The organism is Hydrogenophaga sp. RWCD_12 (genome assembly GCF_046604225.1).
In the GTDB taxonomy this organism is placed as follows: domain Bacteria; phylum Pseudomonadota; class Gammaproteobacteria; order Burkholderiales; family Burkholderiaceae_C; genus Hydrogenophaga.
Window position 1 is genome coordinate 56475 of the sequence record NZ_JBKIXC010000005.1, and the last position, 54473, is coordinate 110947.

The 54473-nt window shown below is 66.5% G+C and carries 55 protein-coding genes (2 of these 55 cut by a window edge); 21 read left to right on the forward strand and 34 right to left on the reverse strand.

What is annotated here, in order from left to right; genetic code table 11:
* From ACLIJ1_RS18805 to ACLIJ1_RS18825, 5 genes are all read left to right on the forward strand, one after another.
* A protein-coding gene (locus ACLIJ1_RS18805; protein ID WP_411367088.1) for a hypothetical protein crosses the window boundary here: on the forward strand, positions 1 to 863 show its end. The gene continues 1318 nt to the left of window position 1, outside the view; only the last 863 of its 2181 coding nucleotides appear in the window; its start codon lies beyond the left edge, outside the window; its stop codon occupies positions 861 to 863.
* Positions 860 to 1822, forward strand: a complete 963-nt coding sequence (locus ACLIJ1_RS18810) for a glycosyltransferase family 2 protein (protein ID WP_411367089.1) — start codon at positions 860 to 862, stop codon at positions 1820 to 1822. The genes ACLIJ1_RS18805 and ACLIJ1_RS18810 overlap by 4 nt, the downstream gene beginning before the upstream one ends.
* Complete coding sequence (locus tag ACLIJ1_RS18815) at positions 1819 to 2583, forward strand: class I SAM-dependent methyltransferase (RefSeq protein ID WP_411367090.1); 765 nt, start codon at positions 1819 to 1821, stop codon at positions 2581 to 2583. Before ACLIJ1_RS18810 ends, ACLIJ1_RS18815 begins: the two co-directional genes overlap by 4 nt.
* An 87-nt stretch (positions 2584 to 2670) precedes the next feature.
* Positions 2671 to 4767, forward strand: coding sequence for a glycosyltransferase family 4 protein (locus tag ACLIJ1_RS18820; protein WP_411367091.1), 2097 nt, complete (start codon positions 2671 to 2673; stop codon positions 4765 to 4767).
* 18 nt (positions 4768 to 4785) lie between these two features.
* On the forward strand, positions 4786 to 6948 hold the full coding sequence (locus ACLIJ1_RS18825) for a glycosyltransferase family 2 protein (RefSeq protein WP_411367092.1): 2163 nt from the start codon (positions 4786 to 4788) through the stop codon (positions 6946 to 6948).
* A 25-nt stretch (positions 6949 to 6973) separates the two neighbouring features.
* Here the strand turns inward: ACLIJ1_RS18825 and ACLIJ1_RS18830 are convergent, their stop codons facing one another.
* From ACLIJ1_RS18830 to ACLIJ1_RS18875, 10 genes are all read right to left on the reverse strand, one after another.
* Positions 6974 to 7744, reverse strand: a complete 771-nt coding sequence (locus ACLIJ1_RS18830; protein WP_411367093.1) for a PIG-L deacetylase family protein — start codon at positions 7742 to 7744, stop codon at positions 6974 to 6976.
* 16 nt (positions 7745 to 7760) lie between these two features.
* Positions 7761 to 9692: an acyltransferase family protein gene (locus ACLIJ1_RS18835; protein WP_411367094.1), complete on the reverse strand. Its 1932-nt coding sequence runs from the start codon at positions 9690 to 9692 to the stop codon at positions 7761 to 7763.
* Positions 9693 to 9758: 66 nt separating this feature from the next.
* Positions 9759 to 10634 (reverse strand): glucose-1-phosphate thymidylyltransferase RfbA, encoded by an 876-nt coding sequence (rfbA, locus tag ACLIJ1_RS18840; RefSeq protein WP_411367095.1) that lies wholly within the window; start codon positions 10632 to 10634, stop codon positions 9759 to 9761.
* Complete coding sequence (gene rfbD, locus ACLIJ1_RS18845) at positions 10631 to 11527, reverse strand: dTDP-4-dehydrorhamnose reductase (protein WP_411367096.1); 897 nt, start codon at positions 11525 to 11527, stop codon at positions 10631 to 10633. The genes rfbA and rfbD overlap by 4 nt, the downstream gene beginning before the upstream one ends.
* Complete coding sequence (rfbB, locus tag ACLIJ1_RS18850; protein ID WP_411367097.1) at positions 11524 to 12588, reverse strand: dTDP-glucose 4,6-dehydratase; 1065 nt, start codon at positions 12586 to 12588, stop codon at positions 11524 to 11526. The genes rfbD and rfbB overlap by 4 nt, the downstream gene beginning before the upstream one ends.
* A gap of 76 nt (positions 12589 to 12664) precedes the next feature.
* Positions 12665 to 13432: a glycosyltransferase gene (locus ACLIJ1_RS18855; protein WP_411367098.1), complete on the reverse strand. Its 768-nt coding sequence runs from the start codon at positions 13430 to 13432 to the stop codon at positions 12665 to 12667.
* 8 nt (positions 13433 to 13440) lie between these two features.
* Complete coding sequence (locus tag ACLIJ1_RS18860; protein ID WP_411367099.1) at positions 13441 to 14421, reverse strand: glycosyltransferase family 2 protein; 981 nt, start codon at positions 14419 to 14421, stop codon at positions 13441 to 13443.
* 23 nt (positions 14422 to 14444) lie between these two features.
* Positions 14445 to 15398, reverse strand: a complete 954-nt coding sequence (locus ACLIJ1_RS18865; RefSeq protein ID WP_411367100.1) for a glycosyltransferase family 2 protein — start codon at positions 15396 to 15398, stop codon at positions 14445 to 14447.
* 12 nt (positions 15399 to 15410) lie between these two features.
* On the reverse strand, positions 15411 to 16580 hold the full coding sequence (locus ACLIJ1_RS18870; RefSeq protein ID WP_411367101.1) for a nucleotide sugar dehydrogenase: 1170 nt from the start codon (positions 16578 to 16580) through the stop codon (positions 15411 to 15413).
* Between the two features lie 75 nt (positions 16581 to 16655).
* Positions 16656 to 17561 (reverse strand): AEC family transporter, encoded by a 906-nt coding sequence (locus ACLIJ1_RS18875; protein WP_411367102.1) that lies wholly within the window; start codon positions 17559 to 17561, stop codon positions 16656 to 16658.
* 161 nt (positions 17562 to 17722) lie between these two features.
* On the opposite strand from ACLIJ1_RS18875, the gene ACLIJ1_RS18880 reads away from it, so the two are divergent.
* Genes ACLIJ1_RS18880 through ACLIJ1_RS18890 form a run of 3 tightly spaced genes read left to right on the forward strand, consistent with a single transcriptional unit; the run spans position 17723 to position 20852 of the window.
* Positions 17723 to 18700, forward strand: a complete 978-nt coding sequence (locus tag ACLIJ1_RS18880) for a tripartite tricarboxylate transporter substrate binding protein BugE (protein ID WP_411367103.1) — start codon at positions 17723 to 17725, stop codon at positions 18698 to 18700.
* Positions 18700 to 19620 (forward strand): site-specific tyrosine recombinase XerD, encoded by a 921-nt coding sequence (gene xerD / locus ACLIJ1_RS18885; RefSeq protein WP_411367104.1) that lies wholly within the window; start codon positions 18700 to 18702, stop codon positions 19618 to 19620. Before ACLIJ1_RS18880 ends, xerD begins: the two co-directional genes overlap by 1 nt.
* A 29-nt stretch (positions 19621 to 19649) precedes the next feature.
* Positions 19650 to 20852 carry an AAA family ATPase gene (locus ACLIJ1_RS18890; protein ID WP_411367105.1) on the forward strand — a complete coding sequence of 401 codons (1203 nt, stop codon included), beginning with the start codon at positions 19650 to 19652 and terminating at the stop codon, positions 20850 to 20852.
* 15 nt (positions 20853 to 20867) lie between these two features.
* On the opposite strand, the gene ACLIJ1_RS18895 is transcribed toward ACLIJ1_RS18890, so the two are convergent.
* The 5 genes from ACLIJ1_RS18895 to ACLIJ1_RS18915 are packed head-to-tail and all read right to left on the reverse strand — an operon-like array spanning position 20868 to position 25125.
* Positions 20868 to 21476, reverse strand: a complete 609-nt coding sequence (locus tag ACLIJ1_RS18895; protein ID WP_411367106.1) for a DUF1439 domain-containing protein — start codon at positions 21474 to 21476, stop codon at positions 20868 to 20870.
* An 8-nt stretch (positions 21477 to 21484) separates the two neighbouring features.
* Positions 21485 to 21733, reverse strand: coding sequence for a DUF3297 family protein (locus tag ACLIJ1_RS18900; protein ID WP_411367107.1), 249 nt, complete (start codon positions 21731 to 21733; stop codon positions 21485 to 21487).
* An 18-nt stretch (positions 21734 to 21751) separates the two neighbouring features.
* Positions 21752 to 22768 carry a hypothetical protein gene (locus tag ACLIJ1_RS18905; protein ID WP_411367108.1) on the reverse strand — a complete coding sequence of 339 codons (1017 nt, stop codon included), beginning with the start codon at positions 22766 to 22768 and terminating at the stop codon, positions 21752 to 21754.
* A 58-nt stretch (positions 22769 to 22826) separates the two neighbouring features.
* The gene (gene dbpA, locus ACLIJ1_RS18910) at positions 22827 to 24224 is read right to left on the reverse strand and encodes an ATP-dependent RNA helicase DbpA (RefSeq protein WP_411367109.1); all 1398 of its coding nucleotides are present in this window, start codon (positions 24222 to 24224) and stop codon (positions 22827 to 22829) included.
* 34 nt (positions 24225 to 24258) lie between these two features.
* Positions 24259 to 25125, reverse strand: coding sequence for a ferritin-like domain-containing protein (locus ACLIJ1_RS18915; RefSeq protein ID WP_411367110.1), 867 nt, complete (start codon positions 25123 to 25125; stop codon positions 24259 to 24261).
* A gap of 57 nt (positions 25126 to 25182) precedes the next feature.
* Between ACLIJ1_RS18915 and ACLIJ1_RS18920 the strand changes: the two genes are divergently transcribed.
* Both ACLIJ1_RS18920 and ACLIJ1_RS18925 read left to right on the forward strand, forming a co-directional pair.
* A complete protein-coding gene (locus tag ACLIJ1_RS18920; protein WP_411367111.1) occupies positions 25183 to 25707 on the forward strand; it encodes a gamma carbonic anhydrase family protein in 525 nt (174 codons plus the stop codon).
* Between the two features lie 38 nt (positions 25708 to 25745).
* Complete coding sequence (locus ACLIJ1_RS18925; RefSeq protein WP_411367112.1) at positions 25746 to 26726, forward strand: Hsp33 family molecular chaperone HslO; 981 nt, start codon at positions 25746 to 25748, stop codon at positions 26724 to 26726.
* Positions 26727 to 26814: 88 nt separating this feature from the next.
* Here ACLIJ1_RS18925 and ACLIJ1_RS18930 read toward each other — a convergent pair whose 3' ends face one another.
* From ACLIJ1_RS18930 to ACLIJ1_RS18955, 6 genes are read right to left on the reverse strand one after another with little or no spacing between them, the layout of a single operon-like run.
* Positions 26815 to 27408, reverse strand: coding sequence for a c-type cytochrome (locus ACLIJ1_RS18930; protein WP_411367113.1), 594 nt, complete (start codon positions 27406 to 27408; stop codon positions 26815 to 26817).
* 18 nt (positions 27409 to 27426) lie between these two features.
* Positions 27427 to 27819 (reverse strand): c-type cytochrome, encoded by a 393-nt coding sequence (locus tag ACLIJ1_RS18935; protein WP_411367114.1) that lies wholly within the window; start codon positions 27817 to 27819, stop codon positions 27427 to 27429.
* Positions 27816 to 28775, reverse strand: coding sequence for an FAD:protein FMN transferase (locus ACLIJ1_RS18940; RefSeq protein WP_411367115.1), 960 nt, complete (start codon positions 28773 to 28775; stop codon positions 27816 to 27818). Before ACLIJ1_RS18940 ends, ACLIJ1_RS18935 begins: the two co-directional genes overlap by 4 nt.
* Before the next feature lie 16 nt (positions 28776 to 28791).
* The gene (locus tag ACLIJ1_RS18945; RefSeq protein WP_411367116.1) at positions 28792 to 29964 is read right to left on the reverse strand and encodes a DUF3570 domain-containing protein; all 1173 of its coding nucleotides are present in this window, start codon (positions 29962 to 29964) and stop codon (positions 28792 to 28794) included.
* A 10-nt stretch (positions 29965 to 29974) separates the two neighbouring features.
* Positions 29975 to 30199 (reverse strand): DUF4266 domain-containing protein, encoded by a 225-nt coding sequence (locus ACLIJ1_RS18950; RefSeq protein WP_411367117.1) that lies wholly within the window; start codon positions 30197 to 30199, stop codon positions 29975 to 29977.
* 2 nt (positions 30200 to 30201) lie between these two features.
* The gene (locus ACLIJ1_RS18955) at positions 30202 to 30711 is read right to left on the reverse strand and encodes a TlpA family protein disulfide reductase (protein WP_411367118.1); all 510 of its coding nucleotides are present in this window, start codon (positions 30709 to 30711) and stop codon (positions 30202 to 30204) included.
* A gap of 162 nt (positions 30712 to 30873) precedes the next feature.
* On the opposite strand from ACLIJ1_RS18955, the gene ACLIJ1_RS18960 reads away from it, so the two are divergent.
* Together ACLIJ1_RS18960 and ACLIJ1_RS18965 are read left to right on the forward strand one after the other, a co-directional pair.
* Positions 30874 to 31803 carry a DUF6502 family protein gene (locus ACLIJ1_RS18960; protein ID WP_411367119.1) on the forward strand — a complete coding sequence of 310 codons (930 nt, stop codon included), beginning with the start codon at positions 30874 to 30876 and terminating at the stop codon, positions 31801 to 31803.
* The gene (locus tag ACLIJ1_RS18965; RefSeq protein ID WP_411367120.1) at positions 31800 to 32810 is read left to right on the forward strand and encodes a DUF5666 domain-containing protein; all 1011 of its coding nucleotides are present in this window, start codon (positions 31800 to 31802) and stop codon (positions 32808 to 32810) included. Before ACLIJ1_RS18960 ends, ACLIJ1_RS18965 begins: the two co-directional genes overlap by 4 nt.
* A gap of 35 nt (positions 32811 to 32845) precedes the next feature.
* Here ACLIJ1_RS18965 and dsbD read toward each other — a convergent pair whose 3' ends face one another.
* The 7 genes from dsbD to ACLIJ1_RS19000 form a co-directional block, all read right to left on the reverse strand.
* A complete protein-coding gene (gene dsbD, locus ACLIJ1_RS18970) occupies positions 32846 to 34639 on the reverse strand; it encodes a protein-disulfide reductase DsbD (protein WP_411367121.1) in 1794 nt (597 codons plus the stop codon).
* A gap of 73 nt (positions 34640 to 34712) precedes the next feature.
* Positions 34713 to 35399 (reverse strand): AAA family ATPase, encoded by a 687-nt coding sequence (locus ACLIJ1_RS18975; protein ID WP_411367122.1) that lies wholly within the window; start codon positions 35397 to 35399, stop codon positions 34713 to 34715.
* Positions 35400 to 35407: 8 nt separating this feature from the next.
* The gene (locus tag ACLIJ1_RS18980; RefSeq protein WP_411367123.1) at positions 35408 to 35692 is read right to left on the reverse strand and encodes an FtsB family cell division protein; all 285 of its coding nucleotides are present in this window, start codon (positions 35690 to 35692) and stop codon (positions 35408 to 35410) included.
* Positions 35693 to 35722: 30 nt separating this feature from the next.
* Positions 35723 to 37009 (reverse strand): phosphopyruvate hydratase, encoded by a 1287-nt coding sequence (eno, locus tag ACLIJ1_RS18985; protein ID WP_411367124.1) that lies wholly within the window; start codon positions 37007 to 37009, stop codon positions 35723 to 35725.
* Between the two features lie 47 nt (positions 37010 to 37056).
* On the reverse strand, positions 37057 to 37344 hold the full coding sequence (locus tag ACLIJ1_RS18990; RefSeq protein WP_411367125.1) for a DUF1330 domain-containing protein: 288 nt from the start codon (positions 37342 to 37344) through the stop codon (positions 37057 to 37059).
* On the reverse strand, positions 37341 to 38195 hold the full coding sequence (gene kdsA, locus ACLIJ1_RS18995; protein ID WP_411367540.1) for a 3-deoxy-8-phosphooctulonate synthase: 855 nt from the start codon (positions 38193 to 38195) through the stop codon (positions 37341 to 37343). Before kdsA ends, ACLIJ1_RS18990 begins: the two co-directional genes overlap by 4 nt.
* A gap of 21 nt (positions 38196 to 38216) precedes the next feature.
* The gene (locus tag ACLIJ1_RS19000; RefSeq protein ID WP_411367126.1) at positions 38217 to 39884 is read right to left on the reverse strand and encodes a CTP synthase; all 1668 of its coding nucleotides are present in this window, start codon (positions 39882 to 39884) and stop codon (positions 38217 to 38219) included.
* A gap of 138 nt (positions 39885 to 40022) precedes the next feature.
* Here ACLIJ1_RS19000 and coaBC point away from each other — a divergent pair, with 138 nt between their 5' ends.
* On the forward strand, positions 40023 to 41312 hold the full coding sequence (coaBC, locus tag ACLIJ1_RS19005; protein ID WP_411367127.1) for a bifunctional phosphopantothenoylcysteine decarboxylase/phosphopantothenate--cysteine ligase CoaBC: 1290 nt from the start codon (positions 40023 to 40025) through the stop codon (positions 41310 to 41312).
* Positions 41313 to 41334: 22 nt separating this feature from the next.
* Here the strand turns inward: coaBC and ACLIJ1_RS19010 are convergent, their stop codons facing one another.
* On the reverse strand, positions 41335 to 42465 hold the full coding sequence (locus tag ACLIJ1_RS19010) for a substrate-binding domain-containing protein (RefSeq protein WP_411367128.1): 1131 nt from the start codon (positions 42463 to 42465) through the stop codon (positions 41335 to 41337).
* Between the two features lie 115 nt (positions 42466 to 42580).
* On the opposite strand from ACLIJ1_RS19010, the gene ACLIJ1_RS19015 reads away from it, so the two are divergent.
* From ACLIJ1_RS19015 to ACLIJ1_RS19025, 3 genes are read left to right on the forward strand one after another with little or no spacing between them, the layout of a single operon-like run.
* Positions 42581 to 43309, forward strand: coding sequence for an ABC transporter permease (locus ACLIJ1_RS19015; RefSeq protein ID WP_411367129.1), 729 nt, complete (start codon positions 42581 to 42583; stop codon positions 43307 to 43309).
* Positions 43306 to 44055 carry an ATP-binding cassette domain-containing protein gene (locus tag ACLIJ1_RS19020; protein WP_411367130.1) on the forward strand — a complete coding sequence of 250 codons (750 nt, stop codon included), beginning with the start codon at positions 43306 to 43308 and terminating at the stop codon, positions 44053 to 44055. The genes ACLIJ1_RS19015 and ACLIJ1_RS19020 overlap by 4 nt, the downstream gene beginning before the upstream one ends.
* Positions 44052 to 44954 carry an extracellular solute-binding protein gene (locus ACLIJ1_RS19025; protein WP_411367131.1) on the forward strand — a complete coding sequence of 301 codons (903 nt, stop codon included), beginning with the start codon at positions 44052 to 44054 and terminating at the stop codon, positions 44952 to 44954. Before ACLIJ1_RS19020 ends, ACLIJ1_RS19025 begins: the two co-directional genes overlap by 4 nt.
* A 9-nt stretch (positions 44955 to 44963) precedes the next feature.
* On the opposite strand, the gene modC is transcribed toward ACLIJ1_RS19025, so the two are convergent.
* From modC to modA, 3 genes are read right to left on the reverse strand one after another with little or no spacing between them, the layout of a single operon-like run.
* Positions 44964 to 46067 carry a molybdenum ABC transporter ATP-binding protein gene (modC, locus tag ACLIJ1_RS19030; RefSeq protein ID WP_411367132.1) on the reverse strand — a complete coding sequence of 368 codons (1104 nt, stop codon included), beginning with the start codon at positions 46065 to 46067 and terminating at the stop codon, positions 44964 to 44966.
* Positions 46064 to 46750, reverse strand: coding sequence for a molybdate ABC transporter permease subunit (gene modB, locus ACLIJ1_RS19035; protein ID WP_411367133.1), 687 nt, complete (start codon positions 46748 to 46750; stop codon positions 46064 to 46066). The genes modC and modB overlap by 4 nt, the downstream gene beginning before the upstream one ends.
* Position 46751: 1 nt before the next feature.
* Positions 46752 to 47507: a molybdate ABC transporter substrate-binding protein gene (gene modA, locus ACLIJ1_RS19040; protein WP_411367134.1), complete on the reverse strand. Its 756-nt coding sequence runs from the start codon at positions 47505 to 47507 to the stop codon at positions 46752 to 46754.
* A 167-nt stretch (positions 47508 to 47674) separates the two neighbouring features.
* Here modA and ACLIJ1_RS19045 point away from each other — a divergent pair, with 167 nt between their 5' ends.
* The 5 genes from ACLIJ1_RS19045 (at position 47675) to ACLIJ1_RS19065 (ending at position 53613) form a co-directional block, all read left to right on the forward strand.
* Complete coding sequence (locus ACLIJ1_RS19045; RefSeq protein WP_411367135.1) at positions 47675 to 48340, forward strand: class I SAM-dependent methyltransferase; 666 nt, start codon at positions 47675 to 47677, stop codon at positions 48338 to 48340.
* A gap of 14 nt (positions 48341 to 48354) precedes the next feature.
* Positions 48355 to 49131 (forward strand): TOBE domain-containing protein, encoded by a 777-nt coding sequence (locus tag ACLIJ1_RS19050; RefSeq protein WP_411367136.1) that lies wholly within the window; start codon positions 48355 to 48357, stop codon positions 49129 to 49131.
* Between the two features lie 216 nt (positions 49132 to 49347).
* Positions 49348 to 50868, forward strand: coding sequence for an aldehyde dehydrogenase family protein (locus ACLIJ1_RS19055; RefSeq protein WP_411367137.1), 1521 nt, complete (start codon positions 49348 to 49350; stop codon positions 50866 to 50868).
* A 152-nt stretch (positions 50869 to 51020) separates the two neighbouring features.
* Complete coding sequence (locus ACLIJ1_RS19060) at positions 51021 to 51401, forward strand: DUF779 domain-containing protein (RefSeq protein WP_411367138.1); 381 nt, start codon at positions 51021 to 51023, stop codon at positions 51399 to 51401.
* Positions 51402 to 51525: 124 nt separating this feature from the next.
* Positions 51526 to 53613: a TonB-dependent receptor family protein gene (locus tag ACLIJ1_RS19065; RefSeq protein WP_411367139.1), complete on the forward strand. Its 2088-nt coding sequence runs from the start codon at positions 51526 to 51528 to the stop codon at positions 53611 to 53613.
* A gap of 19 nt (positions 53614 to 53632) precedes the next feature.
* On the opposite strand, the gene ACLIJ1_RS19070 is transcribed toward ACLIJ1_RS19065, so the two are convergent.
* Positions 53633 to 54403 carry an ATP-binding cassette domain-containing protein gene (locus tag ACLIJ1_RS19070; protein WP_411367140.1) on the reverse strand — a complete coding sequence of 257 codons (771 nt, stop codon included), beginning with the start codon at positions 54401 to 54403 and terminating at the stop codon, positions 53633 to 53635.
* Positions 54400 to 54473, reverse strand: the end of a protein-coding gene (locus ACLIJ1_RS19075; protein ID WP_411367141.1) for a tripartite tricarboxylate transporter substrate binding protein. It continues 796 nt past the right edge of the window; 74 of the gene's 870 nt are visible here — the last part of the coding sequence; its start codon lies off the right edge, out of view; its stop codon occupies positions 54400 to 54402. Before ACLIJ1_RS19075 ends, ACLIJ1_RS19070 begins: the two co-directional genes overlap by 4 nt.

Sequence of the window (54473 nt, forward strand, 5' to 3'; positions counted from 1 at the left end):
CGTACATGCCGATCGACAGTCCCGGGTTTGAGCTGCGCCCCGACCGCACGACCACCAGCCTCTACCGGATCGAGGGTTTCGAGCAAGGGTTGATGCCGCTGCAGGCGGCCGTGAACCATGCGCAGTTCACGGTGTTCCAGCACGACAGCCGCGATCCGCTGCCAGAGTTGTCGCTGGTGTCCTCCGTCGATGCTGCGGGGGCCCTGATGCACGCGGGCCTTCCGGTCTGGCAGGGCGCCCTCCGTGCGGGAGTGCCGACGCCTGTTCGGGTGCCGTCGCATGAGCTGTCCCGGCATGCGTTCGACATGATCAGCAACGCGCCCCTGCGCTGGGGAACGTTCGCGGTGGAGTTGCGGACCGCCAGCTTCGGGCCCACAGCTTTGGCCGAGATTGTGTTTGCCGCGCCGAAGAGCGCAGCCCGGACCCCGTGGGCCCAGGACATTGCACCCACCCAGTTTGGCGAGTCCGGCGTCGCCTCCCGCTTCGGCTGGGGTTCGCCAGAACCCTGGGGCGTGTGGACGCTGGGGCACTACGCAGAACTGGCGCTGGAGCCAGCGTCGGCTGAGCAGCCCATGGACCTGGTGCTGGAAGCCACAGCCTTTGTTCCCCCCGGGGCGCCCGCGCAGTCCTTTGATGTGTCGGTCAACGGAGGCAAGGCTGTAGCGTGGCGATTTTCGAACAGCGATGTGCAACGCCTGCGGATGGCGGTGCCCCCGCTGGGGCCGACCGGCGTGCTGCGGGTGGGCATCGCCGTCCGGCAGCCACGCTCTCCGAGTGCCCACGGGGCCGGGCCTGATGAACGACTGCTGGGTCTTGGCTTGCGGAGCTTGCGCCTGGAACCCGCGACCGGAACACCCCCATGAAGCTCAGTTTCGTGATCCCCGCCCACAACGAAGAGTCCAGCCTCGCACCGCTGGTGGAGCAGATCCGCGTCGCGGTGCAGGGTTGCTCCGGGGTGGAGTCGCTGGAGGTGCTGCTGGTCGACGACGGGAGCCGCGACAGCACCTGGAAGGTCATCCGGGCCCTCGCCTTGAGCGATCCCGCCACTGTCCGGGGCATCCGCCTGCGGCGCAACTTTGGCAAAGCCCAGGCACTGGCGGCCGGTTTCGAGGCCTGCAGTGGAGAGGTGGTGTTCACGCTGGACGCTGACCTGCAGGACGATCCACGCGAGATCCCCCGTTTCCTGGCCAAACTGCATGAGGGCCATGATCTGGTGTCGGGCTGGAAGCAGAACCGGCAGGACCCGGCGTCCCGGCTGCTGCTGTCCACCGTCTTCAACCACATCACGGCCCGCATGACCGGTGTGCCGCTGCACGATTTCAACTGTGGGTTCAAGTGCTACCGGCGCGAGGTGGTGGAGTCCCTGCGGTTGTACGGCGAGCTGCACCGCTACATCCCGGTGCTGGCCCACGACCTGGGGTTTCGCGTGACCGAGATCCCTGTGGTGCATCACCCCCGGCGCCACGGCTCGTCCCGATACGGCTGGGAGCGCTGTGCGCGAGGCTCACTGGACCTGTTGACCGTGCTGTCGACGACCCGCTGGCTGCACAAGCCTGGTCACCTGTTCGGTGGTCTGGGCCTGTTGCTGGGACTGATCGGGTCGGTCGTGCTGGCCTATCTCGCCGGGCTCTGGCTGCTCGGCCACGGACCCATCGGCGGACGTCCGCTGCTGCTGTTCGGCATGCTGGCGGTCATCGTGGGCGTGCACCTGCTGTCGCTGGGCGTCGTGGTGGAGTTTTTCGTGAAGTTCAACCAGCCGACGGACCAGCGCCGCTTCATTGCCGAGCGCGTCGGCGGGGCTCCAGGGGACTCTGTCGCATGAAAGAAGCCGCCTACCTGCGCTATGTGAACGAGGCCAGTGGCTGGCTGCACGAGGGCCGCCGTGCGCTGATCGACCGTGTGCTGGGCTTTCACCTGCCGCCGCTGGACCGCGAGCGCGAGATTCTCGAACTGGGAGCCGGCGTCGGCCAGAACATCCCGACCCTGGCGCGCCATGGCGTGGTCGATGCTCTGGAGATTGATCCCCTGGGACTGGCGGTGCTGCGCCAGCGCGCCGACCTGCGGACGCTGCTCGACCAGCCGATTCCCTGCGCCCTGGGCCAGCGCTACGACCTGATCTGTGCATTCGACGTCATCGAGCACCTCGAGGACGACCGGGGCGCACTGCGCTGGATCGCGGACCACCTGAATCCAGGCGGTCTGTTCCTGGCGACCGTGCCCGCCCATCCCTGGTTCTTCAGCCGGCACGACGTCGCGGTCGGGCACTACCGGCGTTACACGGCCGCTTCGTTCCAGGCCATCGTGCCCGATGGGCTCGAATGGCTGTCCGGCAGCCACTTCAACACCCGTCTGTTTCCGGTCGCGGTCGCGGCACGTGCGCTGTGGGTGGCCAAGCACCGGCTGCTCCGCACGCCGCCCGAGGACAAGCAGGGCGTGCCAGGGCAGGGCATGGTGGGTCGACTGCTCTCCGCGGTGTTTCTTGACGAGGTCGCCGGCTTCACGCCGCAGACCCGCCGCAGCTTCGGGCTGTCCTACTACGCCTGCCTTCGCCGGAAGGGGTCGGCCGGGGCCCCGAACCTATAATCCTCTGTTGCCCTGCGCTCGGGTGCGCAGGACGTTTCCATCAGGCTCGACGGCCGGCCCGACAGGGCTTCTGAACACAGGAACGTGGTGATTTCTCATACCGCCTGGTCTGCCCGGGCGCCCGCCAGACAGGCGGACTGGCCAATCGGCGTGCCCGCCGGTCTGCAGGCCATGGTGGCCATCCGCCCCGACCTCATGCACCTCGATCTCGGCCGGGTGCAGGACCGCATCGTCCTGTTCGCGTGGTGGGAGCGGCAACTGCACCAGGAATACCACCAGATCGAGTGGTCCCTGAGCGACGCGGACCGCGTGTTCCTTCGGTCCTACGCCGTGTCCCGCTTTGTCGACGAGGGCGGGTGCGGTCTCTCGTATGTGCTCAAGGGCAACTGGCCGACCGCGGTGGCGCTGATGCCCGAATGGCGCGACCAGTACCTGTCGTTCGTGCTGGATGAAAAGTCACTCACCACCGAACTGCCACCGCCACTGCGGCTGATCTGGAATGACCGCCAGGACCTGCAGGGCGCGTATCCCATCGACACGACCGAAGGCCGTTTTGCGCTGCTGGGCTGGTGGCGCAAGTTTGGACAACAGGAATACACCCGGGTGCGCTGGTCGGTGGATCCGGCCCTGCGCGAGGTGCAGCCGCACGGTGACGGACGCTGGCCGATGCCGCGCTTCCTGTCGCTCATCCTGGATGGCCGGCGCGACCTGGCGCCCGATCTGTACGCGCCAGTGTCCGACGGCAACTGGGTCAACGCGCTGTTGTGGTGGCACCTCTACGGCGCCGGCGAGTTCGACATCGACGCGTGGGCGCTGGACCGGCAGGTGTCGCTGCGCCGGTTGATGCACCGGCGCGTGACCGAGTTCGAGGCGAACCGGCCGAGTTACACGCCGTGTGTCGACATTCGTCTGCCATATCCGCTCTATCTGGTCTGGAGCACGCGCAGCGACCTGCCGACGCTGTTCGACATCAAGACCCCCGAAGGAAGCCGTGCGCTGCTGGCCTGGTGGGAGCAGAACCGGCAGGCCGAGTACGGCAGCTTTCCGCAGCTGTTCGACGATCCGGACCAGGAACTGCCGGGGATGAACATCCTGGGCTATGCCCAGAGCGTGATCGGCATCGCCGAAGACGTGCGCATGGCCGCCCGCTCGGCCGAAATCGCCGGCGTCCCATTCGGTGTGATCGACGTGCCCATGCCCGGCCCCGCCAAGCTGGACCACACGCTGGACGACCGACTCACGCAGCGAGCCCGCTGGCCGCTGTCTCTCGTCTGCCTGCCGCCGACGGAAATCATTCGCCTGGGCATGGAAGGCGGGCGGCAACTGCTCGACAGCGGCAACCACATCGTCGGCGCCTGGCACTGGGAACTGCCGGTGTGGCCGGAGCACCTGATGGGGGTGATTGGCTCGGTGGACGAAATCTGGGTCTTCAGCGAGTTCGTGCGCGCCGCTTTCCACGGCAAGACCGACAAGCCGGTGCGCAAGATGCCGCTGGCGGTCAAGCTGCCCGCCCGGCCCGCGCCCGCCCGCGAACGCTTCGGCCTTGCGCCCAAGCGCTTCCATTTCCTCATCATGTTCGACGGCAATTCGTGGCTGTCCCGCAAGAACCCGATCGCCGCCGTGCGCGCTTTCAAGCAGGCGTTTCCCAGCGATCCCAACGTGGGCCTGGTGATCAAGGCCATCAGCCTGAACCGCCAGTCCGCGGGCTGGCAGGCGGTTGAGCGGGAACTGCAGGGCGATGCGCGCGTGACCGTGATCGACAAGACGCTGGACCGCGTGGAGCTGGTCCAGCTGATGGCGTCGTGCGATGCCTATGTCTCGCTGCACCGCTCCGAAGGCTTCGGCCGCATCATTGCGGAATCGATGCTGCTGGGCCTGCCGACCGTCACCACGGCCTTCTCCGGCAATGCGGATTTCTGCCGCGAAGACACCAGCTTCCTGGTGAACGGGCCGATGGTGCCGCTCACCGCCGACGACTACATCCTGCACGAGGGCCAGTACTGGTGCGACCCGGAAGTGCCGCAGGCGGTGGAGCAGATGCGCCGTGTGGTGGAAGACCGTGCGCTGGCGCGGCGCACCGCCAGCCAGGCCCAGCAACTGATGCAGAACGACTATTCGATCCAGGCAGTGGCCCGGGCCTACGGTCAGCGCCTGCGCGAGCTGCGCGCGACCGGAACGATCTGAACACCCGCCGAGAAACACATGACCGACAACGCGACCCCCCCACTGTTTGCCAAGCCCGAGAAGTATTCTTCGGATCCTCAAGTGCTGATCGAGGAGCTCAAGGCGCGCGACGAGCACCTGCTGGACCTGCTCAACGACTACCAGGAACGCAGCCAGCAGCTCGTGCACGCCTACCAGGCCCTGGCGCGGCAGAACAAGGAAATCCTGGAGCTCAAGGAGCTGGAGAAGGTCTACCTGTCCACCAGCTGGCGCATCACGGCGCCGATGCGTGCGGTGAGCCAGGCGGTGCAGGACCTGCGCCACTCGATCGGTGTGTTCCGCCAGGGCATGCGTTCGGGCCACGGCTTCGGCCGTTCCATGGACGAGGCCCGCCGTGCCGGCAACCGCCACCAGCCCGCGGCGCCACAGGAAGGTGCAGAGACTTCCTCGCTGGAGCAGCGCAACTACCAGACTTGGGTGCGGCTGTACGACACGCCCGATGCGAAGGCAGTCGAAGTCATGCGCGACCAGGTGGCAGCCATGCCTCGGCGCCCGCTGGTATCGGTGGTCATGCCGACCTACAACGCCAACCTTGTCTGGCTGGAAGAGGCAATCGTCTCGGTGCAGAACCAGGTCTATGGCGACTGGGAGCTGTGCATTGCCGACGATGCGTCGACCAGCGCCGAGGTGCGGCCCTTCCTGGAAAAAATGGCCGCTGCGGATGCGCGCGTCAAGGTCGTGTTCCGCCCGACCAACGGCCACATCTCGGCCGCGACCAACAGTGCGCTGGAAGTCGCCACGGGTGAGTGGATCACCTTCCTGGACCACGACGACCTGCTGCCACCGCACGCGCTCTACTACATGGTCAAGGCTGCCGTCGAAAACCCACGGGCGCGGATGATCTATTCGGACGAAGACAAGGTCGACGAACAGGGCCGCCGCCACGACCCGTACTTCAAGTCCGACTGGAACCCGGACCTGTTCTACGCCCACAACCTGGTGACGCACCTGGCCTTCTACCACCGCGAGGTGATGGACCAGGTGGGTGGCCTGCGCGACGCCTACGCCGGCGCGCAGGACTACGACCTGGTGCTGCGCGTGATCGAGAAGATCTCGGCCGACCAGATCGTGCACGTGCCGTTCCTGCTCTACCACTGGCGCGCCCACGCGGCCAGCACGGCCAAGGCCGACCTGACGATCAAGCCCTACGCCATGCTGGCCGGCGAGCGCGCGCTCAACGACCACTTCCGCCGCATCGGCAACGGTGCGCGCGCACAGTTCGTGGGCCACGGCTTCCGGGCCCGCTTCCGCCTGCCGGACGAGCCGCCCATGGCCAGCATCATCATCCCGACGCGCAACGCGCTGAAGCTGGTCGAGGTCTGCATCAAGAGCATCCGCGACATGACACGCTACCGCAACTACGAGGTCATCCTCGTGGACAACGGTTCGGACGATCCGGCGGCACTGGCCTACTTTGCCGAGATCAACAAGCTCGACAACATCCGCGTGATCCGCGACGAGCAGCCGTTCTGCTATTCGGCGATCAACAACCGCGCGGCCGAGCAGGCCAAGGGTGAGATCCTGGTCTTCCTCAACAACGACATCGAAGTCATCAACCCCGAGTGGCTGGACGAGCTGATCAGCCACGCCTGCCGCCCGGGCATCGGTGCCGTGGGTGCGCGCCTGATCTACCCCAACGGCACGATCCAGCACGCCGGCATCGTGCTGGGCATCGGCGGCTGGGCCGGCCATGCGCACAAGTCGTTCTCGTCGCTGGCCCACGGCTACGTCGGCCGCCTCACGCTGCAGAACAATTTCAGCGCGGTGACGGGCGCCTGCCTGGCCGTCCAGAAGAAGTACTTCCTGCAGGTCGGTGGCTTCGACGAAGTCAACCTGCGCGTGGCCTGCAACGACGTGGACCTGTGCCTGAAGTTCACCGAACTTGGCCTGCGCAACCTCTACACGCCATTCGCCTCGCTCTACCACCACGAGTCGGCGACCCGAGGTTTCGAAGACACGCCCGAGAAGAAGGAGCGCTTCGCGAAGGAAGTTGCCTACATGTGGAAGCGCTGGCCCAAGCTGATGGCCTTCGACCCGTACTACAGCCCGAACCTGACGCTGGACGCCGAAGACTTCGGCATTGCCTGGCCACCGCGGACGCGGCATGCCTGGGTGCCAGCCGAAACCGTCAGCGCTGCATAAAGAACGGGGCCCGATGGGCCCCGTTTCAGTTCTGTGCCAGGTGCAACCGGCGGTAGGCGTCGGCCTTGTCCTGAAAGCGCTGGTAGTCGCTGAAGTTGCGGCGCTCATAGAGCATCGGCCCTTCGTGCGGACGCTCAAAGACGCGTGCCGTGCTGACCGGCTGGCGGACCTGGGTGCCGCGGAACAGGTAGTGCAGCACGAAGAAGGGGCCCAGTCCGATCCAGGTCGTGAGCTGGGATTTGTAGCGGGTCAGGTAGCCCAGGTAGCGCAGGCGCTGCCCGAAACCGATGCGGTCGTGCTGCACCGGTCCGTTGGGCGCCAGAGGGCTTAGCGTGCGGAACAGGATGCCCGGCAGGTTGCGCCCGTGGTAGTAGGGGAACTGGCGGGCACGGGGCAGGGCCTGGTGTTCGGCGGCGAGCGCCACGCCCAGCAAGTGCGCGGCGTCGTGGTCCTGGTGACCGCCTTCCCAGGCCGGCATGTGCAGGCTGGCCAGGCCGCCGCCACGGGCGATCAGGTCGTTCAGCCAGCCGTGCAGCGCTTGCAGGTGCGACATCAGGTCGCCGTCGGGTACCCGCATGTCCGACCCCACAAAGTGGATCGCGTCCCGCGGCACGCCGAGATCCCCCAGCACCGACAGGCTTTCCGCCGTGCGGCGCAGTTCGGGCTCACCGCTGCGCGCACCCGAGGTCAGGTAGACCAGGGCCATCGGTTCCCCGGCCTTGAGCAGCCGTTCGATTTCCAGAAGCACCGGAACTTCGTCGTCCTGGTGCGGGAACAGAAAAACGTGCAGGGCCATGTCGGAGCGTTCTGGGTCAGGGTTTGCCGAGGATGATCGGTGCGATCTGTTCGGCGTAGTACTTCACCGCCGGAATCGACAGATGCCCGTAGTCGTAGCTCAGGGGTTCGGTGGACTTCGGCGTCATGCGGGTCAGGCAGCCTTCCTGGTTGCAGAAGTAGTCCATGCCAGAAATGAACTCGATGCCCATGGCCTTGGCGCGCTGCCGCATCTCCGCCGTGGTGGTGCGCACCAGCGGATCGAGGTATTCGTCGCCCAGCCGCAGCGGAATGGTCTTCTTGTCTTTCCAGACCTTGAGCAGCAGTTGCGGCAGGTCTTCCTTCCAGTACGGCACGGCACCCAGCAGGATCACGCGCGGCACGCCCGCCTTCTTGATCTCCGCGACCGTCGCTTCCAGACCGGAGATGTCCGCGTAGCGGCCGTGCACCTTGCCCTCGTGCCACCACGCGTACAGCACGACGACGTCGGGCTTGGTCTCGCGGATCACGCGGATGGTGTCGTCGTTCAGGCTCTTGCACAGCGGGCGTGGTTCGATGCCCAGGATCGGCGGGCAGATCGCGCCGGCGCGCTGTCCGATGCCGAAGCTGTACTTGCCGCTGTCCTGCAAGGCCTTGAATCCCGGGTAGAGCGAACCGGCGTGCGAGTCGCCCCAGAAGAAAATCAGGGGGCGCTTCTTCTCGACGCAGAAAGGCTTGTAGTTGCTCGGTGGCAGGTCGTAGTCCAGCACGCAGTCGCCATCGCGCCAGCCCTCGACGATGGCGGCGCGCCCCCCCTTGGTGGTCAGGTTGGACAGCAGCTCGGGGAAGCGCTCGGGCACGCCATCCTTCTTGAGAATGGCGAAGCCCGTCAGACCCGTCATGGCCACGGTGGCGCACAGGAAGACGGTCATGAAGCGGTGCTTGCGCCACTGCCCGAACCGGATCGGCTTCTCGACGAACTGATAGGTCAGCCAGGACAGCACGACGGCGAGCAACACCCAGCCGATCTGTTCACGGACGCGCGGCATCGAGCCGATGTCGATGTGTGCATAGGACAGCAGCGGCCAGTGCCAGAGGTAGAGGGGGTAGCTGATCAATCCGATCCAGACCATGGGTTTGTTCGACAGCACAAAGCGGTTGAACCAGCCCCGGGGACCGGCCGCGATCAGCAGACAGGTGGCCAGGGTACCAGCGAAGGCCCATCCACCCGGGAAGCGCCGCTCCGGAGTCAGTTTGACCAGAACCACCGCCATCAGCAAGAAGCCCAGTGTCGATAGCCATTGCGCCCGGGTGGTTGATGCCGGCCCCTCGCTGCCGGGAGCAGGGCGGCTGGCTGCCAGGAACGCGCCCATCATCATTTCCCAGAAGCGTCCCAGCGGGTTGTAGAAGGCGGCGTTCAGGTCGTGACGAACCAGCCAGAAATTGAAGGCCAGCGACAGGAGCAGCAGACCCAGGATCCAGATCCGCTTGGCCTGGCCGAAACGGTGCAGCGCGAACAGGATCAGCGGCCAGAAGATGTAGAACTGTTCTTCGATCGCCAGCGACCACAGGTGCAACAGCGGCTTCTCGACCGCGGAGGCGTCGAAGTAACCGGCCTCGGACCAGAACGCGAAGTTGGACAGAAAGAAGCTGCCCGCCATCGTGTGCTTGCCCAGCGCCTGGTATTCGTTGGGCGTCAGCGCGTACCAGCCGAACCCGAGCGTGAAGGCCAGCACCAGGAACAGCGCCGGAAAGATGCGTTTGACCCGCCGCGCGTAGAAGTCGGCGAAGCTGAACTTGCCGCTGGCCAGGTTGTCCAGCAGGATCGAGCTGATCAGGTAGCCCGAGATGACGAAGAAGATGTCGACGCCAATGAAGCCACCATGGATGAATTGCGGGAAGGCGTGGTGGAGCACCACGGCCGACACGGCGATGGCGCGCAGGCCGTCAATGTCGGGGCGGTAGTTGTCCAGGTGGGGTGTTGTCGACATGCGTTCAGGCAGACAAAACAAAAAGCCATGCCCGGGGTGGGCATGGCGTCCGACCGGTGGTGACGGTCACGCTTCTTTCAGAAGCTGCAGGAGGTACTGGCCGTAGCCGTTCTTGGCCAGCGGTTTGGCCAGGGCGCCCAGGCGCTCGGCGTCGATCCACTTGCTGCGGAAGGCGATCTCTTCGGGGCAGGCGACCTTCAGGCCCTGGCGCTTCTCCAGCGTGGCGATGAACTGACCGGCTTCGAGCAGGCTGTCGTGCGTGCCGGTGTCCAGCCAGGCATAGCCGCGGCCCATCACCTCGACCTGCAGTGTGCCCGCTTCCAGATACAGCCGGTTCAGGTCGGTGATCTCCAGTTCGCCGCGCGGCGAAGGCTTGAGGTCCTTGGCCAGGGCTGCGACCTGGTTGTCGTAGAAGTAAAGGCCCGTGACCGCGTAGTTGCTCTTGGGCTGCGCCGGCTTTTCTTCCAGGCTGAGCACCTTGCCAGCGGGGTCGAACTCGGCCACGCCGTAGCGGTGCGGGTCGTTGACGTGGTAGGCGAACACGGTCGCACCATCGGGGCGGGCCGAAGCATTGCCCAGCAGCGATGCGAAGTCGTGGCCGTAGAAGATGTTGTCGCCCAGCACCAGCGAAGACGGGTCGTTGCCGATGAACTGCTCGCCGATGATGAAGGCCTGCGCCAGACCATCGGGGCTGGGCTGCACCGCGTACTGCAGGTTCAGGCCCCACTGGCTGCCGTCCCCCAGCAGCTCGGTAAAGCGCGGTGTGTCCTGCGGCGTCGAGATGATCAGGATATCCCGGATGCCGGCCAGCATCAGCGTGGTCAGCGGGTAATAGATCATCGGCTTGTCGTACACCGGCATGAGCTGCTTGCTCACCGCCTGGGTCACCGGGTAGAGCCGCGTGCCGGAACCGCCGGCGAGGATGATGCCTTTTCTGTTCATGGCGTTCTCAGGATCTGTTGCAGGACATGTCCGAGGCCTTCCTGCCAGTGCGGCAGTTCAAGCCCGAAGGTGGAGCGAAACAGGGTGGTGTCCAGGCGCGAATTCGCCGGACGCCGCGCTGCCGTGGGGTACTGGTCGGAGCCGATGGGGAGCACCTCGTTGGGCGTCACGCGCAGGGCGTGTCCGGTGCGCAGGGCGTAGCCGATCACAAAGCGGGCGTAGTCGCACCAGCTGGTCTCCCCGCTGGCCGTCGCGTGGTACAGGCCGTAGGGGAACGGCTCGGAGCCCGGACGCTGCAGCTGGCGAACCAGGTGCGCCGTCACGTCGGCCATCAGTGCGGCCGAGGTGGGTGCGCCCAATTGGTCGCTGACGACACGCAGTTCATCGCGCTCGGCTGCGAGTCGCAGCATGGTCTTGGCGAAGTTGCTGCCGTGGGCGCCGACCACCCAGCTGGTGCGCAGGATCAGGTGGCGCGCCGTGGCCCGGGCCAGCGCACGCTCGCCGTCAAGCTTGCTGCGGCCATAGGCACCCAGGGGGGCCGTGGCATCGCTCTCGACGTAGGGCGTGGCTTTGCTGCCATCGAACACGTAATCGGTGGAGTAGTGGATGACGCTGGCGCCCAGGCGCTCGGCTTCTTCGCCCAGCACTCCCGGCGCCACGGCGTTGACCGCCATCGCCTGCTGCAGGTCGCTTTCGGCGCGGTCCACCGCGGTGTAGGCGGCAGGGTTGACGATGACCTGCGGCTGCAGCTTGCGCACCAGCGCGCGCAGCGCATCCGCATCGGCAAGGTTGCAGTCGCCCGAGTCGACCGCGTGCACCTGCCCCAGCGGCGCCAGTGCCCGCTGCAATTCGAATCCGACCTGGCCGTTCCTGCCGGTCAGGAGAATCTTCATGCAAGCGCCCCGTACTGCTGGCCGATCCAGTTGCGGTAGTCACCGCTCTGCACACTGGTCACCCAGTCGGCGTTCTCCAGATACCACTGCACGGTCTTGCGGATGCCGGTGTCGAAGGTCTCGGCCGGCTTCCAGCCCAGCTCGCGGTGGATCTTGGTGGCGTCGATCGCGTAGCGGCGGTCGTGGCCGGGACGGTCCTTGACGTAGGTGATCTGCGTCTCGTAACTCTGGCCGTCGGCGCGTGGGCGCAACTCGCCCAGCAGCGCGCAGACCGTCTTGACGATCTCGATGTTGGGCTTCTCGTTCCAGCCGCCCACGTTGTAGGTCTCGCCCACGCGGCCGGCTTCGAGCACGCGGCGGATCGCGCTGCAGTGGTCCTTCACGAACAGCCAGTCGCGCACCTGCATGCCGTCGCCGTACACCGGCAGCGGCTTGCCGGCCAGGGCGTTGACGATCATCAGCGGGATCAGCTTCTCGGGGAAGTGGTACGGGCCGTAGTTGTTGCTGCAGTTGGTGGTCAGCACCGGCAGGCCATAGGTGTGGTGGTAGGCACGCACCAGGTGGTCGCTGGCGGCCTTGGAGGCCGAGTACGGGCTGTTGGGGGTGTAGGGAGTGGTTTCGGTGAAGGGCGCGTCCTTCGGACCCAGCGTGCCGTAGACCTCGTCGGTCGAGACGTGCAGGAAGCGGAAGGATTCCTTGGCTTCTCCTTCGAGCGAGCCCCAGTAGGCGCGCACCGATTCGAGCAGGTGGAAGGTGCCGACCACGTTGGTCTGGATGAAGTCTTCCGGGCCGTGGATCGAGCGGTCGACGTGGCTCTCGGCGGCGAAGTTGACCACCGCGCGCGGGCGGTGTTCGGCGAGCAGTTTGTCCACCAGCGCACGGTCGCCGATGTCGCCCTGCACGAACTGGTGCGCCGGATTGCCCTGCAGGCTCGCCAGGTTCTGCAGATTGCCTGCGTAGGTCAGCTTGTCCAGATTGACCACGGGTTCGCTGGACTGGGCCAGCCAGTCAAGCACGAAATTTGCGCCAATGAAGCCTGCGGCGCCGGTAACCAGAATCATCTTTGCTCCTGCTTGGAATGGTGGGGGGCGCCCGGGGCGCACCCGCAGTTCAACCTGGATGGTTGCAATGGGTGTTTCAAGGGGAAGTGCTCCCGTGCGCCACAGCAGGCACGGGCGGCAGTCGGCCCAGATGTTTGAAGAAGTAGCGGGCCATGCTCGCGGCGTGCCATCTCATGTAACGCGGGTTGTGCCGGCTGGCACGCTGGGCTTCGTGCACCACCGTGACCCCCGGATCGCAGACCACCTTCCAGCCCGCTTTCCACAGGCGGGCGCAGATGTCCACATCCTCGTAATAGAGGTGGAATTTAGCATCAAAGCCTCCCACATCCCGAAAGGCCTCGGCCCGGAACAGCAGAAACATCCCGGCCGTCCATTCCACGGGCCGGGGCGAGGGGCGTTCGGTCGGCGTCAGGTGGTAACGGCCGTCGTCGAGTCCCGCCAGCTTCAGGCCGAGGTTCCAGGGCGTCGGAAAGCGCCGCGCATTGTCTTCTGGCATCCCTTGCGGCGACAGCACCAGCGGAGCGACCACCCCGACCCGGGGATCGTCCATGGCGGCCAGCAAGCCCGGAAGCGGGTTGGTGACCAGCCGGATGTCGGGGTTGGCGACACAGAAGAAGCGTTTCTGGTTGCCCTCGAAGGCACGGTTGTGGTTTTCGGCGAAACCGGTCGGCGTTGCGTTGGTGTGGCGCGTGGCGGCAAGGCCGTCGGGCAACACCAGCGGTGCATCGGGGATGTTTTCTGTCACCACCAGCTCATCGACCTCCGGTGTCTGCTGCAGATCCTGCAGGAACCGGTTGGCCAGCTGGGACTGGCCGTGGCTGACCATCGACAGGCGAATGCTCAAGTCTGGCCTCACAGGCGCCTCAGGATCAGGAAAATCGACCGCTGCATGGGCGGGATCGGCCAGACGAGCAGCTTGACGCAGCGCAGCGTCATGGCCTGTTTCAGGCTCAGCTGGCGGCGATAGCGGTGCAGGAAGGCGCCGGCCTGGCGCGCGTTGAGGCCGAAGATCGTCCGGTGCCGCTGGTCGAAAAAGCCGGCCAGCCGCTTGAGGAAGCGCTTTTCCCGCGGGTTGTCGTCCTTGGCCTTGGCGCCAATGGCGTTGCGTTCGTGCTGACGGTAGTCGATCAGGGCGCGGTCCAGGTAGGTCCGGGAGCCCAGCGCGCTGGCGACCAGGGAGAGCCACCAGTCGTGCATGATGGCTTCGGGTGGCACCGGCAGACCGAGTTCGAGCAGCTCGCGGTTCATCAGGCTGGTGCAGCCGGTCAACGTGTTGCTCAGCGCCTGTGCCGCCAGGCTGGGGCGCCCTACCTGCAGGCCCTGGTAGCGCGCCATCGACGGCGCAATCTCGCGGCCGTCGTCCGCGATCACCCGCAGGTCGCTGTGTACCAGCGCCGGTTGCCCGGGCCTGGCCTGCTCCAGCTGGCGCATCGCGGTCATGCACGACCGCAGTTTGTCGGCGTGCCAGAGGTCGTCCTGGTCGGACAGTGCCACATAACGCACCGGACCGGACCAGGGTGCGGGCGCCTGGAAAGCCAGCGCCAGGTCCATCAGGCGCGAGAAGTTGCCGCTGGCGCCCAGGTTGCCCAGGCCGTCTGCCACGGGCTCGATGCGACCCGGCCAGCGTGCCTGCAGCTCTGCGAGGACGCGGACAGAGTCGTCGGTCGATCCGTCGTCGCGGCAAAGCACGTGCGCACGCACGCCTTCCTGCCGGAGGATCGACTCCACCTGCTCGGCCAGATAGGTCGCGCCGTTGTAGACCGGCAGCAGCACCAGCACCCACGGCAGGGATGGGTCGGTGGCAGGGGAGGTGGGAGACAGCGGAGCGTTCATCGCGGGCGGGCCTGGGCCCTGGCTCACATCCGGTTGAGTGCGAGGCCCAGCCAGAAGCTGGCGCGTCCGGCCCGGGTCTGGCGCCACAGGCCACTGCCGGCACCGGCGCGAAGCCGCGCGGCGAAATGGGGCAGGTGGCGCATGTGCTGGAAGTTGCGCAGCAGGCGCGTGGCCTCCGGTGTGAGGTGGTCCCTGATGTCGTTCATCGCGGCCTCGGTCAGGTCGCCCCAGACACGGTACTGGCCACGCAGCAGCATGCGCACGCGCTGCACCTGGTCCCGGGAGCGGCCCTGCGAGCCGATCAGGTTGTGGTCGTGCTGGCGGTACAGCAGACAGGGCTCCGGATCGAAGTGCATCCAGCCACCGCAGCCGGTCACGGCCTGGTAAGCCGTCCAGTCGTGCAGCACGGCGTGCGCCGGGTCGATGCGGCGCAGCAGGCGCAGCAGGGCGGCGTTGAACACCATGGTGTTGCCGCTGGCAATGTTCTGCAACAGTGCGTTGCCAAAGCCCAGCGGCCGTGCGGGCAAGCGGCTGATGCCGATGGGTTGCAGCGTGTGGTCGACCAGCCGGGTACGGGCGCCGTACAGCGCTGCCTGGCCGTCGCGCAAGGGCGCGTCTTGCAGCACCGCCACGGCGCGGGCCAGCTTTTCGGGCAGCCAGACGTCGTCCTGGTCGCAGAAGGCGAACAGGTCGTCTTCCTCAAAGCCGTCGATGGTGTTGATCAGGTGGAAGAAGTTGGCCGTGGAACGGCGCTTCGGGCCGGCGATCACGCGCACGCGGTGCTGCGGCTGGCTGGCCGCAAACGCCTGGCAGATCTCAAGGGTGGTGTCGTTGGAACCGTCGTCGCTGATCAGCAAGTTCCAGGCGGTGTGCGACTGTGCTGCGATCGACGCGAGCTGTTCGCCGATGTAGCGCTCACCCCGGTAGCTGGCCAGCAGGACATGCACCGTGGGCAGGCGACCCGATCGAACCGTCATCGCGGGGCGCTTTCAGAGGTCTTTGGTGAACAGGTCGCGCGAGTACTGCGGTTTGCCGAAGTGATCCAGCTCGGGCGACTTGCGGTTGGTCACGACCAGGTCGACTTCCTTCATGAAGGCATCCAGGTCCTTGACCACAGGGGAACCGAAGAATTCGTCGCCGTCGATCAGGGGCTCATAGATCACGGTCTTCACGCCCTTGGCCTTGATGCGCTTGAGCACACCCTGGATGCTGGACAGGCGGATGTTGTCCGAACCGGTCTTCATGATCAGGCGGTAGAAGCCGACCGTCTTCGCGCCCTGGCGCAAGATGTCGTCGGCGATGAAGTCCTTGCGCGTCGAGTTCGACTGCACGATCGCGTGGATCAGGTTCTGCGGCACATCCTGGTAGTTCGCCAGCATCTGCTTGGTGTCCTTGGGCAGGCAGTAGCCGCCGTAGCCGAAGGAGGGGTTGTTGTAGTGGCTGCCGATGCGCGGATCCAGGCCGACACCTTCGATGATCTGGCGAGTGTCCAGATTGTGTGAGGCGGCGTAGGTGTCCAGCTCATTGAAGAACGCGACCCGCATTGCCAGGTAGGTGTTGGAGAACAGCTTGACCGCTTCGGCTTCGGTCGAGTCCACGAACAGCGTCGGGATGTCTTTCTTGCGCGCGCCTTCGGCCAGCAGGCCGGCAAACACGCGGGCGCGCTCCGAGCGCTCGCCCACGATGATGCGCGAGGGGTGCAGGTTGTCGTAGAGGGCTTTGCCTTCGCGCAGGAACTCGGGCGAGAACATCAGGTTCTGGCTGCCGGTGTCCTGGCGGACCTTGGCGGTGTAGCCCACCGGCACGGTCGACTTGATCACCATCACCGCGTCCGGATTGATCTGCATTACGTCACGGATCACGGCCTCAACCGACTTCGTGTTGAAGTAGTTGGTCTCGGGGTCGTAGTCGGTGGGCGTCGCGACGATGACGAAGTCCGCGCCTTGGTAAGCATCGTGCTTGTCGAGCGTCGCACGCAGGTTCAACGGTTGATTGGCCAGGAAATCCTCGATTTCCTCATCAACGATCGGGCTCTTGCGAGCGTTGATCAGGGCCACCTTCTCGGGAAGGATGTCCAGGGCGACGACTTCGTGGTGCTGGGACAGCAGCACGGCGTTGGACAGACCGACGTAGCCGGTGCCAGCAACCGCAATCTTCATGAAAAACCCTTATTCGCGCGAGGTAAAACCCAAGGATTTTGCCACAAGGCCCCTGGCGGAACCGTCAGGAACCACTCAGGAAAGCAGACCCAGCGCAAAGGGCAGGCTCAGCATGCCGGCCAGGGTCGACAGCGTCACCAGGCCGGCGACGTACGGCCCGTCGTAACCCATGCGGGCGGCCAGCACATAGCAGCTGGAGGCGGTAGGCACCGCGGAAAACATGAGCAGGATGAGCGTCTGGGCCGGGTCCAGGCGGAACAGGTGGGCCACGCCGAAAGCCAGCAACGGCATCCCCAGGTGCTTGGCGCCCAGCACCGCCAGCCCCAGGGTCTTTGCCTTGTACAGGGTTCCCAGCTGCATCCCGGCCCCGGCGGCCATCAGGCCCAGCGCCAGCGAAGCCTGGCCGATGCGGTTGACGGTCGGATCCAGCCAGACCGGGATGCGAAAGCCCAGCAGGTTGGCGATCAGGCCGCTGGCGGTTGCGATGATCAGCGGGTTGCGCAGCAGTTCGCGGGCAAATCCGCGCTTGGCGTGGCGTGCCATCGGCCAGACCGCGCCCACATTGAACAGCGGCACGCAGCAGCCGATCAGCACCGCGATCATCAGCAGACCCTGAGGGCCGGCCAGCTTGTCGGCCAGCGCCAGGGCGATGAAAGAGTTGAACCGGAACCCGACCTGCGCGCTGGCGGCGTGCAGGCGCACGTCCAGCCGGCGTCCCAGCCAGGGCCAGTGCGGCAGCGAATACGACAGGGCGATGCCCGCCACGCCCAGGGTCAGTCCGGCGGCCATCAGGCTGGAGGCGGCTTGCAGGTCCAGCGGGCTTTTCACGATCGAGTGAAACAGCAGCACCGGGAACAGGAAGAAATACACCAGGCTTTCCAGCGGCTCCCAGACCGAGCGGTTCAGGGCGGTGAAGCGGCAGACCAGGTAGCCACAGAGGATCAGCGAGAAGTCGGGAAAGAGCAGTTGGGCGAAGTTCACGCGGGCAGCATAGCGCGGCTGGCAAGCCCCTTCCCGGGGTTTGTACTTATGTAGTCTCCCGCTGTTCAAACCGGCGGCTGCTCTCTACATTCGCGGCGAGGTGGGCAGGGGTAATATGCCTGTTGCTATCGTTTTTGTTGACTACACAAGGAGTGATTGCCATGGTTGATCGCCGTCGTCTGTTTGCACTGGGTCTGGCTGCTGCGTCGCTGGGTGCTGCGGGACCGTTGTGGGCGCAGGCCTACCCGAACAAGGTCATCCGGCTGCAGGTGCCATTCGCGCCGGGCGGCACGACCGACATCATTGCGCGCGTGATGTCCGAGCCGCTGGGCAAGTCCCTGGGGCAGGGCGTGGTGGTGGAAAACAAGGCCGGTGGCGGCGGCGTGGTCGGTGCGACCGAACTGGCGCGCACCGCGCCCGACGGGTACGTGCTCGGCATGGCGACGGTCTCGACCACCGCGGCCAACCCGGCGATCAATCCCAAGATTCCGTACAACACCCTCACCGACTTCACGCCGATCATCAACATCGCCGCGACGCCCAACGTGATCGCGGTGCACCCCAGCTTCCCGGCCAAGGACTACAAGGGCTTCCTGGCGGAAATCAAGAAGAACCCGGGCAAATACAGCTATTCCAGCTCCGGCACCGGCGGCATCGGCCACCTGCAGACCGAGCTGTTCAAGAGCCTGACCGGCACCTTCATCACCCACATCCCTTACCGCGGCGCGGGCCCGGCGCTGAACGACACCGTCGGCGGCCAGGTGCCGATCATCTTTGACAACCTGCCATCGGCGCTGCCGCACATCAAGGCCGGCCGCCTGATCGCGATCGTGGTGGCGGCGCCGCAGCGCCTGCCGGTGCTGCCCGATGTGCCGACCTTCAAGGAAGTGGGTCTGGAGCCGGTCAACCGCATGGCCTACTACGGTCTCATCGGCCCCAAGGGCATGCCCAAGGACGTGGTCGACAAGATCTACAACGCGACCAAGACGTCGCTGGCGGACCCGGCCGTGCGCAAGCGCATCGAAGACACGGGATCGCTGATCGTCGCCAACACGCCCGAGCAGTTCACGACCCAGATCAAGGCCGAGTTCGAGGTCTACAAGGACGTGGTCACCAAGCAGAAGCTCTCGCTGGAGTGATGGACGCGGCGGCGCTCGCGCGCAGCGAGGACAGCGCGGGCGCCTTCGTCGATGCCCTCTGGCTGGAAGAGGGGCTCTCGCGCAACACGCTCGACGCCTACCGGCGCGATCTGGTGCTGTTCGGGCAATGGCTGGCGGAGCACGGCGCACGCTCGCTGCTGCAAGCCGACGAGGCCGCCATCCACGGCTATTTCGCCAGCCGCCACGCACAGACCCGCGCCACCACCGCCAACCGGCGCCTGACGGTCTTCAAGCGCTATTTCCGCTGGGCGCTGCGCGAGCGCCTGATCGATGCCGACCCGACCCTGCGCCTGCTGGCCGCGCGCCAGCCGATGCGCGTGCCCAAGACGCTGTCCGAAGCCCAGGTCGAGGCCTTGCTCAATGCACCCGATACCTCCACGCCGCTTGGCATCCGCGACCGCGCCATGCTGGAGCTGATGTACGCCAGTGGTCTGCGTGTGAGCGAACTGGTGACCCTGCGCACCTTTCACGTCGGCCACCAGGACCATGTGCTGCGCGTGACCGGAAAAGGCAACAAGGAGCGGCTGGTGCCCTTCGGCCAGGTCGCCGGTGACTGGCTGCGCCGGTATCTCAAGGACGCCCGGCCCGAGATCCTGGGCACGCACGGCAGTGAAGACCTGTTCGTGACCGCGCGCGGCACCAAGGCCGGCGAGGCCATGAGCCGGGTCATGTTCTGGAACCTGGTCAAGCGATACGCGCTGCAGGCTGGCATCACCTCCCCGCTGTCGCCCCACACGCTGCGCCACGCCTTCGCGACCCATTTGCTCAACCACGGAGCCGACCTGCGCGCGGTGCAGATGCTGCTGGGCCACGCCGACATCTCGACCACCACGATCTACACCCACGTCGCGCGCGAACGGCTCAAGACCATCGTGGCGCAGCACCATCCACGCGGCTGACCTGAATGGTCCCGGGGGTATAAAGCGATATGGACCCCATCTTTCAGTCTTCCGTCGCCCAGGCGGCCCTGATCGCCGCCGCCGGTGCCCTTGCGTTCTGGCTCAAGGACGTGCCGGGCCTGCTGGTGTCCTGGGGCAAGCGCTTCTTCATCTCGACCCTCAGCATCGATTCGCGCGACGAGTTCCTGTTCTCGGCGCTGGTCGAATACATGGACGCACATCCCTCGCTGCGCCAGGTCAACCAGTTCACCGCCCGCAGCGTGCGCCAGGGCACGGCCTACCAGAGCCTGGAAGAAGACCTGCGCGCCGGCCAGGCGCCGCGTGCCTACCTCTCGCCGGGTGAAGGCCTGCACATCCTCTGGATCGACGGCCGGCTGGTCTGGATCCGGCGCGAGCTGCAGGTCACGCAGAGCGTGTTCGAGCGCATCAGCCTGTCGCATTTCGGCCGCTCGGGCGACTGGCTGGCGGGCTTCCTGCAGCGCGCGATCCAGGCGCGCGCCAACCGCGAGAGCGACACGCTCTCGGTCTACATTCCCAACCCCTTCCACGGCGGCGACTGGATGCGCGCCCGCCTGGGCTCGCGCCGGCCGCTCGCCTCGGTGGTGCTCAAGGCCGGGCAGGCCGAGGCCCTGCTGGGCGACCTGCAGCGCTTTTACAGTGCGCACGAGCGCTACGCCGAGCTGGGCATCCCTTGGCGCCGCGGCTACCTGCTGTATGGCCCGCCCGGCACCGGCAAGACCTCGCTGGTCACGGCGCTGGCGTCCGAGCTGCACCTGAATGTCTGCACGCTCAGTCTGGCCTCACCCGTGGTGACCGACGAGAAGATCCACACCCTGCTGGCCGCCGTGCCGCAGCGCTCGCTGCTGCTGATCGAGGACGTCGACGCGTTCTTCCGCCAGCGCGACGCCGCGCATGCGCAGGTCAGGCTGTCGTTCTCGGGCTTCCTCAACGCGCTCGACGGCGTGGCGACGCAGGAAGGCAATGTGCTGTTCATGACCACCAACCACGCCGACCGGCTGGACGAGGCGCTGATCCGCGCCGGCCGCATTGATGAGCGGGTGGAGCTGGGCCTGTGCGACGAAGAGCAGTTGCGCCGCCTGTACCTCAAGTTCGATCCGGACGAGGCCGCGGCCATGGCGTTCGCGGCCGAGTTCGCACCTCAGGGACTGTCACCAGCACAGGTTCAGGGGCAACTCATGCGTCGCTTCGGTGCTGTGCGCCGCCCTGGCTGACCCTGCGCGGATGGATCAGGACGGGGACTTGATAGCCAGTTCCACCAGCAGCCCTTGCTCGGTCACGCTGATGCGGCCGGGCCTCAGTCCCAGCAGGTCGGCCATGGCTGTTTCGCGTGGCTGCAGCTGGTAGAGCACGACCTCGCGCAAGGCCTGCTCGGCCAGCGCGGGCGCGTAGGTGTTGAGCATGTCCAGAGCCTCTGCCGGCAATCCAGGAAAGCGGAAGCGGTAGACCTTGAGCTGGTGGGCGCGCAGCGAGCGGTCGCTGTGTTCGTAGCGCAGCCCGAAATCGACGGTGAAGCTGCCCTGTTGCGTGCGCGCCAGCGCCGGACCGGCGGCGGTCACCGGCATCTGCGCGCGCATGCGGTTCTGCTCGGGCAGCAACCCCAGGCGCGGCGAGGCCAGATCGAGGTTGACCAGACCGGCCACCGGATAGCGCAGAGGGAACCGCTTGGCCACTTCTGTCTGCAGCAGGTCCAACGGCACGGTGAAGCGCGGGAGCGCGGTCGTGGAGCCGCTGTCGCCCGGTGCAGCAGAAGGCACCGGTGTTGGCGTGGCGGTTTGCGCTGCGGCCACACCCGTGCCCAGCAACAGGCCGGAGCAGACGAGTTGCCGACGTTGCATGCCGCAGCTTATTTGTAGAACACCGCGACCCGGCCCTTGAGCTGGATCAGCACCGGCTGTCCGCGGCGGTCGACGGTCTTCGTGGACTGCACCTTGACCCAGCCTTCGCTGATGCAGTACTCGGCAACGTCGAAGCGCTCCTTGTCGTTGAACAGGATGCCGATGTCGTGGTCGAACACGGCACGGACGTGGAAGGGGCTGCGCGGGTCGATGGCCAGCCGGTCGGGCAGGGCGGGTTTGGAGGTGGTGTCGTTCATGCCGCTATTGTCTCCGCCTCAAGGCCGGTAGACCGAGCAGGTCTTGCGCACATTGGGGGTCGGGTCGCCGCCGAAGCTGTGGGTGTCGCAGCCCAGGCCGTCGCGGGCCGGCATGACGCGGAAGAGCCCGTTGGCGCCGAAACGCACATGGGCCTGGCCGCGGAAGCGGCATTCCTGCGACTCGCGGGCGCATTCTGTCCAGAAGCGGTCGTCCAGCGGCGGAATCTCGTCGGCGTCGGGCTGGCGGGACACGGCCCGGTTCACCGGCACGGTGTTGATCTCGCAGGTCTTCTGCACACCCGGCTGGGGGTCGCCGAACAGGCGGCTGTCGCAGCGCACGGTGCCGCTCACCTGGCGGTAGTGGTAGTTGCCGGGCACGCCGTAGCGGATCACGGTCGGCATGGAGGTGGTGCAGGTCTTGCCCTCGTCGGCGCAGTAGGCCCAGCGGTTGGAGGGGCGGCCGAAGTCGGGCCGGTCACCACCCGCGATGCCAACGCCACCCGGCAGGTGGTCGTCGGGGCGGCCGCCGTAGCCCGGACGGTCGGGCTCATTGCGCACCTGGCACTTCTTGCGCACGCCGTAGACCGGATCGCCGAATTCGTCGATGCTGCACTCGATCTGTCCCACCTCGCGGCGGAAGTTGTAGGCCCCTTCGGCCCCGAAGCGCACGGTCCGCGCGCCCCGGAACCGGCAGACTTCGCCTTCGCGCGCGCAGTCTTCCCAGCCGCGTTCGCGGTCGTCGCGGTCGGGGCGCGGCAGGTTGCGGTCCCAGCCCAGGCGGTATTCGCAGTACTTGGACTGGCGGCGCGACGGGTCGCCGAAGACGCTGGTGTCGCACTCGACCCGACCATCCACGTTCTTCACGGCGAACTGGTTGTTGGCGCCGAACCGGACCTGCGCCAGCCCGGGCACATGGCAGGTCTGCCCCTCGCGGGCACAGGGCACCCATTCGCCGGAATCGTTGTCGCGGGCGCTGGCTTGGCCAAATGCGAGAGCGCCGAACAGCAGCGCAAGGAAGCGGATTCTGGTACGCATGAAAACCTCCGTGTCGTCCGAAGCAGTCAGTGTAGTGAGGCGCCGAGGGGCCGCCGCCTCAATCTGTAAGCACCCGTACCTTGACGCTCTTGCCCTTGATGCGGCCAGCATTGAGCCGGCTGGCCGCCTGTTCGGCGATGTCGCGGTCGACCGCGACGTAGGTGGACCACTCGTTGACGTTGATCTTGCCGACCTGCTCGCGCGTGTAGCCAAGATCGGCGGTGAGCGCGCCCAGCACGTCGCCGGGGCGGATCTTCTCCTTGCGGCCGCCCTGGATGTGCAGCGTGACCATCGGCGGCTGCAGTGGATCCTTGCTCACCGGCGTGAGTTCAGACACCGGGTGCCACTTCGACTCGCGGCCCTGCAACTGTTCGATGCGGCCGACGTAGCCCATTTCGTCCATGCTCGCGAGGTTCAGTGCCAGGCCGCTTTCGCCGGCGCGGCCGGTGCGGCCGATGCGGTGGATGTGCACCTCGGGGTCGGGCGTCACGTCCACGTTGATCACGGCGGCCAGGCTGGCGATGTCGAGCCCGCGGGCAGCCACATCGGTCGCCACCAGCACCGAGCAGCTGCGGTTGGCAAAGCGCACCAGCACCTGGTCGCGTTCGCGCTGTTCCAGTTCACCAAACAGCGCCAATGCGCTGAAGCCCTGGGCCTGCAGCACGGCCACCAGGTCGCGGCACTGGGCCTTGGTGTTGCAGAAGGCGAGCGTGCTGGCAGGGCGGAAGTGCAGCAGCAACTGGCTGACCACGTGCAGCCGCTCCTTCTCGCTGACCTCGTACCAGCGCTGCTCGATCTGCCCGCCGCTGTGCTGCGCCTCGACCTTGATGGTCAGCGGTTCGCGCATGAACTGCGCCGCCAGCTTGCCGATGCCTTCCGGATACGTGGCCGAGAACAGCAGGGTCTGGCGTTCTTTGGGGCACTGCCTGGCGACCTTGACGATGTCGTCGAAGAAGCCCATGTCGAGCATGCGGTCGGCCTCGTCGAGCACCAGGGTGTTGAGCGCTTCGAGCTGCAGGCTGCCGCGTTCCAGGTGGTCCATGAGACGGCCGGGCGTGCCGACCACGATGTGTGCGCCGTGCTCCAGCGTAGCCAGTTGCCCGCGCAGCGGCACACCGCCGCAGAGCGTGACGACCTTGATGTTGTCCTCGGCGCGCGCCAGGCGCCGGATTTCGGTGGTGACCTGGTCGGCCAGTTCGCGTGTGGGGCAGAGCACCATGGTCTGCACCGCGAAGCGGCGCGGGTTGAGGTTCGCCAGCAGGGTCAGTGCGAATGCGGCGGTCTTGCCGCTGCCGGTCTTGGCCTGTGCGATCAGGTCCTTGCCCAGCAGCGCGGACGGCAGGCAGGCGGCCTGGATCGGCGTCATGGCCAGATACCCCAGCTGCTGCAGGTTGGCCAGGGTGGCGGGGGAGAGGGGAAGGGTGCCGAAGTCGGTGGCGGGGGAATCAGAAGTCATTCCCGATTATCCGGCCCGCGCCACTTCGGCGGCTTCAGGCGCCCAGCAGGTAGTCCAGCTCCTGCTGGCTGAAGCCGGCGGCACGGCGCGCCGCTTCGTTGAACGGAGGCTTCAGGCGCGGGGCGCTGTGCGTGCGGGCGAGCTGCCGGTAGTGCGCGATCGGGTCGAGCTGCTGGCGTTCGCAGAGCCAGCCGTACCAGCGGTTGCCGATGGCGACATGGCCGATCTCGTCGCGCAGGATCACTTCCAGAATCTCGACCGCCCGCAGCGCGGCCGGGGTGCCGACCTTGCGCAGGCGGGCCTGGATCAGTGGGGTCGCGTCCAGTCCGCGCGCTTCCAGCGTGCGCGGCACCAGCGCCATGCGCGCCGTGATGTCGTCCTGCGTCTTGACGCACATCTCCCACAGGCCATCGTGCGCCGGGCAGTCGCCATAGTCGTGGCCCAGGCTGAGCAGGTGCGTGCGCAGCAGGGTGAAGTGGGTGGCCTCCTCGTCGGCCACGCGCAACCAGTCGCGGTAGAAATCCAGCGGCATGCCCGCAAAGCGCCAGACCGCGTCCAGCGCGAGATTGATGGCGTTGAACTCGATGTGGCAGACCGCGTGCAGCAGCGCGGCCAGGCCTTCGTCGGTGAACGGCGAGCGGTGCGGCACCTCGGTCGGCGGAACCAGTGGCGGGCGCTGCGGTCGGCCCGGCAGCGCCTGCGAGGGAGAGGCCATCGCGGTGCCTGGCGACAGGGCGTGTTTGCGTGCGGCCTCGTCCGCCAGTGCGGTCAGCGCGCTCCATAGCGCGTGGGTGGCCTCGACCTTGGCTTGCGGGTCGGATTGGCACAGTGCCGCGAGGGCGCCTTTGCGCAGGCCAGGCGAAGGGGAAAGTGGGGCAGCGGCGGCGTCACGGGAGGGCATCCCTACAATTCTAGGTTTGCAACCAGCGCCCACGGCGCGCACCCAACGGAGACACGGATGGCGATTTACGAACTCGACGGACGCAAACCCGACATCGCCGAATCGGCCTGGGTGGCCGACAGCGCGCAGGTGATGGGTGATGTCACGCTGGGTGATGGCGCCAGCGTCTGGTTCGGCGCGATTGCGCGCGGCGATTCCGACCGCATCGTGGTCGGCGCAGGCAGCAACATCCAGGACGGCAGCGTGCTGCACGCCGACGAAGGCATGCCGCTGGTGGTCGGCGAACGTGTGACGGTAGGGCACCTGGTCATGCTGCATGGCTGCACCATCGGTGACGAATCGCTGATTGGCATCGGCGCCGTCGTGCTCAACGGCGTGAAGATCGGCAGGAACTGCCTGGTCGGCGCAGGCTCGCTGGTCACCGAAGGCAAGGAGTTTCCCGACGGATCCATGATCATGGGCAGCCCGGCCCGGGTGGTTCGCCAGCTCACGCCAGAGCAGATCGAGGGGCTGCGCAAGAGCGCCTTGCACTACCGCGACAACGCCGAGCGCTTCCGTCAGGGCTTGAAAAAGATTGGTTGAGCCGCAGTTGTCGGCTTTTGTTTCGCAGAAAGACCCGCGTGTCCGAACTCCACAAATTCATGTTTGAAGGCCTGCCGGTGCGTGGCATGCTGGTGCGCCTGACCGACGGCTGGCAGGAAATCCTGCGCCGCCGCCAGCAGGCCGGCGGCTATCCCGCGGCCGTGACCGAACTGCTGGGCGAGATGACCGCCGCGGCCACATTGATGCAGGCCAACATCAAGTTCAACGGCGCGCTCATTCTTCAGGTGCAGGGTGACGGGCCGGTGAAGCTGGCGGTGGCAGAAGTGCAGCCCGACCTGACGCTGCGGGCGACCGCCAATGTGATGGGGGATGTGGCCGAAGACGCGCCGCTGTCGCACATGGTCAATGTGAACAACCAGGGCCGCTGCGCGATCACCCTCGATCCCAAAGACCGGCTGCCCGGCCAGCAACCCTACCAGGGCGTGGTGCCGCTGTTCGGTGACCAGCGAGAGAAGCTGGAAAAGCTCAGCGAGGTGATCGAGCACTACATGCTGCAGAGCGAGCAGCTGGACACTCGGCTGGTGTTGGCCGCCAACGACCAGGTCGCGGCCGGCCTGCTGATCCAGCGCCTGCCGCTGCAGGGCCAGGACAACCTGTCGGGTGCGGGCGCCGTGGCGCGCGACGAAGACCAGATCGGCCAGAACGAAGACTACAACCGCATCGCCATGCTGGCCGCCAGCCTCAAGCGGGAAGAACTGTTGACGCTGGACGCCGAGACCATCCTGCACCGCCTGTTCTGGGAAGAGGACGTGCGCCGCTTCGAGCCGCTGGCCGGTGCCGAAGGACCGCGTTTTGCCTGCACCTGCTCGCGCGAGCGGGTCAGCGGCATGCTGCGTTCACTGGGCCGCGACGAGATCGAATCGATCATCGCGGAGCAGGGCCAGGTGGAAGTGGGCTGCGACTTCTGTGGTGCGCAGTACCGCTTCGACCCGGTGGATGCCGCGCAGGTGTTCCTGCAGGCAGCCAGCCAGCCGCCGGGTTCCCCCGGCGTGCACTGAACCGGCGATCCGGCGCAGGGCCGCCCCAAGCCGGATCAGCCCCCTCGGGGGGCAGCGACCCGTGCACGGTGGAGCGTGGGGGGCATTCTCAGATCCCTGGCTGGGCCAGGTAGGCCGCGATGTCGTTGGCTTCGGCGGCGCCGATAGAGCCGCTGAGGAAGCCCATGCCGCCCTTGTTGCCGGCAATGGCGCCCAGCGTGTTGGACGCCGACGTGCCTCGCAGGATCTTGCTGATGTTCTGGGTCGGATCGCCGCCGTGGCAGGAGGCGCAGTTGCCCGCGTAGAGACTCTTGCCGTTGAGTGCCGAGGCACTTGCTGCAGGCGCCGGAGCAGGGGCGGGAGCCGGGGCCGGCGCCGGTGAGCCTGCCGTGGTGGAGCCTGTATCGGCCGGAGCCGCGGCAGTGGTGGTGCCGGTCGACGGGGCCGGGCAACTGGTGGCTTTGATCTGCACGCTCTTGTCGTGTTCGCGCTCGTTGTCGTCGTCGCCGTCATCGTCACGACTGTTGCTTGTCGCTGGCGCCGCCGCCGGTGCGGCCGCTGGCGTTGCCGCAGCAACCGGGGCCGGGGCGCTGGTGCTGCATTCGTTTTCGGTCACGGTGGTGTCACTGCCTCCGCCACAGGCGCTGAGGGTGGCAATGGCGAGCGTCAGGGCACAAAGGTGCAGGCCGGTGGCAGTTGACATGGTGTTCTCCCGGTGAGGTCAGATGTTGGGTTGGGCCAGGTAGGCGGCGATGTCGTTGGCTTGTGCGGCGCCGATGGTGCCGCTGAGGTAGCCCATGCCACCTGCGTTGCTGGCGATGGCGTTGAGCGTGTTGCCCGGCGCGGTGCCCTTGAGCACCTTGCTGATGTTTTGCGCCGGGTTGCCGCCGTGGCAGGAGGCGCAGTTGGCCTGGTACAGCGACTTGCCGTTGAGGGCCGACGGAGACGCGGCAGGGGCAGCCGCGGGTGCGGGTGTTGCGGTGGTGTCCGTGCCTGCGGTGGTCGTGGCGGCCGGCGTGGTGGAGTCGCCACCGCCTCCGCCGCCGCAGGCGGTGAGGGCGGCCAGGCTGGTGGTCAGGGCGATCAGGGTCAGGCGGTGCAGGTGGGTGTTCATGGTTGTGGACTCGTGGCGGTGGATGCTTGTGTCGATGTGAGGTGGAACTGGGGCGCGTTGGTGCGGACGTGTCCGCCGTGGCCGACGGCGAGGTAGCTGGCGCCCTGGCTTTCCAGCCAGGCGATGGCGCCTTCTTCCTTGAGCATGGCGATGGTGGTCAGGGCTCCCGCCGCGGTGGCGTTGGGGGCCAGCACACTGATCGACTGGTGGACGCTGACTGGCCATCCGGTCAGCGGGTTGAGGATGTGGCAGTAGCGGCGGCCGTCGACTTCGATGAATCGTTCGTAATCGCCACTGGTCGCCAGACCCCCCTGTTTCAGCGAAACGCGGGCGATGCTGGCCATCGGATGGGCCACTGGCGGGCGCGGGTGCTGGATGTCGATAGACCAGGGAACGGCCGACGCTGCGGACGGATCGCCGAGTGCGTGCAGATCGCCACCGAGGTTCACCAGGGCGTGTTCGACGCCGGCTTCGCGCAGCACGACCGCGGCGCGGTCGGCCGCGTACTCCTTGCCGAAGCCGCCGAAGTCGATCTCCATGCCCGCGTCGGCCAGGCGCACGCGGTCATCGCCGATGTGCACCCGCTCCCAGCCGATCCGCGACCGTGCATCGGCCAGGCGGTACGGCGAAGGCAGTGCCTGGGCCGAGAAGTTCCAGGCCTGGCGCAACACGCCAGAGGTGATGTCGAACAGACCATCGCTCTGGCGCCAGAGCTGGTCCGCGAACATCAGCAGCTGGCGGGTCTCTTCGTCAACCTGGACCGCCGCGTTTCCCGCTGCACGGTTGATGCGAGAGACCACGCTGTCTTCGAGATAGCGCGAGAACTTCGCCTCGATGCGCCGCACCTCGGCAATGGCCTTGCGCGCCGACTGCTCTGCGTGCGATCCGCTGGTGCCGCGCAGATGGAAGCTGCAGGGGCCTCCCATCGCGCGGAACTCGAACAGCAAGGTTTGCATGGCGGCGGCGTGTCCGTCAGAACTGGTGCGTCAACCCGACCTGGATGGTGCGGGCGTTCATCGGCGACAGACCCGGACTGCCGCCACCGATGCGCAGGCTGGACGACTGGCGGTAGAGATCGAGCTTGACGTCGGCCGTGGTGTTCTTGGACAGCGCGTAGGCCACCTTCATCGACCAGTTCCAGGCGCCGAAGGCCGACAGGCGCTGGTCGGCGGACCGGTAGCCCGAGATCCCGGCGGCGCGCTGCATGGTGGCAGCGGTGTTGTAGTTGCCGTTGCTGTCGAGCACCGGGTCGAAGTAGAACGACGCCGCGCTTTGCATGTAGTAACGCACGCCGGGCGTGAAGGTCCAGGGGCCGACTGCCTTGACCAGTTCCAGATCCACGGTGTGCGCGCGCACGCCGAAGGTGTCCGAGTAGTAGCGGTAGCTGGTGCGGGCTGTGGTGTCCAGCGACGCGATGTGGTGGTTCCAGCGCGCCAGGCCGATCCAGGTGTTGCGCTTGTCGGGCCGGTTGTCGAACAGCTTGTACGGGTCGTTGAAGTAGCCTGAACCCATGCCGCGGGTCAGGTTGAACTGCACGATGTCCGACGCGGTCAGCACCTGCGTGACGCCGCCCATGATTTCGTTGACACGCTTGCGCTGGTTGATGGCGGTGTTGACGCCGTTGGACTGGTTGTCGATGCGGTCGCGCGAGAAACCGGTGCCGACGGTCCAGGTGCGGTTGTTGTCGTCGCTCGACCAGCGCGCCTGCAGGCCCAGGGCCTTGGACGTGTAGTCGTGTTCGTCCGACAGCGCGAAGCTGGCGGAAACCGCGGCACGGCTGAAGTAGCGCGTGACCTTGACGTCGCCGGCCTTGCGGTCGTCTTCCATCCGGCTGGCGCCCGAACGCAGGGTGTGCATGCGCGGCGAGGCGCCCGAGACGCTGTCGACCACGCCAGAGGCTTCGACCGACCACTGCTCGCCGATGGGCGTCATCAGGTAGACCTGCGGCGCATTGACGGTGACGCGGGTCCAGCCGGACTCGCTGTCCTGGTAGTTGCCGTACTTCAGCGACAGGGTGGATTTTTCCGGTGGTGCTTCCGCGCGAGCGTCGGAGGGCAGTGCCATGGCAAGGGTCGCCAGGCCCGGCAGCATCAGCGAGGCGAGAAGGACGCTGCCGGAGGTGTTGTGGTGTGTTTGGTCGTTCATGTTCCGGTCCTCAGTTGCAGCCGCAGCCGCCGCCGCCCACGCCGTAGCCGCCGCTGGCGGCTTCCTTGCTGCCGTAGATGTGCTGCATGAAGCGCTGGTCCAGCGGATCGGCTTCAAAGGTCATGGCCGGCTTGGCCAACTGGCCTTTTTCCCAGGCCTGGACCTGGCCGAGGTTGGAGCAGCCGGTCAGCAGCGTCATGCCGGCCGCCAGCGCGAGCAGAAGTTGGGTGCGCATCGTCATTCCTTGATGTGGAGGGCTTGCTTGATCTGGGCTTCGAGTTCGTCCCGGCTTTCGGCCTTGAAGCCCTGGTGGACCATCAGGACCTTGCCGTCCGGGCCGATCAGCATCGAGGTGGGCATGCCCTTGACCCCGTACTGTTTGGGCGCCTGTCCTGCGCTGTCGAAGGCAATGTCGAACTGGGCCGGGGTGGCAGCCAGGAAGGCCTTGGCGTCTTCCGGCTTCTGGTCGAGGTTCACGCCGACCACCCGCAAGCCCTTGGCGCCGTACTTTTTCTGCATGTCGTTCATCCACGGAAACGACTGCTTGCAGGGGCCGCACCAGGACGCCCAGAAATCGAGGTACACCGTCTTGCCCTTGTAGGCGGAGAGCTGCACCGTGCCTTGCTGGCCCGGCAGTTCAAAGGCGGGGGCAGGTTGACCGACCTCGAGGGCGAAGGCACTGCAGGTCAGCAGGCCGGTCAGGGCGAGGGAGGCGATGTCCCTGAGGAGGCGGGGTTTTTGGTGCATGGAACTCCAGACAACTTTTAAATTTGGGAAAATTTCCCTTAAATGGTAACCTTGCTCCCGGTGATGTCAAGGCTTCGCCTGGAAATTTGGTAAATAAACCCATAAACTTGTTTCATTCGGCGTCTGCGCCAAGCGCCTTTTGGGGCGCGAAAATCCCCTCTCATGAGCCAGCCTCCCGATCCCGACAGCGCTTCGTCAGGCGCCGGATTGCCCCAGCCCGAACTGGCGGCAGCGGCGGTGCTGCGTCTGCTGCGGCCGCTGGCGCGGCTCATGATCGACCACGGCCTGCAGCTGCCGTCGATGGTGGAACTGCTCAAGAAAGCCCTGGTCGACGAAGCCGTGGCGAGTTACGGCCCGACAGACCGCAGCAATTCCGACTCGCGCATCGCGATCCAGACCGGCGTGCACCGCAAGGACGTGCGGCGCCTGCGCGAGCAGGTACCCGACGACTCCGGCCTGACGCCGCCCATGGTTCCGATCGCCACGGCCGTGGTGGCCCGGTGGATCAGCGATCCGCGTTTCCTGCGCGCCGACCGCACGCCGCTGCCGCTGGCGCGCACGCCGCGGCTGGGCCATCCGGGCGAGCCCGATTTCTCCATGCTGATTGCCGAGGTCAGCCGCGACGTGGGTGCCCGGGCCGTGCTGGAGGAGCTGCAGCGGCTGGGTGTGGCCACCGTGCAGGAGGACGGCTTGGTGCAACTCAATGACACCGCTTTCGTGCCCAAGGAGGGGTTGAATGACTCCTTCCACTTCCTGGCCAACAACGTGGGTGATCACCTGTCCACCGCCGCGCACAACCTCTCGCCGCACCGCGTGGGGCCGCCGCTGCTTGAGCAAAGCGCGTTTTCCGACGGTTTGACGGCGGAACAGGCAGCAGCCCTCCAGCAGGCCGCACGGCGGCTGTGGGCCGATGTGCTGCAGCAGTTTCTGGTGTCGGCCACCGTCGCCGAACAGCGCAGCCAGGCGCAGGAAGCCCCCAAGGTGCGGGTCCGTTTTGGTGTGTATTTCAGCCAGGTGGACCAGGAGGAGGTCGGCGCCGAAGCGGCGCCGAAGTCCACTGCCCGGCGTCACAAAAGAAAGAGCAATCCATGAGACAGGTTCCCACTCCCGCCGCCTCGGTCAGTCGCCGTCACTGGATTGCGCTGGCGGTGGCCGCGCTGGCGGGTTGCGGCGGCAGTTCGAACACCGCTGGCGACGGTACCGCCGCCAGCGACGCTGCGTCGGGAGGCTCCGGGTCGCCCGCTTCTCCCGCTCAGACCGGAAGCGACGGCTCCACGCAGACGGCCGGCACCCCCGGCACGGGTGGCACCGGTATTTCGGTGCTCGGTCCGATCTCTGGCTTTGGCAGCGTGATCATCAACGGCGTGCACTATGACGACAGCGGCGCCCGCATCACGATCGATGGCTCGGGCGCGAGCAGTTCGGCACTGCGCCTGGGCATGGTGGCCGGCATCAGCGGCACCCGCGCTGCCGACGGCCTGACCGGTGTGGCGCAGGCGATCGACGTCTGGTCGATTGCGCAAGGGACCGTGACCAGCGCTGGCGGTGACCGCTTCACGGTCATGGGCATGAGCATCTCGCTCAAAGCCTCGACCTTTGCCGACGTGTCGCCCTCCGTGGGCCAGACGGTCGTGGTCTGGGGGCTGCAGGCCGACGCCGATGGTCGCCAGTGGGTGGCGACACGGGTGGACGCCGCATCTGGCCACCGGGCGACCGTGACCGGCAGGGTCGAAGGCTCGGGCGAGAACCGCTCGGTCAACGGGATCCGCCTGACCGGCGACAAGGCCTCCGGCCTCGGCGGCGGTCTCTACCGCCTGACCGGGGAATGGGATGCCGAGAAGCAGCAGCTCGAAGTCAGCGCCGTGCGGCGCATCGACGTGCGCGGCGACACCGGCTCCGGCAAGGTGGTGGAGATCGAGGGCGTGGTGACCTCAGCATTCTCCGGCGCCTACTTCATGCTGGGCTCGGTGCAGGTCGACGCTTCGGCGGTGGCTGGTGCGGCGGCGGGTCTCCAGGTTGGGCAGGAAATCGAGGTCTATGGCAGCTGGCATGGCTCGGTCCTGGTGGCGACCAGGATCGAACACGAGGACCACGACTGAGGTCCTTGCAGCCCTGACCCCTGGTGGGCAGGGTGTCAGGGCGTCAGGGCGCGGTCCAGGCTGGCCTGGAACGCCTGGGCGTTCTGGAAGCCGATGACCTTGTGCACAACGCCTTCTTTGCGCGACGGGTTGAAGAAGAGCACGCCCGGCGGGCCGAAGAGGCCATAGCGCTTGAGCAGTTCGCGGTCGGCGCTGTTGTTGGCGGTGACGTCGACCTGCAGCAGCTTGACCGCCGACAGGCGCTGGCGAACCACCGGCTCGCTGAACGTGAGGGCCTCGAACTCCTTGCACGCGACGCACCAGTCGGCGTAGAAATCGAGCATCACACGCTGCCCTTCCTGGCCCGCCTTGGCCAGCATCGCATCGAGCTCGTGCAGATCCTTGACACGCTGGAACGGCAACCTGGCTTCGGTGGCCGGGGCGGCTGCCGTGACCCCTGTGGCGCCGCCGGGGCGCAGATGTGCCAGTGGCTGCAGCACCGAACTGCCGCCCGAGGCGGCACCGACCAGAAGAACGGCCGCGATGCCACCGAGCGCGAACGCGACCGCGCGGGCGGCGGGTCGCGTGGCGTTGCGGTCGGGGTGGTGACCGAACAGACCCAGCAGGGCGGCGCCCGCCAGCGCCCATGCCGCCCACAACAGCATGTGTACCGCTGGCGGCAGCACCGGCGAGACCAGCCAGATGGCGACACCGAAGAGCACCATGCCGAAGACCTTCTTGACCTGCTCCATCCAGGTGCCAGCGCGGGGCAGCAGGCTTCCGGCAGACAGTCCGACCAGCAGCAGCGGCACGCTCATGCCCATGGCCATCGCAAACAGCGCGGTACCGCCCATCACGACGTCCCTGGTCTGGCTGATGTAGACCAGTGCGCCCGCCAGCGGCGCGGCCACACAGGGGCCGACGACCAGCGCCGACACGCCGCCCATCAGGAACACACCGACGAACGAGCCGCCCGAGAAGCGGTTGGACCACTGGGTGGCCCGGGTCTGGACGAAGCTGGGCATCTGCAATTCATAGACGCCGAACATCGACAGCGCCATTGCGCTGAGCAAGGCGGCAAAAGCGCCCAGCACCCAAGGGTTCTGCAGGAACGCCGCCAGCCCTTCGCCCGCCAGCCCGGCGGCCACGCCAAAGGCCGCGTAGACCAGGGCCATGCCGACCGAATACGACAGTGAAAGCAGGAAGCCCCTGGTGCGGCCGACCGGAGCGCCCTGGCCCGCGATGAGCGAAGAGAGGATGGGCACCATGGGCAGCACGCAGGGCGTGAAGGCCAGCAGCAGTCCCGCCACGAGGAAGGCGCCGGTCACCTTGAGCAAGCTGCCCGAGGCCAGTGCGCGGGCGATCGCGTTGTCGTCGTCCGGGGCGGGTGTCGCCGGTGCGGGCTTGGCGGTGTAGGCCGTGTCCAGCTTCAGTTCACGCGACTCGGGCGGGTAGCACAGGCCGTCGTCGGCGCATCCCTGCCAGCCGATGGTCAGGCTGCGGCTGGTGCCCCGGACCAGGCGCACGTCGATGTCGACAGGTGCGGTGTAGACCGCCATCGCACGGTTGAAGTTGCTGTCGAAAACCTCTTTGGCCGGCGGAAGGGCGACGGCCTTCCATTCGGTCGCCGGGCCTTCGCCCTGGAACGACAGCCGGTCGCGGTAAAGGTGGTAGCCCGGTGCCACTTGCCAGTGGACGCGGATGGTCTGGTCTGGCTGCGGCGTGGTGGTCAGGACAAAGGCCTGCTCGGGTGGCAGGAAGTCCTCGGCGAGGACAGGTCCAGACAGGGCAAACAGGCCGAACAGGACGCCAAGCAGGCGCAGTGTCCAGCCACGAGACCGAACGCGCATGGCGGCTCTCCGTGGGATGGCAAGGCCGCTATTGAATCATGATTTGGGAATAAATCCCAAATTTAAGGAAAACTCAGTGTGTCGAACTGTTGTCGGCGCTGCGGGCCAGCAGCCCGCTGAAGAGGCGGTGTTCGCAGTCGGGGTCGCTGCACTTCTCGCAGCTCCAGGGGCGGCGACCCGACGCCCAGTCGGCATTGCCGGCCAGGAGGACACCGCCGAGGGAAGGTCCGAGAGCGCGGCCGATGGCGCGCAGCGCCTGCTGTTCACGGGCCTTCCCCTGGCCGTAGACCGTCTGGAAGGGCAGGCCGGCCGATTGGAGTTCGCGACGCAGCACCGCGTCGGTGGCGTCCCGCACCGCCGGGCTGTCGCGAAAAAAACCGTCCGACACCCAGGGCAGGTCCAGTCCCATGAGCAGCGTGAGGCCGACGGTCTGTTGCCAGCGCAGCGCATCGGGCAACAAGCTGAGGTCGTTGAAGTACAGCTCGCTGTAAGCGGCGATCACGAGCGGGGCCGTGTCGGCGATCACCACCTGCAGGGTCGCCTGGCGAGCCGCATCGTCGATCAGGCGGGCCTGTTCGAGTGCCAGGGCAGCCTGCTCGTCGGCGTGGGGCGCGCGGCCACGGGCTTCGCACCATTGGCGCAGGTGTTCGGGAACCAGGAGAGTGGACAGGCCCAGCGCTTGAAGCTGAGCGCACAGGGCGTGCTCGAGCGTGGTCTTGCCGGTGGATTCGCCGCCGAGCAGCGTGACAACCAGTGCCACGGCGTCGCTCAGGGCTTCTTGTGGGCGATCTGGACGAAGATCTCGTTGGGCCGGACCATGCCCAGGTCCTGGCGGGCCAGTTCCTCGACCATGCCCAGACCTTCGTGGAGGTCACGCACTTCGCTGGCCAGCCGGTCGTTGCGCCACTGCGCCTGCCGGTTGACCGATTCGAGCAGCGCCAACTCCGCCTTCATTCGATTCACCTGGGGCACGCTGCCCCGGCCGAACCACAGCTGCGCGTGCACGACGAGCAGCAGTGTGATCAGGAGGCCGGGGACAAAGCGGTTTGCCATGGGCGGAGTTTAGCGCTCGGCTGCGAGGCCTTACTTGAGGTTGTAGAAGGCAGCGCGGCCGGGGTACACGGCCACGTCGCCCAGGTCTTCCTCGATGCGCAGCAGCTGGTTGTACTTGGCCATCCGGTCCGAACGCGACAGCGAGCCGGTCTTGATCTGACCGGCGTTGGTGCCCACCGCGATGTCGGAGATGGTGCTGTCTTCGGTCTCACCCGAGCGGTGCGAAATCACAGCGGTGTAGCCGGCGCGCTTGGCCATTTCGATGGCTGCAAACGTTTCGGTCAGGGTGCCGATCTGGTTGATCTTGATCAGGATCGAGTTGGCGATGCCCTTGTCGATGCCTTCTTTCAGGATCTTGGTGTTGGTGACGTACAGGTCGTCGCCCACCAGCTGCACCTTCTTTCCCAGGCGCTCGGTCAGCACCTTCCAGCCGTCCCAGTCGCCTTCGGCCATGCCGTCTTCGATCGAGATGATGGGGTACTTGTCGGCCCAGGTGGCCAGCATGTCGGTCCACTGCTCGGCGGTCAGCGCGATGCCGCCTTCACCTTCGAGCACGTACTTGCCGTCCTTGTAGAACTCGCTGGCGGCGCAGTCCAGGCCCAGGGCGATCTGCTCGCCAGCGGTGTAACCGGCCTTGTCGATGGCCTGCAGGATCAGTTGCAGCGCGGCTTCATGGTTCTCGACCGAGGGGGCAAAGCCGCCTTCGTCGCCCACGGCGGTGCTGATGTGCTTGTCGTGCAGGATGGCCTTGAGGGCATGGAACACCTCGGCACCCCAGCGCAGGGCTTCGCGGAACGACGGCGCGCCCACGGGGATGATCATCAGCTCCTGCAGGTCCAGCGAGTTGTTGGCATGGGCGCCGCCGTTGATGATGTTCATCATCGGCACGGGCATCTGCACCGCGCTCATGCCGCCGAAGTAGCGGTACAGCGGCAGGCCGGCTTCTTCAGCTGCGGCGCGGGCCACGGCCATCGACACGGCCAACATGGCGTTGGCGCCCAGGCGGCCCTTGTTTTCGGTGCCATCGAGGTCGATCAGGGTCTTGTCCAGAAAGGCCTGCTCGGAGGCGTCCAAGCCCAGCACGGCTTCGCTGATTTCGGTGTTGATGTTTTCAACGGCCTTGAGCACGCCCTTGCCGAGGTAACGCTTCTTGTCGCCGTCGCGCAGCTCGATGGCTTCGCGCGAGCCGGTGGAGGCGCCCGACGGCACGGCCGCACGGCCCATCACGCCCGATTCCAGCAGGACGTCGCATTCGACGGTGGGGTTGCCACGGCTGTCCAGGACTTCGCGGCCGACGATATCAACGATTGCACTCATCTTTTCTACCTTTGGAACAAGTCAAACAAGAAAACAGGGAAGGGCGCTCACACGCCCTCGACAGCCAACATGCGGATCGAGCCCGCGCCCTCGCGCATCGTGCGCGCATGGGTATAGGTCTCGGACTGGTAATAGGCCTGCGCAGTGGCGATGTCCTTGAACTTCAGCACCACGACCCGTTGCGGGTTCCAGTCGCCTTCCAGCGGCTCGACACGGCCACCGCGCACCAGAACCTCGGCGCCGAACTCCTGCATGGCACGCGTGCTCCACTCGCGGTAGACCTTCATCTGCGCTTCGTCGGTGACGGTCACGTCCGCAATGATGTACCCGCTCATTGGAAATCGTCCTCCAGCAGCGGAGTTGTTTTGGTTACGGAATCGAGCGCGACCAGGGTTTCCAGCAGCGCCTTCATGCGGCCCAGCGGCACGGCGTTCGGGCCGTCGGACCAGGCTTCGGCCGGTTTGGGGTGCGTTTCCATGAAAAGGCCAGCCACGCCCGCAGCCACACCGGCCCGGGCCAGCACCGGCACCATCTCGCGCGCGCCACCGCTGACGTTGCCCAGGCCGCCAGGCTTCTGCACCGAGTGGGTCACGTCGAACACCACCGGCGCGCCGGACTTGCGCATCTCGGCCAGGCTGGTCATGTCGGCCACGAGGTTGTTGTAGCCAAAGCTCACGCCGCGCTCGCAGGCGAGAAAGCGGTCTTCCGACAGGCCGGCTTCCTTCGCGGCAGCGCGGGCCTTGTCGATCACGTTCTTCATGTCCCAGGGCGCGAGGAACTGGCCCTTCTTGATGTTCACCGGCTTGCCCGACTGGGCCACGGCGCGGATGAAATCGGTCTGGCGGCACAGGAAGGCCGGCGTCTGCAGCACGTCCACGACGCTGGCGACTTCGGCGATCTGCGACTCTTCGTGCACGTCGGTGAGCACGGGCAGGCCGGTCTGCCGGCGTACCTCGTCCAGGATCTTCAGGCCGGCGTCGATGCCGACACCGCGCTGGCTGGCGCCGGATGAGCGGTTGGCCTTGTCAAATGAGCCCTTGTAGATCAGCGGGATGCCGAGTGCCGAACAGATTTCCTTGAGCTGGCCGGCGACGTCGAGGGACATCTGCAGCCCCTCGATCGAGCAGGTGCCCGCGATCAGGAAAAAGCGCCTGTCCAGGCCGACGTCGAATCCGCAGAGTTGCATGGGCATGTTTCGCTCTGCCGATCAGGCCACGGCCTTAAGCTTCTGGCGGCCGTGGTGCTCGACCGCGGCCTTGATGAAGGCATTGAACAGCGGGTGGCCGTTCCACGGGGTGGACTTGAACTCGGGGTGGAACTGCACGCCGATGAACCAGGGGTGCACGGCCTTGGGCAGTTCGACGATCTCAGTCAGCTGTTCGCGTTGCGTCAGTGCCGAGATCACCAGTCCGGACTTGCGCAGCTGGTCGAGGTAGTTCACGTTCGCTTCGTAGCGATGCCGATGGCGCTCAGTCACCACGTCGCCGTAGATGCTGTGCGCCAGGGTGTCCTTGGCCACGTCGGAGCTTTGCGCGCCCAGGCGCATGGTGCCGCCGAGGTCGGAGCTGGCATCGCGCTTCTGGATGCTACCGTCGGCGTCTTTCCACTCCTCGATCAGCGCGATCACCGGGTGCGGTGTGGCGGCGTCGAACTCGGTGCTGTTGGCGCCTTCGAGGCCGGCCACGTGGCGGGCGTATTCGATGGTCGCGACCTGCATGCCCAGGCAGATGCCGAGGTAAGGCACCTTGTGCTCGCGGGCGTAGCGGGCGGTGTTGATCTTGCCTTCCACGCCGCGCTGGCCGAAGCCGCCGGGCACGAGGATGGCGTCGTACTGTGCCAGCTTCTGGGCGGCGTCAGAGCCTTCCATGGTCTCGGAATCGACGTGGTCGATCTTCACGCGCACATGGTTGCGCATGCCGGCGTGGCGCAGCGCTTCGTTGACCGACTTGTAGCTGTCCGACAGGTCGACGTACTTGCCGACCATGGCGATCTTGACCTCGCCCTGCGGGTGCTCGGTCTCGTAGACCAGATCGTCCCAGCGCTTGAGGCTGGTCGGCGGTGTGTTCAGGCGAAGCTTGTCGCAGATCAGGCCGTCCAGGCCCTGCTCATGCAGCATGCGCGGCACCTTGTAGATGGTGTCCACGTCCCACATGCTGATCACACCCCACTCGGGCACGTTGGTGAACAGCGAAATCTTGGCACGCTCTTCTTCGGGGATGCGGCGGTCTGCGCGGCAGAGCAGGGCGTCGGCCGAGATGCCGATCTCGCGCAGCTTCTGCACCGTGTGCTGGGTCGGCTTGGTTTTCAGCTCACCGGCCGCAGCGATCCACGGCAGGTAGGTCAGGTGGACGAAGGCCGAGTTGTTCGGGCCCATGCGCAGGCTCATCTGGCGCACGGCTTCCAGGAACGGCAAGGATTCGATGTCGCCCACTGTGCCGCCGATCTCGACGATGGCCACGTCCACCGCATCGGGCGTGCCGATGCCGGCGCCACGCTTGATGAATTCCTGGATCTCGTTGGTGACGTGCGGGATCACCTGCACCGTCTTGCCGAGGTAATCGCCGCGGCGTTCCTTCTCCAGCACCGACTGGTAGATCTTGCCGGTGGTGAAGTTGTTGGTCTTCTTCATGCGCGTTTCAATGAAACGCTCGTAGTGACCGAGGTCCAGGTCGGTTTCGGCGCCGTCGTCGGTGACGAACACCTCGCCGTGCTGGAACGGCGACATGGTGCCCGGGTCCACGTTGATGTACGGGTCGAGCTTGATGAGGGTGACTTTGAGGCCGCGCGATTCAAGGATCGCAGCCAGGGAAGCAGAAGCAATGCCCTTGCCAAGGGAGGACACCACACCGCCGGTGACGAACACGAATTTGGTCATGTCTCGGGCGAGCCTTTAGCTCGCAGGAGGTGGAAATGCCGATTATAGGCGGCACCCCCAGATCCACCCACCGCCAGGGGAGCGCCCAGGCGCCGGTTTTTAGTGTAGAAATTCGTATCAACCTGATACATTGCCGCCATGAACGAGCTCTCCGGAAAACACATCGTCCTCGGTCTGTCGGGCGGCATCGCCTGCTACAAGGCGGCCGAGTTCTGTCGCACGCTGATCAAAGCCGGTGCGACGGTGCAGGTCGTGATGACCGAGGCGGCCGGCCAGTTCATCACGCCGGTGACGATGCAGGCACTGTCGGGACGACCGGTGTTTTCTTCCCAGTGGGACGAGCGCAGCGCGGCGGGTGTGGACAACAACATGCCGCACATCAACCTCAGCCGCGATGCCGACGCGATCGTGATCGCACCTGCCAGTGCCGACTTCATGGCCAAGCTGCTGCACGGCCGGGCCGACGACCTGCTCAGCCTGATGTGCCTGGCCCGTCCGCTGGAGAAGGTGCCCCTGATCCTGGCGCCGGCCATGAACCGCGAGATGTGGGCGCACCCGGCCACGCAGCGCAATGTGGCACAGCTGCGCGCCGATGGCGCGACCGTGCTGGACGTGGGCATTGGCGAGCAGGCTTGTGGCGAGACGGGCGATGGCCGCATGCTCGAACCCGACGAACTGCTGTACGAGCTGGTCCGTTTCTTCACACCCAAGCTGCTTGCGGGGCAACACGTCCTGGTCAGTGCTGGCCCGACCTTCGAAGCCATCGACCCGGTGCGCGGCATCACCAACCTGTCCAGCGGGAAGATGGGCTTTGCCATTGCGCGCGCGGCCCACGAAGCCGGCGCCAACGTGACGCTGGTGGCCGGCCCGGTCAGCCTGGCCACACCACGCGGGGTCGGACGCATCAACGTCAAGACTGCGCTGAACATGCAGAAAACGCTCAACGTGTTGAGCCAGAACGCAACCGTCTTCATTTCCGCAGCGGCGGTGGCCGACTGGCGGCCCACCGAATCGGCGGTGCAGAAGATCAAGAAGGACGGCACCGGGCAGGTGCCGCCGCTGACCTTCGTCGAGAACCCCGACATCCTCAGCGGTATCGCCAAGAGCCCGCGCGCCCTCAACAACACCCTGTACTGCGTCGGCTTTGCCGCCGAGAGCGAAGACCTGCTGGCGCATGCGCAGGCCAAGCGGGTTCGCAAAGGCGTGCCGCTGCTGGTGGGCAACATCGGTCCGGACACCTTCGGTCAGGACGAGAACGCGCTGTTGCTGATCGACGATCAGGGCAACACCGAGCTGCCACGCGCGACCAAGCTGGAACTGGCGCGTCAGCTGGTGGCCGAGATCGCGCGCCGGTTGCCGAATCCTTCGCCGTTGCCGGTGCAGACGCCAGCCGTTCCGGTCGCTCCAGCGGCGCAAGCGACTGCCTGAGCCCGGCTGACGCCCGAAACCATCAGTCCCACCAAGGCAGGAGTCGCTTCATCGCGGCCACTTCACCACAGTGGTCGGTCGCGTAGCCGGGCAGGGCGTTGAGCGTGTCCTGCCAGGTGCGGCTGCGCAGCAGGGCCAGCAGCTTCAGCATCGCCGGCTGTTCCAGTGCCGACTTCAGGCTCACCAGCAGGTAGCGTTCGTCGGTCAGCGGCACGAAACCCAGACCGTAGTCGCGCGCCGCGTACAGCGTGCCCAGCCCGACGTCGGCTTCGCCGGCGGCAATAGCCTGTGCCACAGCCGCGTGTGAGGCTTCGTCGCGGTCGTAGCCCATCAGGCTCTCGGCCGCCAGACCACCCTGCGCCAGCAGCTCGTCCAGCAGCAACCGCGTGCCAGTGCCGCGCGAGCGGTTGACGAACCGGGCCCGGGTGCTGACCACGTCGCGCAGTTCGTTGAGCCTCAACGGATTGCCGGGGGCGACCATCAGCCCCTGTGCACGGCGCGCGAAGCCGATGATTTTGTGGGTGCCGGGTTTGAGCAGCGGGCGGTAGGTGCGGGCGCTGAGGCTGCCCGCCGCTGCGAACGGCTGCGTGTGAAAGGCTGCGAGCTGGCAGCGGCCTTCGTTGAGTGCGCGGATCGCGTCCACACTGCCGGTGAAACGGATGTCCAGGTGCAGGTTCGGGCGCGACGGCACCGTGGCCGGTGTCATGCCGGCGGCCACTTCCTGCAGCACGGTCAACGCGTGGTCGTGACTGGCATAGAGCGTGAGCAGGTCGCTGGGAGCAGTCTCGCTGTCTTCGAAGGCCAGCGAGAACGCCCGCTCCAGCTCGGCGCGAAGGGCCTCGGTCTGCGGGCCAAGACGCGCCTGCGCCAGCCGCTCGGCCATCAGCAGGCGCTGGCCGAACGGACTGAGTTGCGCCGCCTGGCCTCGCTCCCAAAGGATCAGCGGCTGGCCCAGTTCCTGCTCCCATTCCTTGAGTTGTCCCCACACGTGACGGTAGGACAACCCGATCAGTCGCGCCGCACCGGAAATCGATCCCTGATTGCGCACTGCCTGCAACAAATCGATCAAAGGATTGCGCAGCAAAGCCGCTCCCAGTGCCGGACCTTTGGGGCGTTGCTGGGCGATCGAATATGAAAGCTGAATCTTGCGCATCGCGCGAGTGTGCCAAAGCCGAAAGGACACGTCATCGACCCTTATGAAGTGATGTTCATACATGGTGCGCCCCAAGAAATAGAGGGCCCCGCGTCGCTTAAGCTCACTACAACCTATGAACACGTTTTCCGACAGTGCGGCCACCGCGCTGCAACTCATCGCCTCCGGAGATGCGGCCCTTTGGGCCATCGTGTTGCGCTCCCTGTCCGTGAGCGCCACCGCCTGCCTGCTGGCCTGCAGTCTGGGCCTGTTGCTCGGAGCCTGGCTGGCCGTGGCGCGTTTTCCGGGCCGCCCCGCGCTGCTGACTTTGCTCAACACCTTTCTGGCCATTCCGTCGGTGGTGGTCGGCCTGGTGATCTACCTGCTGCTCTCGCGCTCCGGACCACTGGGTTTTCTGGGCTGGCTGTTCAGCTTCAAGGCGATGGTGGTTGCGCAGACCATCCTCGTGCTGCCGCTGGTGACGGCGCTGACGCGGCAGGTGGTCGAAGACGCGGACCGCCAGCACGGCGAGCAGTTGACCTCGCTGGGCGCGCGCACCGGCCTGCGCAGCCTGCTGATGGCCTGGGACGAACGCTATGCGCTGCTCACGGTGCTGATCACAGCCTTCGGGCGTGCGATTTCCGAGGTCGGCGCGGTGATGATCGTGGGCGGCAATATCGACGGCTTCACCCGCGTGATGACCACGGCCATCGCACTGGAAACCAGCAAGGGCGACCTGCCGCTGGCGCTGGGACTGGGCATCGTGCTGCTCATGGTGGTGCTGGCGCTCAACACCGCGGTGTCGCTGCTGCGCCGCTGGCGCGAGCATCTGGACGGTGGCGACCTGCGGATGGCCACGACATGACTGGTCCGATCTTCAGCGCGGTGGTGCTGGCGCTGCGCGACGTGAACGTGAGCCTCGGCCCGGCGGCACAGGTCGAGGCCCTGCGCGGCATCGCACTGCAAGTGTCGGCGGGCGAGCGGGTGGCGCTGGTCGGGCCGAATGGCTGCGGCAAGAGCACGCTGCTGCGCACCTTGCACGGTCTGCTGCCGCTCGGAGGTGGAGAGCTGGTGTGCGCGCCGGGCGTGCGCCTCGCCATGTTGTTCCAGCGGCCGCACATGCTGCGCATGTCGGTGCGCCGCAACCTGCAACTGGGCCTTTGGCTGTCGGGCGTTCCGTGGGCGCAGACCGCCGCGCGGGCGAACGAGGCAATGGAGCGCGTGCAGCTTGCGCATCTGGCCGACCGCAACGGCCGTGCGTTGTCGGGCGGCCAGCAGCAGCGGCTGGCGCTGGCACGCGCCTGGGCGCTGCGTCCCGATGTGTGGCTGCTCGACGAGCCCACCGCCAGCCTGGACCCGCACGCCAAGCGCGACGTCGAAGCGCTGATCGCCGACTTCGCGTCCGAGCCTGCACCCGCCGGACGGCCCTTGCCCACGCTGGTGTTCGCCAGCCACAACCTCGGCCAGGTCAAGCGACTGGCCAGCCGCGTCATCTACATGGAGCAGGGACAGGTGCTGGCCGACCTGCCCGTGCAACAGTTTTTCGACCAGTCCCTGCTGGAAGCCCGCTTCCCGCAGGCCAGTGCTTTTGTCAAAGGAGAAACCCCGTGAAAAAGGAAATGAATCACCCCTGCCGCGCTGCGCGCGACCCCCTCAAGGGGGCGGCACTGGCCGTCCGGCAAAGCCGGCCCGGCGGTGCCCTGGTTCGAGCAGCTTCGCTCGTGGCGGCCGTCGCGACCGGATGGCTGGTCAGCACTGCCGCGCTGGCGCAGTCCAGCATCGTGATCGCGTCGACCACGTCGACCGAGCAGTCCGGCCTGTTCGCCCACCTGTTGCCCGAGTTCAAGAAGGCGACGAATATCGACGTCAAGGTCGTGGCCCTCGGTACCGGCCAGGCAATCGACATGGCGCGCCGCGGCGACGCCGACGTGCTGTTCGTGCACGACAAGCCAGCCGAAGAGAAGTTCGTCGCCGACGGCTTCGCAGCCAAGCGCTTCGAGGTCATGTACAACGACTTCATCCTCGTCGGTCCCAAGGCCGATCCGGCCGCGACCAAGGGCAACGACATCGTGGCCGCGTTCAAGAAGCTGGCCGCCGGCAATGCGCCCTTCGTCTCGCGCGGCGACAAGAGCGGCACGCACGCGGCCGAGCAGCGCTTCTGGAAGATGACCGACAACGAGGCCGCCAAGGGCAGCGGCTACAAGGAGTGCGGTTGCGGCATGGGTCCGGCGCTGAACATGGCGGCGTCAACCGGCGGTTATGTGTTGGCCGACCGTGGCACCTGGCTGAACTTCAAGAACCGCGCGGATCTGGCGGTGCTGGTCGAGGGTGACAAGCGCCTGTTCAACCAGTACGGCGTCATGCTGGTCAGCGCCGCCAAGTTCCCCAACGTCAAGACCGCCGAAGGCCAGAAGTTCGTCGACTGGGTGACCGGCGCCGCCGGCCAGAAGGTGATCGCCGACTACAAGATTGGCGGCGAGCAGCTGTTCTTCCCCAACGCTGCGAAGTAGGCCTGGCATTCAACGCACCATTGCTACGCCCTTGATCTGGGCGTAGACCCGCTTGCCCGGCGCGATGGCAAGCCGGCGGGCCGAGAGGCGGCTGATGCGCGAGAGCAACTGGGTGCCGCGCCCAGCGTCACCCAGTTGCAGGCGCACCAGCACCTGGCCGGGGGCATCGTCCACCACCTGCACCACCGTGCAGGCCAGCACGTTGAGGACGCTGCTCTGCTCCGGCTTCACCAGCGACAGGCTGACGTCGCGCGCCTGGATGTGCAGCCGCACGCGTGCACCGGTTGCCAGACATTGCTGCCGGGAGCGCGGCAGCATCAGTTGGCCGCCGTCGAAATCCAGCACCTGCAGCAGGTCTTCGGGTGAATAGCCGCTGGCCTTTGCGACGACCACCGACACCGCAGCATCGCCGCGCGAGAGCGGCAGGTCGGTGCGGGTCAGCATGTCGGCCAGCGGTCCTTGCGCCTGCACCCGCCCCTGCTCCAGCACGACCACGTGATCGGCCAGCCGCGCCACCTCGTCGGCCGCGTGGGTCACGTACACCACCGGCAGATCCAGCGCTTCGTGCAACTGCTCCAGCCAGGGCAGGATTTCGGCCTTGCGCGCCGCGTCCAGCGCCGCCAGCGGCTCGTCCATCAGCAGCAGGCGCGGGCTGGTCGCGAGCGCGCGAGCGATCGCCACGCGCTGGCGCTCTCCGCCTGACAGCTCGCGCGGACGGCGCTGCAGCAGTGGCCGGATGCCCAGCAGGTCCAGCCCGTGATCCCATCCGTGTCGCCGCTCGGCCGCGGGCGTGCGGACGTAACCAAAGCGCAGGTTGCCTTCGACCGTCAGGTGGTCGAACAGGCTGGCCTCCTGGAACACATAACCGACCGCGCGCCGGTGTGTGGGCAGGAATACACTGCGCGCGCTGTCCTGCCAGGTCTGGCCGTTGACGATGACTTCGCCGGCCGCCTGCCGTTCCAGCCCGGCGAGCACGCGCAGGCAGGTCGTCTTTCCCGAACCCGAAGGGCCGAAAAGGGCGGTGATGCCATGCGCGGGCAGTTCGAGCGCCACGTCGAGCGCGAAGTCCTGGCGGGCGAGTTGCGCCTTGAGGATCAGCGGGGCCGCCCTCATGCCCGGACCTCGCGTGCTTGCCGGCCGTTGTAGACCTGCAGCGCGAGCAGCACCACAAACGCGAACACCAGCATCACCGCGGCCAGCCGGTGCGCGTCGGCGTATTCGAGCGCCTCGACGTGATCGAAGATCTGCACCGACACCACGCGCGTCACGCCCGGGATGTTGCCGCCCACCATCAGCACCACGCCGAACTCGCCCACCGTGTGCGCGAAGCTCATGATGCAACCCGTCACGATGCCAGGCCTGCACAGCGGCAGCACCACGTGCAGGAATCGATCCAGCGGCGAGGCGCGCAGCGTGGCCGCGGCTTCGAGCGGACGCTCACCCAGCGCCTGCATGCTGTTCAGGATCGGCTGCACCATGAACGGCAGCGAATAGAACACCGACGCCACCACCAGCCCGGCGAAGGTGAAGGGCAGGGTGGGCAGACCCAGCGCCAGCATCCACTCGCCCACCGGCCCCTTCGGCCCGAGCGCCACCAGCAGATAGAAACCCAGTACCGACGGCGGCAACACCAGCGGCAACGCCACCAGCGCACCCACCGGCCGCGCGATCCAGGCCCGCGAACGCGCCAGCCACCAGGCCAGCGGCGTCCCCAGCAGCAGAAGGATCAGCGTGGTCAGCGCGGCGACCTCAAAGGTCAGCCAGAGCGCTTGCAGGTTGTCGGGGGTGAGAAACATCTCAGAGTTCGTAGCCATAGGACCGGATCAGGTCCTTGGTGTTGTGACTCTGCAGCAGCTTGACCAGCGCCTGCGCTGCTTCGTTGGCTGCACCTTTCTTCAGGATCACCGCGTCCTGCCGGATCGGTTCGTAGTGTGTCTGCGGGATCATCCAGACCGAACCCTCCTTGAGCCGGCCGCCTTCGAGCACCTGCGGCAGCGCCACGAAGCCCACGTCCGCGTTGCCGGTCTTCACGAAGCTGTAGGTCTGCCCGATGCTCTCGCCCTGCACCAGCTTCGGCGTGAGCGACGGCGTCAGGCCCAGCCGCGCCATCACCTGCACCGCTGCCGCGCCGTAGGGCGCGGTCTTCGGGTTCGCGTAGGCCACCTTGCCCAGCTTTGAAGACTTCAGCACCTCGCCCTTTGCATCGACCCGTTTGGCGTCGACCGACCAAAGCACCAGCTTGCCGGTGGCGTAGGTGAAGCGTGTGCCCGGCTGCGCCAGTCCGTCTTTCTCCAGCAGCTCAGGACGCTCGTTATCGGCCGAGAGGAACACGTCGAACGGCGCGCCGTTCCTGATCTGCGTGTAGAACGCGCCCGAAGCGCCGGTCGAGATCTTCAGCGTGTGGCCGGTGGTCTTCTGCAGCACCGCGGCAATCGCTTTGATCGGCTCGGCGAAGTTGGCGGCGACGGCGACCTGGGCTTCGGCGGCGCTGACCGCGCCATGGGTGAGCGCGATGAAGAGCAGGGCGGTCAGAGGGCGAACGGGGAAGTGCATGGAGACCTCGGCTCAGGAGCGCAACACAGTGGCTGGCATCGTTATCCCGAAATGGAATAGCGAGTGTAGCGGACCTGAGCTGGAAGCTGGCGCCACGTGGAGCCAGGGTCGCTCCGTGACTGCGGTAATCTGTCGGCACACACCAGATCCGGACGCCAGGCCTTGCGATGTCGCTTTTTGATTTGCCCCCGCTTTCCAGCAAGACCCGCGAAATGCGCAGGGTCTTCGGCGCAATCCATGCCAACAGGAGCTGGGGCGACTGCGAGTCGAGTTCGGGGCCCGGCTCAACGCGCGAGCGTGCGGCCCAGTTTCTGCCGGACCTCATCGCACTGGTGCGGTCGTTGGGCACCAGATGCCTGCTGGATGTGCCGTGTGGCGACTTCAACTGGGCGGCGCCGTTGGCCGATGCGGTGGATTGTTATCTCGGGGTGGATGTGGTTCCAGCGCTCGTCAGCGACAACGAGAAACGCTGGTCCTCTCCCCGCCGGCAATTCCTCTGCCGCGACATGGTTCGCCAGCGTCTGCCGGCGGCCGATCTGGTGCTCTGTCGCGATGCCTTGGTGCACCTCTGCGCAGAAGACGTCAAGCGCGCCATCGCCAATCTCCGGCGCACTGGCGCTAGCTATCTGGTTGCAACGACCTTTGTGGGTGATCGCGGCAACGAGGACATTCCGACCGGTGCGTGGCGCCCGCTCAACATGCAACGTCCGCCCTTCGGCTTTCCTGCTCCCCTCGCGCTGATTGATGAACGGTGCCATCACACCGGGGGCATCTATTCGGACAAGCACCTGGGGGTCTGGCGCTTTGAGGACCTGCCCGCATGGCAGAGCTGAGAGCGTCACCAGCCATGAAACAAGCCTTGAAGGGGCCGTTGCACGCCGCCTTCTCTGAAGCTTTGGGCCATGCTCCCAGCGACAAGCGCCTGGAAGTCCTGCGCCGCGTGGCTGAGACCGGGTCCATCTCGCAGGCCGCGCGCGATGCGGGCATCAGCTACAAGGCCGCCTGGCAGGCGATCGATACGCTGAGCAACCTGAGCGGGCAGTCGCTGGTGGAGCGCACGGTGGGTGGTGCGGGTGGTGGTGGCGCAGTGATCACGCCGCAGGGCATGCAGCTGCTGTCTCTCGCGGACGAGCTGGCGCGCGCACGCGAGGCGGTGCTGTCGCGTTTTGCCGGCGGGTCTTCGTTGTCGTTCGGTCTGGGTCTGCGCACGAGCATGCGCAACCAACTGCCGTGCCACGTGGAGTCGGTGGAGCCGCTGGGTCAGGACGACCCGACGGTGCTGGTGCGGCTGCGCACGCCGGGACAGTCGCTGCTGACGTCGAGCGTGACGCGCGAGAGTGTCGATCTGCTGGGGTTGCGCGCGGGGCTGGAGGTGCTGGTGCTGTGCAAGGCAACGGCGGTACGCATCGGGCGGGGTGACATTGCCGAGTCGCACGATCAGAGTGTGTTGCCCGGTCGCATCGAGCGGCTGGCGCGCGGGCAGGGGCGCGATGAGGTGGTGCTGTCGCTGGACGGTGGCGGGCAGTGGGTGGGTTTTGCGGCGCATCCGTTTGCAGCGCGCAAGGGGCAGCGGGCCTGGGCAGCGATGGACGTCTCGTCGTTGGTGGTGGGTCTCGCAGGCTGACGGCAGACCGACCGTCACTTATGCACGGCATTGCCGTACCTCGCTGGCGCAGTGTCACGCGCGCCGCGGCGGATGGATCACCCGAGTGTCAAAAAAGAGAGCAGTCGTCTCAATTTGAGTCGCTTCTGGGTCGCTTGTGGCCGGTGGCACGGATGTTGTGACAGAGAAGTCAGCCAATCAGGCTTCTCTTTCCAACCACCCTTCAGAGGACGACACATGAACTACGCAGCTCCCGGCGCCGCCGGCGCGAAGATCGCCTACAAATCGCAATACAACAACTTCATCGGTGGCAAGTGGGTTGCGCCGGTCAAGGGTCAGTACTTCGACGTCATCACGCCCGTCAGCGGCAAGGTCTACACCCAGGCCGCCCGCTCGACCGCGGAAGACATCGACCTGGCGCTGGACGCCGCCCACGCCGCTGCCGACGCCTGGGGCAAGACCGACGCCGCCACGCGTTCCAACCTGCTGCTGAAGATCGCCGACCGCCTCGAAGCCAACCTCGAGCTGCTGGCCTACGCCGAGACGGTGGACAACGGCAAGCCGATCCGCGAGACGCTCAACGCCGACATCCCGCTGACCATCGACCACTTCCGCTATTTCGCCGGTTGCGTGCGTGCCCAGGAAGGCGGCATCAGCGAGATCGACGAGAACACCATGGCGTACCACATCCAGGAGCCGCTGGGTGTCGTGGGCCAGATCATTCCGTGGAACTTCCCGATCCTGATGGCCGCCTGGAAACTGGCGCCTGCCCTGGGCGCCGGCAACTGCGTGGTGCTCAAGCCCGCCGAGTCGACCCCGATCTCGATCCTGATCCTGGCCGAGCTGATTGCCGACCTGGTGCCCCCGGGCGTGCTGAACATCGTCAACGGCTTTGGCCGTGAAGCCGGCATGCCGTTGGCCACCAGCAAGCGCATCGCCAAGATCGCGTTCACGGGTTCGACCAGCACCGGTCGCGTGATCGCGCAGGCCGCCGCCAACAACCTGATTCCTGCCACGCTGGAACTGGGCGGCAAGTCGCCCAACATCTTCTTTGCCGACATCATGGACAAAGACGATTCGTTCCTCGACAAGGCGATCGAAGGCCTGGTGCTGTTCGCGTTCAACCAGGGCGAGGTCTGCACCTGCCCGAGCCGTGCGCTGATCCAGGAAAGCATCTATGACAAGTTCATGGAGCGCGTGCTCAAGCGCGTCGCCGCCATCAAGATGGGCAGCCCGCTGGACACCGACACCATGATGGGTGCGCAGGCTTCCAAGGAACAGCTGACCAAGATCCTGTCCTACCTGGAGCTGGGCAAGGCCGAAGGCGCGCAGGTGCTGATCGGCGGCGAGCAGGCCAAGGTCGGTGGCGATCTGGACGGCGGCTACTACGTGCAGCCCACGCTGTTCAAGGGCCACAACAAGATGCGCATCTTCCAGGAAGAAATCTTTGGCCCCGTGCTGGCCGTGACCACCTTCAAGGACGAGGCCGAAGCCCTGGCGATCGCCAACGACACGCTGTACGGCCTGGGTGCCGGCGTGTGGAGTCGCAACGGCAACGTGGCCTACCGCATGGGCCGCGCCATCAAGGCCGGTCGCGTGTGGACCAACTGCTACCACGCCTACCCCGCGCACGCTGCCTTCGGTGGCTACAAGGAATCGGGCATCGGCCGTGAAACCCACAAGATGATGCTGGACCACTACCAGCAGACCAAGAACCTGCTGGTCAGCTACAGCGAGAACAAGCTGGGCTTCTTCTAAAGCCTGTGGCTCCCCCCGCGCCGCGCCTGCGGCGCGTCACCCCCCAGGGGGCAACGCTGGCGCGGCCCGGCAAAGCCGGTTCCGCTGCGTTCTTGATTGGGACATCTCCTTTCGGAGGTGTCCCTTTTTTCTTTCAGTACAAGGAGACAGACATGGTTGAGAAAGTCATTGCCACGCCGGCCGCGGTCGAGTTGGTCGAGTTCCTCAAGACCAAATACGGCCCGGGTCTGATGTTTCACCAGAGCGGCGGCTGCTGCGACAACAGCGCCGCCAACTGCTACCTGCTGGGCGAGATCACCATGGGCCCGGGCGACGTGCTTCTGGGTAACATCGGTGGCTGCGAGTTCTACATGAGCAAGTCGCAGTACGCGACCTGGCGCCACACCCAGCTGATCATCGACGTCATCGAAGGCCACGGCGGCACCTTCTCGCTCGAAGGGCCCGAGGGCAAGGCCTTTCACACGCGCTCGCGGGTGTTCACGCCGGAAGAAATGGCACAGATCGAGGCGGACGAGGCACGGGCAGCCAGCTGAATCGATGGGATGGCTGGGATGTTCCATTCCTGAACACTCCACGCCTGTAGCGCGTGGCATGGAACTTGTTGGAAGATCGGCATTGGTACAGCCGGCGACGACCGGCTCCATCCGGAGACAAGACATGACCCCACGCCCCACATTCGCCTTGCGCCGGTTCAACGCCGCGCTTCTCATGGCCCTGGCCGGCACCGCCGGCGCCCAGACCTTGCAGGAGGTCGTGGTCAGCGCCTCTCGCCAGGAACAGAAATCGTTTGACGCGCCAGCCTCGGTGCAGGCCGTTGGCCAGGAGGCCATCGAGGCCGCTGGCCCGCGGGTCAACCTCTCCGAGGTGATGAACCGCGTACCGGGCATCACGGTGCTCAACCGCCAGAACTACGCGCAGGATCTGCAGCTCTCGATCCGCGGCTCCGGCTCGCGTTCGCCCTTCGGCATCCGCGGCACGCGCCTGATCGTCGACGGCATTCCGGCGACCATGCCCGACGGGCAGGGCCAGGCCTCGACCATCAGCCTGCCGTCGGCCCAGCGCATCGAGGTGCTGCGCGGACCGCTGGCCCAGCTTTACGGCAACTCCGCGGGCGGAGTGGTGCAGGTGTTCACGGCGGACGGTCCCGAGAAGCCGGAAGTGCGCTTCAGCGTTGACGCCGGCGCGGACCGGTTGCGGCGCTACGGCCTGCAGGCTGCGGGACAGAGCGGTTCGCTGAACTACGTGATCGACCACAGCGACTTCTCCACCGACGGCTGGCGCGACAACAGCGCCGCAAAACGCAAGCACACCAACGCCAAGCTGCGCTGGACGGCCAACGAACACATGAAGTTCACCCTCGTCGCCAATGCCTTCGACCAGCCCGAGTCGGGCGATCCGCTGGGCCTGACGCGCGAGCAGTTCCAGGCCAACCCGCGCCAGGCGGTGGCCGCGTCGACCTCGAACAAGGCTGGCAAGGACGTGTCGCAGAACCAGCTGGGTCTGGTGGCCGAGCACAAGCTCGACGCACAAAGCGAACTGTCGGCCCGTGTCTACGCCGGCCAGCGCGATCTGGACAGCCGACTGTCGCTGCCGCTGTCGGCCCAGACCTCGGCGACCTCGGCCGGTGGGGTGGTGCAGCTGGACCGCCACTACGAAGGCACGGGGCTGCGCTACGCGCGCCGCATCCCGGCCGGCGAAGGGCAGGTGAACCTGAGCGCCGGTGTGGACATCGAACGCATGGGCGAGCACCGCCTGGGCTACATCAACAACCTCGGTGTGACCGGCGCGCTCAAGCGCGACGAAGACGGCAAGGTCAGCAGCACCGGTGTCTACACGCAGGCTGACTGGGCGATCAACGAAGGCTGGAGCGCGGTGGCTGGCCTGCGCGCCAACCGGGTGAAGTTCCAGGTCGACGACCATTTCATCCGCCCCGGCAATCCCGACGACAGCGGCCGCGTGACGTTCAGCGCGACCAACCCGGTGATCGGCGTGACGCGCCACCTGGGCGACGACACGAATCTGTACGCCAACATCGGCCGCGGCTTCGAAACACCGACCCTGACCGAGATCGCCTACACCGCCAACGGCAGCGGCCCGAACCTGGGCCTGAAGTCGGCCCGCAGCACGCACACCGAAATCGGCTTGAAAACCAAGTTGTCGGAGAACCAGCGGCTCGATGTCGCGCTGTTCCACATCGGCACCCGCGACGAGATCGTGGTCGCCTCCAGCAGCGGCGGCCGCACGGTCTACACCAACGCCGGCAAGACGCGCCGCACCGGCATCGAGCTCACGCACAGCGCGCAATGGACACCGGAGTGGCGCAGCCACGTCGCGCTGTCGACCCTCAATGCCCGCTTTGCCGAAACCTTCAGCAGCAGCGGCACGCGGGTGGTTTCGGGCAACCGCATTCCGGGCGTGATGGACCGTTCGCTGTTCGGCGAGATCGCCTGGCAGCCGCGCGCGATGCCAGGCTTCACCGCCGCGCTGGAGGCGGTGCACCGGGGCTCCATGGTGGTGGACGATGTCAACAGCGACCGCACCGCGGCCGCGACCGTGTTCAACCTGCGGCTGGGCTGGGAGCAGAAGGTCGGCGCCTGGAAGATTCGCGAATACCTGCGCGTCGACAACCTGGCCGACAAGGCAACCATCGGCTCGGTGATCGCCAACGACGGCAACAAGCGCTTCTTCGAACCGGCACCGGGTCGTCAGTGGGGGCTCGGGGTGACCGTCAGCTACGCCTTCTGAGCGGGCGGGAAGCCAGGGCTCACAGCCCTGGTTTCTGCAGCGCCTTGAGCACTTCGGTCTGGAAGTCCGGGCCTTCGGCGGCAGCCATGAAGGCGTCGATGTGGCCATCGAAGCGCACCGTGCCCTGGTGCAGCAGCAGCAGGCGGTCGGCGGTCTTCACTTCCTCGATCAGGTGGGTGGCCCACAGCACCGCCAGGCCCTGATCGCGGCACAGGCCGCGCACGGAGTCCAGCAGTTGCTGCCGCGAGGCCGGGTCCAGGCCGACGGTGGCTTCGTCCATCAGCAGCACGCGCGGCCTGTGCAGCAGCGCGCGCACCAGTTCGACCTTGCGCCGCGTGCCGCCCGAGAGGCTGCGCACCACAGCTTTGGCCTGGTCCTGCAGGCCGATGGCAGCGAGCTGCGTATCGATGCGTTCGCGCGCCGTCTTGCGCGGAATGCCGTGCAGGTCGGTGTGGAACAGCAGGTTGGCCATCACCGACAAATCCATGTCGAGCGCGCTCTGCTGGAACACCACGCCCAGGCCCGAGAGGGCGCGCGCCGGGTGCTGGCGCATGTCCTGCCCGAGGACCTCGATGCTGCCCTGGTCGGGGGTGAACAGGCCGGTCAGCAGTTGCAGCAGGGTGGACTTGCCGGCACCGTTGGGGCCGAGCAGGGCCAGCATTTCGCCGGCCTGCACCTGCAAGCTCACACCCTTGAGCGCCGGCTTGCCGTTGTAGGCCTTGTGCAGGCCGTCGGCTTTCAGGACGGTGTGGACCACGGTGTCGGGGGCTTGGGCGAGTGGTTCGGTCATGAGGCGGGTTTGGCCAGCAGGTTCATGCGGGCGAGGAGTTTCTTTTCGCGCTCGACGGTGACGAGGACGG

Excerpts from the sequence above, each read along its gene's own strand:
- ACLIJ1_RS18810 (WP_411367089.1), top strand. The coding sequence starts at position 860 with ATGAAGCTCAGTTTCGTGATCCCCGCCCACAACGAAGAGTCCAGCCTC.
- ACLIJ1_RS18815 (WP_411367090.1), top strand. The coding sequence starts at position 1,819 with ATGAAAGAAGCCGCCTACCTGCGCTATGTGAACGAGGCCAGTGGCTGG.
- ACLIJ1_RS18825 (WP_411367092.1), top strand. The coding sequence starts at position 4,786 with ATGACCGACAACGCGACCCCCCCACTGTTTGCCAAGCCCGAGAAGTAT.
- ACLIJ1_RS18830 (WP_411367093.1), bottom strand. The coding sequence starts at position 7,744 with ATGGCCCTGCACGTTTTTCTGTTCCCGCACCAGGACGACGAAGTTCCG.
- ACLIJ1_RS18835 (WP_411367094.1), bottom strand. The coding sequence starts at position 9,692 with ATGTCGACAACACCCCACCTGGACAACTACCGCCCCGACATTGACGGC.
- rfbA (WP_411367095.1), bottom strand. The coding sequence starts at position 10,634 with ATGAACAGAAAAGGCATCATCCTCGCCGGCGGTTCCGGCACGCGGCTC.
- rfbD (WP_411367096.1), bottom strand. The coding sequence starts at position 11,527 with ATGAAGATTCTCCTGACCGGCAGGAACGGCCAGGTCGGATTCGAATTG.
- rfbB (WP_411367097.1), bottom strand. The coding sequence starts at position 12,588 with ATGATTCTGGTTACCGGCGCCGCAGGCTTCATTGGCGCAAATTTCGTG.
- ACLIJ1_RS18860 (WP_411367099.1), bottom strand. The coding sequence starts at position 14,421 with ATGAACGCTCCGCTGTCTCCCACCTCCCCTGCCACCGACCCATCCCTG.
- ACLIJ1_RS18865 (WP_411367100.1), bottom strand. The coding sequence starts at position 15,398 with ATGACGGTTCGATCGGGTCGCCTGCCCACGGTGCATGTCCTGCTGGCC.
- ACLIJ1_RS18870 (WP_411367101.1), bottom strand. The coding sequence starts at position 16,580 with ATGAAGATTGCGGTTGCTGGCACCGGCTACGTCGGTCTGTCCAACGCC.
- ACLIJ1_RS18880 (WP_411367103.1), top strand. The coding sequence starts at position 17,723 with ATGGTTGATCGCCGTCGTCTGTTTGCACTGGGTCTGGCTGCTGCGTCG.
- xerD (WP_411367104.1), top strand. The coding sequence starts at position 18,700 with ATGGACGCGGCGGCGCTCGCGCGCAGCGAGGACAGCGCGGGCGCCTTC.
- ACLIJ1_RS18890 (WP_411367105.1), top strand. The coding sequence starts at position 19,650 with ATGGACCCCATCTTTCAGTCTTCCGTCGCCCAGGCGGCCCTGATCGCC.
- ACLIJ1_RS18895 (WP_411367106.1), bottom strand. The coding sequence starts at position 21,476 with ATGCAACGTCGGCAACTCGTCTGCTCCGGCCTGTTGCTGGGCACGGGT.
- ACLIJ1_RS18900 (WP_411367107.1), bottom strand. The coding sequence starts at position 21,733 with ATGAACGACACCACCTCCAAACCCGCCCTGCCCGACCGGCTGGCCATC.
- ACLIJ1_RS18905 (WP_411367108.1), bottom strand. The coding sequence starts at position 22,768 with ATGCGTACCAGAATCCGCTTCCTTGCGCTGCTGTTCGGCGCTCTCGCA.
- dbpA (WP_411367109.1), bottom strand. The coding sequence starts at position 24,224 with ATGACTTCTGATTCCCCCGCCACCGACTTCGGCACCCTTCCCCTCTCC.
- ACLIJ1_RS18915 (WP_411367110.1), bottom strand. The coding sequence starts at position 25,125 with ATGCCCTCCCGTGACGCCGCCGCTGCCCCACTTTCCCCTTCGCCTGGC.
- ACLIJ1_RS18920 (WP_411367111.1), top strand. The coding sequence starts at position 25,183 with ATGGCGATTTACGAACTCGACGGACGCAAACCCGACATCGCCGAATCG.
- ACLIJ1_RS18930 (WP_411367113.1), bottom strand. The coding sequence starts at position 27,408 with ATGTCAACTGCCACCGGCCTGCACCTTTGTGCCCTGACGCTCGCCATT.
- ACLIJ1_RS18935 (WP_411367114.1), bottom strand. The coding sequence starts at position 27,819 with ATGAACACCCACCTGCACCGCCTGACCCTGATCGCCCTGACCACCAGC.
- ACLIJ1_RS18940 (WP_411367115.1), bottom strand. The coding sequence starts at position 28,775 with ATGCAAACCTTGCTGTTCGAGTTCCGCGCGATGGGAGGCCCCTGCAGC.
- ACLIJ1_RS18945 (WP_411367116.1), bottom strand. The coding sequence starts at position 29,964 with ATGAACGACCAAACACACCACAACACCTCCGGCAGCGTCCTTCTCGCC.
- ACLIJ1_RS18950 (WP_411367117.1), bottom strand. The coding sequence starts at position 30,199 with ATGCGCACCCAACTTCTGCTCGCGCTGGCGGCCGGCATGACGCTGCTG.
- ACLIJ1_RS18955 (WP_411367118.1), bottom strand. The coding sequence starts at position 30,711 with ATGCACCAAAAACCCCGCCTCCTCAGGGACATCGCCTCCCTCGCCCTG.
- ACLIJ1_RS18960 (WP_411367119.1), top strand. The coding sequence starts at position 30,874 with ATGAGCCAGCCTCCCGATCCCGACAGCGCTTCGTCAGGCGCCGGATTG.
- ACLIJ1_RS18965 (WP_411367120.1), top strand. The coding sequence starts at position 31,800 with ATGAGACAGGTTCCCACTCCCGCCGCCTCGGTCAGTCGCCGTCACTGG.
- dsbD (WP_411367121.1), bottom strand. The coding sequence starts at position 34,639 with ATGCGCGTTCGGTCTCGTGGCTGGACACTGCGCCTGCTTGGCGTCCTG.
- ACLIJ1_RS18980 (WP_411367123.1), bottom strand. The coding sequence starts at position 35,692 with ATGGCAAACCGCTTTGTCCCCGGCCTCCTGATCACACTGCTGCTCGTC.
- eno (WP_411367124.1), bottom strand. The coding sequence starts at position 37,009 with ATGAGTGCAATCGTTGATATCGTCGGCCGCGAAGTCCTGGACAGCCGT.
- ACLIJ1_RS18990 (WP_411367125.1), bottom strand. The coding sequence starts at position 37,344 with ATGAGCGGGTACATCATTGCGGACGTGACCGTCACCGACGAAGCGCAG.
- kdsA (WP_411367540.1), bottom strand. The coding sequence starts at position 38,195 with ATGCAACTCTGCGGATTCGACGTCGGCCTGGACAGGCGCTTTTTCCTG.
- ACLIJ1_RS19000 (WP_411367126.1), bottom strand. The coding sequence starts at position 39,884 with ATGACCAAATTCGTGTTCGTCACCGGCGGTGTGGTGTCCTCCCTTGGC.
- coaBC (WP_411367127.1), top strand. The coding sequence starts at position 40,023 with ATGAACGAGCTCTCCGGAAAACACATCGTCCTCGGTCTGTCGGGCGGC.
- ACLIJ1_RS19010 (WP_411367128.1), bottom strand. The coding sequence starts at position 42,465 with ATGCGCAAGATTCAGCTTTCATATTCGATCGCCCAGCAACGCCCCAAA.
- ACLIJ1_RS19015 (WP_411367129.1), top strand. The coding sequence starts at position 42,581 with ATGAACACGTTTTCCGACAGTGCGGCCACCGCGCTGCAACTCATCGCC.
- ACLIJ1_RS19020 (WP_411367130.1), top strand. The coding sequence starts at position 43,306 with ATGACTGGTCCGATCTTCAGCGCGGTGGTGCTGGCGCTGCGCGACGTG.
- modC (WP_411367132.1), bottom strand. The coding sequence starts at position 46,067 with ATGAGGGCGGCCCCGCTGATCCTCAAGGCGCAACTCGCCCGCCAGGAC.
- modB (WP_411367133.1), bottom strand. The coding sequence starts at position 46,750 with ATGTTTCTCACCCCCGACAACCTGCAAGCGCTCTGGCTGACCTTTGAG.
- modA (WP_411367134.1), bottom strand. The coding sequence starts at position 47,507 with ATGCACTTCCCCGTTCGCCCTCTGACCGCCCTGCTCTTCATCGCGCTC.
- ACLIJ1_RS19045 (WP_411367135.1), top strand. The coding sequence starts at position 47,675 with ATGTCGCTTTTTGATTTGCCCCCGCTTTCCAGCAAGACCCGCGAAATG.
- ACLIJ1_RS19050 (WP_411367136.1), top strand. The coding sequence starts at position 48,355 with ATGAAACAAGCCTTGAAGGGGCCGTTGCACGCCGCCTTCTCTGAAGCT.
- ACLIJ1_RS19055 (WP_411367137.1), top strand. The coding sequence starts at position 49,348 with ATGAACTACGCAGCTCCCGGCGCCGCCGGCGCGAAGATCGCCTACAAA.
- ACLIJ1_RS19060 (WP_411367138.1), top strand. The coding sequence starts at position 51,021 with ATGGTTGAGAAAGTCATTGCCACGCCGGCCGCGGTCGAGTTGGTCGAG.
- ACLIJ1_RS19065 (WP_411367139.1), top strand. The coding sequence starts at position 51,526 with ATGACCCCACGCCCCACATTCGCCTTGCGCCGGTTCAACGCCGCGCTT.
- ACLIJ1_RS19070 (WP_411367140.1), bottom strand. The coding sequence starts at position 54,403 with ATGACCGAACCACTCGCCCAAGCCCCCGACACCGTGGTCCACACCGTC.